46 protein-coding genes (1 of these 46 running past the window's edge) are annotated in these 57671 nt (G+C 47.1%); 12 read left to right on the top strand and 34 right to left on the bottom strand.

Features of this window, described 5'->3' with window-relative positions; genetic code table 11:
- The 5 genes from JXQ28_03585 to nadE all read right to left on the bottom strand — a co-directional run.
- On the bottom strand, positions 1-283 hold the beginning of the coding sequence (locus JXQ28_03585) for a hypothetical protein (GenBank protein MBN2276812.1). Its footprint begins 1244 nt before the window's first position; 283 of the gene's 1527 nt are visible here — the first part of the coding sequence; its start codon is at positions 281-283; its stop codon lies off the left edge, out of view.
- A 162-nt stretch (positions 284-445) separates the two neighbouring features.
- Positions 446-2434: an asparagine synthase (glutamine-hydrolyzing) gene (gene asnB, locus JXQ28_03580; GenBank protein ID MBN2276811.1), complete on the bottom strand. Its 1989-nt coding sequence runs from the start codon at positions 2432-2434 to the stop codon at positions 446-448.
- 36 nt (positions 2435-2470) lie between these two features.
- Positions 2471-4063, bottom strand: a complete 1593-nt coding sequence (locus JXQ28_03575; protein MBN2276810.1) for an acyl--CoA ligase — start codon at positions 4061-4063, stop codon at positions 2471-2473.
- A 64-nt stretch (positions 4064-4127) separates the two neighbouring features.
- Positions 4128-4385 carry an acyl carrier protein gene (locus JXQ28_03570; GenBank protein MBN2276809.1) on the bottom strand — a complete coding sequence of 86 codons (258 nt, stop codon included), beginning with the start codon at positions 4383-4385 and terminating at the stop codon, positions 4128-4130.
- Between the two features lie 38 nt (positions 4386-4423).
- Positions 4424-5398, bottom strand: coding sequence for an NAD(+) synthase (nadE, locus tag JXQ28_03565; protein ID MBN2276808.1), 975 nt, complete (start codon positions 5396-5398; stop codon positions 4424-4426).
- A gap of 306 nt (positions 5399-5704) precedes the next feature.
- Between nadE and JXQ28_03560 the strand changes: the two genes are divergently transcribed.
- Positions 5705-6460, top strand: a complete 756-nt coding sequence (locus JXQ28_03560; GenBank protein ID MBN2276807.1) for a hypothetical protein — start codon at positions 5705-5707, stop codon at positions 6458-6460.
- Positions 6461-6491: 31 nt separating this feature from the next.
- On the top strand, positions 6492-7637 hold the full coding sequence (locus JXQ28_03555; protein ID MBN2276806.1) for a glycosyltransferase family 4 protein: 1146 nt from the start codon (positions 6492-6494) through the stop codon (positions 7635-7637).
- A gap of 154 nt (positions 7638-7791) precedes the next feature.
- On the opposite strand, the gene JXQ28_03550 is transcribed toward JXQ28_03555, so the two are convergent.
- The 15 genes from JXQ28_03550 to JXQ28_03480 form a co-directional block, all read right to left on the bottom strand.
- Positions 7792-10851 carry a hypothetical protein gene (locus JXQ28_03550; GenBank protein ID MBN2276805.1) on the bottom strand — a complete coding sequence of 1020 codons (3060 nt, stop codon included), beginning with the start codon at positions 10849-10851 and terminating at the stop codon, positions 7792-7794.
- A gap of 459 nt (positions 10852-11310) precedes the next feature.
- Positions 11311-12429 (bottom strand): glycosyltransferase, encoded by a 1119-nt coding sequence (locus JXQ28_03545; protein ID MBN2276804.1) that lies wholly within the window; start codon positions 12427-12429, stop codon positions 11311-11313.
- Positions 12430-12442: 13 nt separating this feature from the next.
- Entirely contained in the window at positions 12443-13543 is a 1101-nt protein-coding gene (locus JXQ28_03540) for a glycosyltransferase family 4 protein (GenBank protein MBN2276803.1), read from the bottom strand.
- A complete protein-coding gene (locus JXQ28_03535) occupies positions 13540-14745 on the bottom strand; it encodes a glycosyltransferase (GenBank protein MBN2276802.1) in 1206 nt (401 codons plus the stop codon). Before JXQ28_03535 ends, JXQ28_03540 begins: the two co-directional genes overlap by 4 nt.
- A 3-nt stretch (positions 14746-14748) precedes the next feature.
- A complete protein-coding gene (locus JXQ28_03530; GenBank protein ID MBN2276801.1) occupies positions 14749-16095 on the bottom strand; it encodes a phenylacetate--CoA ligase family protein in 1347 nt (448 codons plus the stop codon).
- 28 nt (positions 16096-16123) lie between these two features.
- Positions 16124-17467, bottom strand: a complete 1344-nt coding sequence (locus tag JXQ28_03525) for an O-antigen ligase family protein (protein ID MBN2276800.1) — start codon at positions 17465-17467, stop codon at positions 16124-16126.
- A gap of 117 nt (positions 17468-17584) precedes the next feature.
- Positions 17585-19111 carry an oligosaccharide flippase family protein gene (locus JXQ28_03520; protein ID MBN2276799.1) on the bottom strand — a complete coding sequence of 509 codons (1527 nt, stop codon included), beginning with the start codon at positions 19109-19111 and terminating at the stop codon, positions 17585-17587.
- A 3-nt stretch (positions 19112-19114) separates the two neighbouring features.
- Positions 19115-20110: a polysaccharide deacetylase family protein gene (locus JXQ28_03515; protein ID MBN2276798.1), complete on the bottom strand. Its 996-nt coding sequence runs from the start codon at positions 20108-20110 to the stop codon at positions 19115-19117.
- Between the two features lie 219 nt (positions 20111-20329).
- Complete coding sequence (locus JXQ28_03510) at positions 20330-21016, bottom strand: GNAT family N-acetyltransferase (protein MBN2276797.1); 687 nt, start codon at positions 21014-21016, stop codon at positions 20330-20332.
- On the bottom strand, positions 21013-22113 hold the full coding sequence (locus JXQ28_03505; GenBank protein ID MBN2276796.1) for a GNAT family N-acetyltransferase: 1101 nt from the start codon (positions 22111-22113) through the stop codon (positions 21013-21015). Before JXQ28_03505 ends, JXQ28_03510 begins: the two co-directional genes overlap by 4 nt.
- A 140-nt stretch (positions 22114-22253) precedes the next feature.
- Positions 22254-22916, bottom strand: a complete 663-nt coding sequence (locus tag JXQ28_03500) for a hypothetical protein (protein MBN2276795.1) — start codon at positions 22914-22916, stop codon at positions 22254-22256.
- 220 nt (positions 22917-23136) lie between these two features.
- Complete coding sequence (locus tag JXQ28_03495; protein MBN2276794.1) at positions 23137-23799, bottom strand: hypothetical protein; 663 nt, start codon at positions 23797-23799, stop codon at positions 23137-23139.
- A gap of 60 nt (positions 23800-23859) precedes the next feature.
- Positions 23860-25155 (bottom strand): DUF362 domain-containing protein, encoded by a 1296-nt coding sequence (locus JXQ28_03490; protein MBN2276793.1) that lies wholly within the window; start codon positions 25153-25155, stop codon positions 23860-23862.
- A complete protein-coding gene (locus JXQ28_03485; GenBank protein MBN2276792.1) occupies positions 25156-26472 on the bottom strand; it encodes a hypothetical protein in 1317 nt (438 codons plus the stop codon).
- A gap of 323 nt (positions 26473-26795) precedes the next feature.
- Positions 26796-27497 carry a hypothetical protein gene (locus JXQ28_03480; protein MBN2276791.1) on the bottom strand — a complete coding sequence of 234 codons (702 nt, stop codon included), beginning with the start codon at positions 27495-27497 and terminating at the stop codon, positions 26796-26798.
- Between the two features lie 416 nt (positions 27498-27913).
- On the opposite strand from JXQ28_03480, the gene JXQ28_03475 reads away from it, so the two are divergent.
- Both JXQ28_03475 and JXQ28_03470 read left to right on the top strand, forming a co-directional pair.
- Positions 27914-28681: an exosortase/archaeosortase family protein gene (locus tag JXQ28_03475; GenBank protein ID MBN2276790.1), complete on the top strand. Its 768-nt coding sequence runs from the start codon at positions 27914-27916 to the stop codon at positions 28679-28681.
- On the top strand, positions 28657-29286 hold the full coding sequence (locus JXQ28_03470) for an EpsI family protein (GenBank protein MBN2276789.1): 630 nt from the start codon (positions 28657-28659) through the stop codon (positions 29284-29286). Before JXQ28_03475 ends, JXQ28_03470 begins: the two co-directional genes overlap by 25 nt.
- Before the next feature lie 45 nt (positions 29287-29331).
- Here the strand turns inward: JXQ28_03470 and JXQ28_03465 are convergent, their stop codons facing one another.
- The 6 genes from JXQ28_03465 to JXQ28_03440 all read right to left on the bottom strand — a co-directional run bounded on the left by JXQ28_03465 (position 29332) and on the right by JXQ28_03440 (position 34738).
- Positions 29332-29808, bottom strand: coding sequence for a dTDP-4-dehydrorhamnose 3,5-epimerase family protein (locus JXQ28_03465; protein ID MBN2276788.1), 477 nt, complete (start codon positions 29806-29808; stop codon positions 29332-29334).
- The gene (gene rfbD / locus JXQ28_03460; GenBank protein ID MBN2276787.1) at positions 29798-30688 is read right to left on the bottom strand and encodes a dTDP-4-dehydrorhamnose reductase; all 891 of its coding nucleotides are present in this window, start codon (positions 30686-30688) and stop codon (positions 29798-29800) included. The genes JXQ28_03465 and rfbD overlap by 11 nt, the downstream gene beginning before the upstream one ends.
- Positions 30678-31568, bottom strand: coding sequence for a glucose-1-phosphate thymidylyltransferase RfbA (rfbA, locus tag JXQ28_03455; GenBank protein MBN2276786.1), 891 nt, complete (start codon positions 31566-31568; stop codon positions 30678-30680). Before rfbA ends, rfbD begins: the two co-directional genes overlap by 11 nt.
- A gap of 12 nt (positions 31569-31580) precedes the next feature.
- The gene (rfbB, locus tag JXQ28_03450) at positions 31581-32636 is read right to left on the bottom strand and encodes a dTDP-glucose 4,6-dehydratase (protein MBN2276785.1); all 1056 of its coding nucleotides are present in this window, start codon (positions 32634-32636) and stop codon (positions 31581-31583) included.
- 130 nt (positions 32637-32766) lie between these two features.
- On the bottom strand, positions 32767-33609 hold the full coding sequence (locus tag JXQ28_03445) for a T9SS type A sorting domain-containing protein (protein MBN2276784.1): 843 nt from the start codon (positions 33607-33609) through the stop codon (positions 32767-32769).
- Between the two features lie 109 nt (positions 33610-33718).
- Complete coding sequence (locus JXQ28_03440) at positions 33719-34738, bottom strand: glycosyltransferase family 2 protein (GenBank protein ID MBN2276783.1); 1020 nt, start codon at positions 34736-34738, stop codon at positions 33719-33721.
- A 238-nt stretch (positions 34739-34976) separates the two neighbouring features.
- Between JXQ28_03440 and JXQ28_03435 the strand changes: the two genes are divergently transcribed.
- Positions 34977-35351, top strand: a complete 375-nt coding sequence (locus JXQ28_03435) for a carboxymuconolactone decarboxylase family protein (GenBank protein ID MBN2276782.1) — start codon at positions 34977-34979, stop codon at positions 35349-35351.
- Complete coding sequence (locus tag JXQ28_03430; protein ID MBN2276781.1) at positions 35341-35811, top strand: GAF domain-containing protein; 471 nt, start codon at positions 35341-35343, stop codon at positions 35809-35811. The genes JXQ28_03435 and JXQ28_03430 overlap by 11 nt, the downstream gene beginning before the upstream one ends.
- 28 nt (positions 35812-35839) lie before the next feature.
- Here JXQ28_03430 and JXQ28_03425 read toward each other — a convergent pair whose 3' ends face one another.
- From JXQ28_03425 to JXQ28_03395, 7 genes are all read right to left on the bottom strand, one after another.
- Positions 35840-36730, bottom strand: a complete 891-nt coding sequence (locus JXQ28_03425) for a tetratricopeptide repeat protein (GenBank protein ID MBN2276780.1) — start codon at positions 36728-36730, stop codon at positions 35840-35842.
- 141 nt (positions 36731-36871) lie between these two features.
- Positions 36872-37675 carry a sugar phosphate isomerase/epimerase gene (locus JXQ28_03420; GenBank protein ID MBN2276779.1) on the bottom strand — a complete coding sequence of 268 codons (804 nt, stop codon included), beginning with the start codon at positions 37673-37675 and terminating at the stop codon, positions 36872-36874.
- 160 nt (positions 37676-37835) lie between these two features.
- The gene (cysK, locus tag JXQ28_03415; protein MBN2276778.1) at positions 37836-38765 is read right to left on the bottom strand and encodes a cysteine synthase A; all 930 of its coding nucleotides are present in this window, start codon (positions 38763-38765) and stop codon (positions 37836-37838) included.
- A gap of 24 nt (positions 38766-38789) precedes the next feature.
- Positions 38790-39197: an Rrf2 family transcriptional regulator gene (locus tag JXQ28_03410; GenBank protein MBN2276777.1), complete on the bottom strand. Its 408-nt coding sequence runs from the start codon at positions 39195-39197 to the stop codon at positions 38790-38792.
- Positions 39198-39392: 195 nt separating this feature from the next.
- Positions 39393-40910, bottom strand: a complete 1518-nt coding sequence (locus JXQ28_03405; protein ID MBN2276776.1) for an SLC13/DASS family transporter — start codon at positions 40908-40910, stop codon at positions 39393-39395.
- A 148-nt stretch (positions 40911-41058) separates the two neighbouring features.
- On the bottom strand, positions 41059-42093 hold the full coding sequence (locus tag JXQ28_03400) for a hypothetical protein (protein ID MBN2276775.1): 1035 nt from the start codon (positions 42091-42093) through the stop codon (positions 41059-41061).
- The gene (locus JXQ28_03395; GenBank protein MBN2276774.1) at positions 42047-42622 is read right to left on the bottom strand and encodes an RNA polymerase sigma factor; all 576 of its coding nucleotides are present in this window, start codon (positions 42620-42622) and stop codon (positions 42047-42049) included. The genes JXQ28_03400 and JXQ28_03395 overlap by 47 nt, the downstream gene beginning before the upstream one ends.
- A gap of 185 nt (positions 42623-42807) precedes the next feature.
- Between JXQ28_03395 and JXQ28_03390 the strand changes: the two genes are divergently transcribed.
- A complete protein-coding gene (locus JXQ28_03390; protein MBN2276773.1) occupies positions 42808-44793 on the top strand; it encodes a von Willebrand factor type A domain-containing protein in 1986 nt (661 codons plus the stop codon).
- Between the two features lie 109 nt (positions 44794-44902).
- Here the strand turns inward: JXQ28_03390 and JXQ28_03385 are convergent, their stop codons facing one another.
- Positions 44903-48187, bottom strand: a complete 3285-nt coding sequence (locus JXQ28_03385; protein ID MBN2276772.1) for a choice-of-anchor J domain-containing protein — start codon at positions 48185-48187, stop codon at positions 44903-44905.
- Positions 48188-48737: 550 nt separating this feature from the next.
- Between JXQ28_03385 and JXQ28_03380 the strand changes: the two genes are divergently transcribed.
- The 5 genes from JXQ28_03380 to JXQ28_03360 form a co-directional block, all read left to right on the top strand.
- Positions 48738-52133, top strand: coding sequence for a hypothetical protein (locus JXQ28_03380; protein MBN2276771.1), 3396 nt, complete (start codon positions 48738-48740; stop codon positions 52131-52133).
- Positions 52134-52248: 115 nt separating this feature from the next.
- A complete protein-coding gene (locus JXQ28_03375) occupies positions 52249-52713 on the top strand; it encodes a hypothetical protein (GenBank protein ID MBN2276770.1) in 465 nt (154 codons plus the stop codon).
- A 244-nt stretch (positions 52714-52957) separates the two neighbouring features.
- Complete coding sequence (locus tag JXQ28_03370; protein MBN2276769.1) at positions 52958-53941, top strand: dockerin type I repeat-containing protein; 984 nt, start codon at positions 52958-52960, stop codon at positions 53939-53941.
- Positions 53942-54152: 211 nt separating this feature from the next.
- A complete protein-coding gene (locus JXQ28_03365) occupies positions 54153-55124 on the top strand; it encodes a dockerin type I repeat-containing protein (protein ID MBN2276768.1) in 972 nt (323 codons plus the stop codon).
- A gap of 336 nt (positions 55125-55460) precedes the next feature.
- Positions 55461-57671: hypothetical protein (locus tag JXQ28_03360; protein ID MBN2276767.1), on the top strand; the 2211-nt coding region annotated here is incomplete at its 3' end.

Genomic DNA, 57671 nt, shown 5'->3' with positions numbered 1-57671 from the left:
GCAATTCCAGCTGTCGGTCGGAAGAACTGCGATATCCCTCACGAATATTACCACCCAGTAACCTTTGAAGATCAACCGATAGCTTGACCGGATTACCGATATAGATAATGACGGATGATTCATATTCCGGGGTTATAAGAAAAGTTCCGGCCGCCGTTACGGCCGTCACCAGAATCAGCGGCAAAATTATCAGCCATTTTCTTTTGGATAAAATAGTCAGTATCTCGGTAATATCAAAACCGCTTTTCTTATCCATGCCTGTCTTTTCGTTAAACTCGTTCATGGCCACCCGCATCTATACTTGGCGCTTGATTTATTCTATCTTACTGCTTTCATCCGGAAATCACAACCCCGTCGGGCAGGATTCACCAAGAATTAATGGCTCTCCAGGTTGAATGTAAATAAAAAACTTGACCTCATTTCATTTCTTAAACAACCAAACCGGCTACCGGTTCATGGAATTATCGTGCCACACCTTGAAGTCCTTTTGTGTCAGGCCTATCGGCGCTCTGAAATCATCAATAAACAATTGCCATAAAAGCTGGGTGGATAGAATCCCGATAAAGGACATATTATCCTTGAAAGACAGATGGGCATGTGACAGCTTGCCGCACTTTTCGCGTAATTTGTTAACCGCTAATGCATTAAAGATGCCGACACGTTTGATTGAGGATTCCGAGAGAATCTCGGCAATATACTCAGGCGAATCATTCTGGACAAAGCTGTTGGAATCGGGCGCCATATAAGGCTGTTTTACCCGCTCGATAATATTCCGCGGTAATTCCTTCTGCATTGCCTTTTTCAAAACATACTTCTCTTTTAATCCCATTATCTTAAACAATGGCGGGATTTTCGCCGCGAATTCGACCACCCGGTGGTCAAGAAACGGAAACCTGCCTTCAACCGCATTGGCCGCGCAAACCCGGTCTCCCTGCGATGTTAAAAGGTATCCCGACAATAACGATTTGGCCTCCAGATACTGCGCCCGGGACAGATGGTGCCATCTTTTAAAACCATCCGGCAAATCACGCCCGAAAACGGAAACAGAATCATAATCACGAACCAGATCTTTCACCTGGTCGGTATAATAGCCTTTGATACGGGAAGTGGTATTAATCCGCGGAATATGTGAAAAATAATAATCATCGACCTGTGACAAACCGGTCTTATAAAAAGTCTCCAGATAAAATCTGGCTTTTCCCGGGGACAATGGCAGGGTCGGGTACAGTCTGCGAAGAAGCAACGGTCGGTAAACCGAATCGGGGTATCTAGCCCAGAAGCGACGAATTAAGACCTCCTTGAAAATATCATATCCCCCGAGAATCTCATCGGAACCTTCCCCGGTTAAGACCACTTTGAAGTTATTCTGCCGGACCAATCCCGAAAGCATCAAAAGCGGTGTCGGCGCGGTTCGGACTATCGGTCTTTCCGCGTGCCATATTACCCGTGGGAAATTGTCGGCGATATCGCGGTAGCCGCAATGAATTTGATTATGATTGGTCCCGAGAAAATCGGCCATCTGGTTCTGATATTCCGATTCATCATAGGCTTTATCCTTGAAGGCAATGGAAAAGGTCTCAATCCGGTTGGGCGTGAAATTTTTGATAAGGGCGGTGGTAGCCGAGGAATCCAGCCCTCCTGATAAATACCCGCCCACCGGGACATCGGCCCTTAACCGTAAACGGACCGAGTCGACCAGAAGCGCATGCAGTTCTTCGGCCCAGGAATCGATCGAACGGTTTTTATCGAATACTTCCGGAAAGGTCATACTCCAGTAACGACCGCCGTTGACCTTGCCATCGGCGATTTCGAGATAGCATCCGGCCGCCAATTCATTAATATCCTCAAATGCGGTCCGGGGCGGGCAGGTGGTCCACCAGGTAAAAATTTCGTCAAGGCCTTTGAAATCTATCTTTCGGGGAATTTTGCGGTCGGCGAAAATAGCCTTGATTTCCGAGGCAAAATAAAACCGCCCCTTGTGGATGGTATAAAAAACCGGTCGAATACCCAGACGGTCGCGGGCAATGAACAGTGATTCGCGGTTTCGATCATACACGGCAAAAGCGAACTGCCCGTTGAACCGATTGACACACTCCCGACCCCATTCTTCATAGGCATGAACAATCACTTCGGTATCAGACCGGGTGCGGAATCGATGGCCGCGTTTTTCCAGTTCCGGGCGAAGTTCGACATAATTGAAAATTTCACCGTTGAATGTGATCCAGATCGACTCATCTTCGTTGGCCAGAGGTTGGGAACCGGTACTCAAATCTATAATCGATAGACGGGCCTGACCGAGGGCGGCTTTATCATCAAAAAAAGCTCCGAATTCATCGGGACCACGGTGACGAATCATGGTAACCATATTGACCAGCAATTCCCGATCGGGTTCCTTCCGCCCGTCAATCTGAAAATATCCGGCTATGCCACACATATATTTTTTCTTTTAATTCAAAGCGTTGCCATCCGGTCAGGTGTTGCTCATTTCTTTTAGAAGTGGCTTATTGATTTTGCCTGACTGGTATTTCGGCATGACTTCCATAAATTCGATATACTTCGGAATCTTATGCTCCGACAGACGGGTCCGGCAATGATACTGGATTTCTTTTTTATCGGCCGTCATTCCTTCACGAAGGACAATCACCGCTTTAATTGCTTCGCCCAGCAGATCATCGCGAATCCCGATAACGGCCGCCTCATGAACCTTGTCCAATTCCAGGATGCATTCCTCGACCTCTTTGGCGCTGACCCGGTTTCCACCTGTTTTTATGATTTCTTTCTTACGGCCGGTGATAAAGAAGAAACCGTCTTCATCCCGGCGGGCCAGATCGCCGGTGTACAACCAGCCATCTCGAATTGTCTCGGCCGTTTCGGCTGGCTGGTTCCAGTACCCCAGCATGACATTATTGCCGTAAATCAGCAATTCACCCGACTCACCATCAGGCAGTTCGCGGCCATTATCATCGACCACTTTCAAGGTCACCCCCGGGACCGGGATACCGATCGACCCCAGTTTTTCGGCGAGTTTTTCAGGGGGGAGGTACGATGCCCGCGGAGCCGCCTCGGTCTGGCCGTACATAATATAAATCTGTTTGTCAGGAAAAGAACTCATCAGCTTCTTAATAATCTCGGGGGCCATTGAACCGCCGGCCTGCGTGAAATAACGAAGATTCGGGAATTTCCTTTCGGCCAGGGTCGATTTGTTCAAAAGGATGATAAAATTGGATGGAACTCCGGAAAAGCCCGTCACCGCTTCCTTTTCCATGGTATCCAGAACCACCTCAGGGTAAAGAAAACGATTATCGACCACGAGTGTCCCGCCAACCAGAACATGCGTCAAAAGAAGCGAATTACCGTAAATATAATAAAATGGCAGAATCACCAGGACCGCGTCGCGGCCGGTCAACTCGAGATATTTAACCGTAGCTACAGTGTTGGAAACCAGATTGCGATGAGACAGCATGACACCTTTCGATGCCCCGGTGCTTCCCGAGGTATAGAAAATGGCCGCCAGTTCCGGGGACATCTGATCCCCCAGACCCATTAACCGGTCAATATCCAGGGCCATTTCCGAATCATCCGATTCAGGCTGAACAATCTCGATTTCCTCCGGGACTCCCCCCAGTAGATCGGATAGTACCGTAGTCCTGATTCGCTCATGACTGAAATTCAGGTTCTTGTTGGAAAGAATAAATTCAAGAGGCGAATTCTTGCCGATGACAATATCCAGATGGCGGCGGAATTTGGTCTGAATCATAAGCATCCGGGCCTGACAATCATTGATAATAAAATTCAGTTTTTCTGCCCTTAGGGAAGTATCCAGCGGCACGGCCACAAAACCGGCCCGGAAGATGGCAAAAAACAGAATCGCATATTCGATGGAATTTTCGTACAGCAGGGCAATCCGGGTGTCTTTATCAAATGGCAATCGCCCGAGATATTCAGCCACTTTCTCAACGGACGCAAGTAGCTGCCGGTATTTGATCGCCCGGTCACCATGAACAACCGCCCGGTTTTCGAGAAAATTCCGGGCACCTATTTTTAAAAGATCATGGACTTTCATGGATTGCTTCCGGGGTGATAAAAAACAACCGCCCCCATTGGAAAATGTCTTCAAAAGGTATTGTTTATTTTATTTTGCCGGCAATAAATGTCACCAGATTATTGATCGAGTCGAGATTATCCGGGATCATTTCCTCATCCTCGATATTGATATTGAATTCTGTTTCGATGAATGATGTCAATTCCAGAACTCCGGTGGAATCGATAATCTCCAGTTTCATAAAAGAATCATTATCTTCTATTTTTTCGATATCGCTACCGATCAAAAATGAGTCGGTAATGAAATCTCTGAGCTTTTGACGAATGACATTACTATCTGACATGTTGTTTACTATCCTGCATTATCCGAATGATATTATCTTCAATCTTTTATATCCAGCGGCGGCATACGCAAATATTCCGTCGCCTTTATTTTTCGAGCTATATTATCATAACCTCGCCGGGCCTGTTCGGCCGTAATTCCGATAACCTTGGCCGCCTTCTCCGGTGGAATATCATTCTCCATGGCATACCAGAGCATATCCATCCGATAAAAATCAAGCCCGTAGAAAAATTCTTCCTGGGTGACCTCGGCGCTGTAGGTATCGGTCGTCGGTGTCCTCTTGATGATTTCTTCCGGGACTCCCAGTTCCTCGGCGACCTGATAAACCTGCGTTTTGAAAAGATGCGCAATCGGTTTCAGATCGGCCCCGCCATCGCCATACTTGACAAAAAAGCCCTGCATATGTTCATCTTTGTTGCCGGTTCCCACCACCGCCCAGTTCTTCTTTTCGGCATAATAATAAAGCGTGGTCATCCGTAATCGTTGTTTGAGATTCGATGAAGCTACCACCTGAAGATACACATCCGGCGGCATTCGTTTCGATTTTTCCCGGCCGGATTTATCTTCGATAGTTAAATTGAAAAAGTTGAAGGTTTCTTTTTCGAGGATATTCTGCGGAATAACGATTTTGCACTTATCCTTTTTCTCATCGAATTCAGGGAAAACCCTTTTGATGGCCTCATTCCGGCGCCGATAACACCCCATCCCCTCCAGGCCGCCGGAGATTTCATCCACAATAGCTTCAAATCCAAATTGAGCCGCCAGTTTCTCGGCCAGATCGCGGCTTTCCCCGGCCGATTCATGCTCAGGCATCATTATTCCCAGGACTCTTTTGGGTCCCAGGGCCCGCGCACATAGAGCCGCACACACCGAGGAATCAATCCCGCCCGATATGCCAATCACGGCTCCGCCTTTTTTCATGGTTCCCCGAATCTGTTTAAGAACGGTCTGGCAGAGTTCTTCGGTAACGGCCGCGGCATCGATTTTCAGACTGTCTTTATTAAACTCCAAAATCAATTCCTTTGTATCATTTATGGAATATTTCGACCTTTAATCTAAGATATATTATATCCGAATAAAATAAAAAAAGATTTTTGGCCCATATTTCTTTAAGTCGTTTCAAGATAATAACTAAAATACGCAGTCTATATATCGGCTTAATGGGATTTTTTTTTAGATTGTCGATATATGTATAAAAAATGACCCTGAATCGGTCAACCGGTAATTCGGATAATATTGCTTTCCGACAGGGTATTTTTATTGCCCCAATCGGCGATATCGCCTATTTTTATGGCTTATTAGTAAACCCCGGGAGTAATCATGAGTCGGAAATGGAAGGTAATTCTGGTTTTGTCCCTGGCTTTGAACCTGACGATCCCTTATATCATTATTCGGGCCGCCGGATACAGATCCAATGTTAACTACTTTCTGGACAAATACCTGAAAGTGACCAGCGAATATTCCCGAAGAGATCGATACGTCAAAGAAAATCAATCGCTGTATTCCGATTCATCAAATCCCCGCCGGGTCGTATTTCTGGGGAGTCAGGTAATCGAAAACTGGGATATGAGGCATTATTTCCCTGACATTCAGGCTCTAAACAGAGGTGTTTCCGGCCAGCGCTTTTCGGGCTTTCCTCTAAGGTTTAGACCGGATGTTACCAAACTTAAACCTACGGCGGTAGTTATTGAGATAAGTTCCTACAATTTCAGGCCGGAAACTTCGGTTGAGGAAATGGAAGATTACATGATGAGTATGCTGGATATGGCTCGTTTTAATTCCATAAAACCACTTCCGGCCACAATAATTCCCCTTCGCGAAGACGGTCTTGAATCCGATGAATACAACTTTGGCGATTATGCGATAATGGACAGCCTCGCCCTGTTCAATAATTGGCTTAAATCCTATTGCCGCAGTAACGGAATCGAATATATTGATTTTAACCTAATTCTTTCCGATTCAACAGGTTACTTAAGGAACGACCTCTCCCGGGGCCCTATTGAACCGAACGACGCCGGATATGAGGTCATGGCCCGGGCGGTCAATGAAGCCCTGATAAAAATCATGAATCGATGAGATAGGCTATCAGTCGTCACCTTTGTTTGATATGAGAAAAAAGAAAATCCTGATCGTATGCATGTGGCCCCTGGGTGGCATCAGAACTTATCTTAAATATAACTATCATTATTTTCCCAAGGATGAATTCGATATAACCATCCTGGCCAATCCCAGTATTGAAAAAGATCATCTGATAAAAGACATGACGTCTGAAGGTATTAAAATCGAATGGGCTCGACCGATATGGGGCAAAAATGTCCTGTTTTACCATGTTGCCCGGATGCTTACCAAAAACAAATATGATTTAATTCATAGCCAGGGATTCTTCTCGGCTTTTCATACCGGTCTGGTAAACTGGATATTCAGAGTTCCCCACGTACTGACCATTCACGGCATACTCGAAGACAAATATCTAAGCGGAAGGCTGGCGGTTTTCAAGAAATTAATCCTGAAGCAGTCTCTTAAAAATGTTACCGTCTTTCATGGCGTCGGCAGCGATATCCTGGAACATTTCAAAGAAGCCTTTCCCGATTTCGGGAGAAAAAAAGAGGGCTGGGTGGTTATCAATAATGGAATCCAGGCGGAGCGCTTTCTTGAGCCGGTTCCCGATGCTGACCATAAGCTGAGAAAGCAATTGGGATTTCCCGAAAATAAATTCATCTTCGGTTTCTTCGGGCGCTTTATGCCTCAGAAAGGTTTTAACTATATTATCGATGCGGTCGATTCAATTGTCCATTCCGGCCGAGAATACCATGATTTTATCATTCTGGCCGTCGGTTCCGGTGATTTCGAAAGACAGTATAAGAATGATGTTACTCAGAAAGGCCTGGATCGTTTTTTTCATTTTCTTCCTTTCGGTTCGGATATCTCTCCCATCATGAAAGGTTGCGGCGCGGTTTTGATGCCGTCGATCTGGGAGGCCTGGGGTCTTCTGGCCTGTGAGACATTGACCGCCGGCATTCCGCTGATTGCCTCCGATTGTATCGGATTACGGGAAGTGATTAAAAACACCCCGGCTATCAGAATTCCGTCCCATGATCCGAAGGCCCTTTCCGAGGCTATGTTACAGGTTATAGAACAACCGGAATTACGTCGTATATTCGAATCTGCAAAAGAAACTGCGGCCGGGCGTTTCGATGTTAAAGATTCGGCCTCAAAATTGGTTGGATTATTCCGGAAAACCAGCAGACAATGACGAGCAGTTTCACTCAGCCGAAATAACTTGTCTTTATATCATAAGCCAATCAAAATCAGCCAGAGCTTGACAGATAATGTTTAGGCCATTTAATCGAATTCCCATGCAATCCGTCCGGTCAGACCGGGGATTGCCGGAAACGGAAATGAATTTCTTAACGAATAACTATAATCTTCCCGTGAATGTCGGAATTTTCAACGAACCAGAGATAGGTGGCCGACGCCACCATATTGCCGTCCTCATTAGTCCCATCCCAGGCAACCTCTCCCCCGGATATATCGGACCATTTTTTAACGGTCGAACCGGACACCGTCATTAAAAGCAGGCTGGCATTTTCCGGGAGTTCCGTAAAATAGCAAAATCCATCGGTTGCCGGATTGAAAGGATTGGGGTAGGCATGCGATTCCGGTCTGATCATAAAGAAATTACTCGCTGTCGAATCCAGCATACTGGAGACGGCATGCCAGCAATAGGTTTCGAACGGATCAAGTTCGACCGGAACCTGCCAGATGGTCACCTCTTCATCACCCTGTGACATACTACCGCTGGCGATAATGTCCGAAAACGTGGAATCCAGGGCGACCTCGAATTCATAAGTCAGTTCCGATTCACTGTCTATATTATTGATTACCAGGGTCGGCTGGCGGCTGTGCACGACCCCGTAATTCCTCGGTGACAGAGCGGCTATTTCCTGACCTTCATCAAGAGACATATCGGATCTGGCGATAGCCGAAACAACATTGGAAATATCCGATAAATTCCCGGCCTCATCCCTGGCTTTTACGGCAATATAATACTCTTCACCCGCGGTGATGCCGCCGCCTGACATATCCAGACTTATTTGATTATACAGGTTGTCGGGGACGAAATCATCATCATAAACATCGACTTCATCCCAGCCTGATTCGTCGAAACTCTGCACCGAATATCTTACCGCATACGATGAGGCCACTCCAAGCGCGTCGTTATCTTCGGATGGTAACCAACTCAGATATATTTCCCCGACGCCAAATCCGGGGATTGCCGAAATGATGACCGCCGCCGGAGGTGTGGTATCACTACTGGCAATATTGGAAAGCGTCGACCACCGGTCGGTACCGTACCTAGCCTTCATCCCGAAATAATAGATACTACCGGTAAGACCGGTCACGTTACAGGTTTGGGTGGTACCGTAAACCGCAGGATTTGGCTCGCCGCTGACTTGGGTGGCCTGATTCCAATTATTGAGGTCAATTTTCTGGGTCGAATAGCGAATATCGTACAGACTGGCCATACTGTCGGCCCCGGCTGTACCCGGCGCAGTCCAGGTCAGGGTTATCGTACTACCAGCGACAGATTCGATATCAAGATCATTGACCGCCGGAGGGAGACCTTCGGTGCTGTCCAAGACCATATTTATGGGACTGACGGCGGCCGTTACCTGAAGAGAACTGATGACAGTACTGTCAGTTCCCTTTTTTGCGATAATTTTAAAATTATTGTACCCTGTCGAGTCGGAAATGCTCTTGAACGCATGGAGATATCTGGCCACGCCGGTAGCCACCCCGGAGGCATTGGTGGTTGTGCTGAACGCCGTCTGGCCATAGTTGTTTATAGCCCTGACGGAGGCGTTATCCACCCCGGCACCATTACTCCCCGTAACCGTAATAACCAGGGTTTTCTCGAGACTGATATCGCTTCCCGCCGCGGTTGATGACGGATCCCAGTAAATATCGGTGGCTGATGCCTCGCCCAGATAGACAACGTCCCGGGCGATATTATCTTTACTGGCACCGCCCCAGTCCCCGACTTCAAAGGTATTATAACCGAAGGTAATGGGAGCCGTAGCAACCGTATCGCCCTGGAATAAAACCGTCGATGCCGGCCCCCCGTCACCTTTTCCAAGATCGATTCCGGTGGTACTGCTTTCGAAATAATTATTGCGGAATGCATTCCCGGCACTGGTAAAATCATAATCATCATATTCATTGCGGACGGTCAGTCGTATCCCGGTCGCCGCGGAAACACTGGAATTAAGAGCTACGGCCTCAATATGATTTCTCTCAAAAACCGTGAAACTATCCTGACTTGGCCCCTCGGAACCATAAGCCGCACTGGTAAAAATAAGGTCAATACCTTCGCAAGCCCTGCCCCATGCAAGAGCATGAGAACCAGAATCGGGGTGAGCTGAAACATAAAACTCATTATCATACCACTTGATATACTTATTCCCCCAGCGCTGTTTTAAGCCCTTGGTGGTAACACCGTTATAATAATCGTCCTGACCGCGATGCAAAATCGCCTTATTGTTATAGAATTCGATCGGATTGGCGGCCGTTCCTGATCCATAGCTGACCGCGAACCCGAGCTCGCAACCTTCATTCTGGGTTCCGGCTATGACTACGTTATGGTGTATTTTTGTTCCGGCGTACGGTTTCCATAGTGAAATACCCCCGGAACTACTCGAGGTATGGCAGAAATTATCGCTGGGATAGCTGTACAGGTCGTTTTTGGCATCAACGAACAAAGTACAATTATAAACCAATAACAACCCGCCTCCGAAAATACCGCTATGCCAGCAGTCAATGTAGAGGTCGTGTATTTTCCAGTTATAATTCGGCGGAGTCGGAACATTGGACGGATTCCCGAACAGAATCGAGGTAGCATGCATCTCACAGCGGCTGACGAACCCGGCCACGTGGTCAATAAAACGTCCGCCGTCTATCTCAGCATTGACAATATTGCCGCCGGGATTATAAATATTATGGCCATTCCAACCGTACACCTCCATCCTCGTGTTCCGGATTAAAAGCGTATTCACGGAGGATACTCTCAGGCAGACATTATTCCAGGAGCTATCCGATGTGCCGGTTCCGCCCCCATGCCTGATATTGCCACCATATATTTTAATGTTACTGGCATTACTTCCGATTTCTATGCCGACTTTGCTGTCGCCGTAACCGTCACCGAATTGAAGGGTGTCGGTCCCCAGATTCACAAAAACATTGCTGACACCGCTGATGGTAATCCCGTTGCCGGCAGTGGTAATTTTCGTCCCGGCGATGGTTATACTGTCGTTGGAGTGGGCGGTATAAGGAAGACTGGACGATGACAATTCCACATGATTATACGCCGCCTGGGCATTTATTGCAAATAACAGGATTATTGCAAAAAACAGGTTTATGGATAATCTGACGGAAACGGCTTTCCCTTTGATGTCCCTGATATTTTTCATTGTTGCTCCTGTTGCCATAAATTTAATAAACGATCCGATGCCGGATTTTCCAACATTAGCATGTAAAAACGGTCCAAAACGATTCTTACCCCCTTGGGCTGTAATTAAGCCCGTATCCTAGTCACATGATCGGTATAAAAATGGTAAATTTGAATTTTAATATTCGCCAGGGACATATAACCTCTTCTATTAAGCAAGCTTGGTTTCGTTCATAACTTTCTGATCACCGGTTATCCAAATTCGATTCTCCTTCGAACGTGAACTGCTATGCAAAATTTATGCCCGCCATCCGGGTTTGACCGGAGCGTCACATGCCATTGTGACGTAACTTGTTACATTTCCCGGACGGAATCGGCTTATTTCTTTTCGCGATCCCTCATGTTAAATTCTTGAACATATGCTATTGCCTTATACAATACGCAGTTCAATTTTTTAACTCGCAAATGAATAAAAACGCTTTTAATTGCTTCCCGCAATGGATTTGTAAAAATCGCAGGTATCTTTTATCATTTTATCCCCCGCAAACCTTGTTTTAGCGGAGGCGGCGGCGGCACGACCCATCTCATCGCGCAATGGCCGGTCATTCAATAGTAGACTGATTCTCTCCGCCATCACCAGCGGGTCCTTTTCGGCAATAAGAAATCCGGTCTGACCATCAACAATGATTTCGCCATTCCCTCCGACCTCAAAGGCAACGGCCGGTATGCCGCATAACTGGTATTCAATCAACGTATTGGAAAGGCCCTCGGAATCGGATGTCAGGACCCCGATATCGAATAGCGAAATGTAATCATATATGTTCTCGGCAGAATGAGTTATTATCAGCCGCGAATCCAATTTCATCTCGCGAGCAAGATTTAGTAAATTGTCGCGTTCATCGCCCTTCCCGATTATCATGAAATATACGTTTTGGTTTGGAAGTGATGCGGCCATCCGAATAAAAACATCAAGTCTCTTTACCGGTCTCAGATTGGCGACAATTCCCACCACCGAAGCCTCGGCCGGAATATTGAAAGCCCTCCTATTTATATTCGGATTAACCTCACCGGGCAGTTTGAAGACACCGTTATAGATCACCTTGATCTTTTCCGGTTTAACCCTTTCGGTTTTCGATACCACTTTCTTGACCGCTTCGGCATTGACCAGAAAATAATCGGCCAGACGATTCAAACGGCGCAGATAAAAAAGAAGCCGCGGCGTGTACCAGTAACCCAGATCCCGGCGGCTGACCACACATCGGCAATGACCGGCCAGAAATGCGGTCATAACCCCGATAATATTGGCATCAATGAAAAAAGTCTGGACAATATCAATCCTGTTGTTTCTGATATATTTCCGAAGCCGCATCATGGCTTTAAGGCCATTCAAACTCAATAGCTTATTTACGTCAAGGCAGAGATAATCACATCCGGATTCTCCAAGCAATGACCGGATTTCGATGTTCAAAGGCTGAAGGGTTACCATTGTACAGAAAAACTCGCTTTTATCAAGATGGGTGATTAATCCAAGTAGCTGGTTCTCGGTCCCGGCCCCCTTTATCAGGTTATCGATAATATACAGGACTTTTATCTTTCGCATAAAACCAGCCATATCAACTCTGTTCCAGAAGCCTTTTATACAGCGCGGATATTTTTCCGGTGTGGGCTTTAAAGGTAAATTCCCTTTTAAGACGTTCCAGACCATTTGAGCCATACAGATCCATCAGGTTTGAATCCTCCAGCCCTTTCGTTATTGCCCCGGAAAGACTTGTAGTATCTCCCACATCCACAAGGATTCCTTCTTTCCCGTTCTCCACAACCTCTGGAATCCCGCCGGCCCTGGATGCAATTATACCCAGGCCATGTTTCCAGGCTTCGAGAATAGTAACCGGGTGACCTTCCGAAAGCGACGGGAGAACCAGGAAGTCGAGCGTTTTATAGACTTCATCAATGTCTTTGCGGAAACCCATGAAAACCACCTGATCTGAAAGGCCGAACTCCTCCACCATTGCTTTCAATGTCGATTTTTCCGGGCCGCTTCCATAGATTTCAAGTACAAACGGGATCGGCAAATTTTTCAAATCACGCAGCGCTGTCAAAAGAACATGAAGCCCCTTTTCATAACTTAACCGGCCAATATAACCGATCTTTACCCTGTTGCCTCTGGTTCTGATGGGTGGAATATAAGAATCATCGAACTCGACCGCATTATAAACAACCTCAATTTTATCCGACCCGACACCCGCCTTCCTCAAAAGCCCGGCGGTGGCATGAGAAACCGTAATAACGGCATCCACCCGGGGGAGAATTCGGCGGTCAAGCCAGTTGTATAATTTAACCCGCGGCCCTTCCTGTGTCCAGCCGTGAAAATGGGCAACTTGTGGAACCGGCAGTTTTCGCAGGGCCAGATAACCATAGAAATTTGATTTATATTCATGAGTGACGACCAGATCGACCCCATAATCGCCTATTATGTCCCTGATCTGCCGGGGGATATTTAAATCAAGAGGGCGTTCCCCCGTGATTTCGGCACATGTGATATTTCTTTTGCGTAATTCTTCGAGATATTCGCTGGATTGGCCTGGTTTCAGGTAGGTGGCACAGACGAATTCAAAATCATCCAGACTCACCACCTGCCCGACAATCAAACGTTCCGGACTGCCGTAAAACTCCGATCCCCGGAGATGCAGAATTACATTTTTGCCGTTTTTCAAACTGTTTTTCCCGTCAGTACCATGTTGAAAAAATCTTGCAGTCTATCGCCGATCGTATTCCAGCTGTATCTCTGATGAACCAGATTGAAACCATTTTCGGCCAGAGCCGCCGAGGCCTCCCGATCCCGCAGGGCCCCGGCGCAGGCTTCGGCAAAGTAGTGGGGATTATCAGCCAGAATAATATTTTCCCCGTCCCCGACATACAAACCCTCAGCACCAATAGTCGTCGAAACCACCGGCTTTTTCATGGCCATGGCTTCAAGTATCTTAAGTCGCGATCCCCCGCCGATCCGAAGCGGAACGATATAAAGAGCCGCGCGGGCGATATAGGGCCGAACATCATCCACCGTCCCGGTCACCTCGATACCGTCAATACGGGACAGAGTCTTTATTTTCTCGGGGGGCGTCCGCCCGACTATCAGGGTTTTCACCCGGGGATTGATATTTTTCAGAAGCGGAAATATTTCCTGAACAAAATATAAAACGGCATCCTGGTTGGGACGCCAGTCCATGGAACCGGTAAAGGTCAGCAGGTTGGGATCAACTTCGGTCTGTTTTGGACTGAAATATTCGATGTCAACGCCGTTTTCAATAATTTCAACCGGGCAATTCTTATTTAATTCTTTTAAGGTCGTCGCTTCGGACTCCGATACTGCTGTTGCCCCATTGACCCATGTCAGGCACTGCCGTTCGAAATTATCGATTTTCTTTCTTTGAAGATTAATATACCATCGCCTGAGCGGATTCGATTCATTCTCATAGTACCTTTGCCAGATAGCTGATTCTATATTCTGGGTCAGAAGGATTTTTTTAACATTCTTAATATTTTTCATAAAAAGAGCGTAAGGGGTCCATTGGGCGGCCAGAATATCGAATCCGGTTTCTTTCAGAAGATCAACCAATTTACTTTCAAACCTGGCGGAATAGTGACTGGTCACTATATATGGCCTCGGCGAAAAAATATTCATCAGCAATTTCAAATAAAAGGCCGGCCCGGTTTGTTTCCGGTCGATTTCATCCACCGCAATGGGGGTCATCCCGGCCGAGGCCATAAACCTGAAACCATCGGACTCATCCCTGCCATAAGCCAGATAATAGACCCTGTTGCTCTTTGCCAAGTGTCTGGCCAGATTGAAATTCCGGATATTTTTCCCGGAATTGAGAGGGTATGGAAATTCTTCGTCTATTATCAGAATATTCATTTTCTATCGGCCGGGCTCATCAATATTGCATACCGTGAAGCGAAATTTTCCCCTGGCGGTGGCCGGGATTTCATCGACATAATTTATATTACATTTCATCGGCGCGCCGAAAACCTTTTGAATCGTTTCCTTCAGAATCTCAACCGATTTCCCGGTAAAATTATCGGATTTGACAATGTTGAAATCAAGCTCATCGATTTTGTTCTGGACAATCTGTACCTGGTCAAAACCCTCGATATGTATAACGTAGGTATCCAGAATGGAAATCCCGGAAATCATCCGCCCATCGGGAGTATACAGGAAATCCGAGGTTCGGCCGGTTATTTTTCCGAGTCTCGGGAGCCCCCGGCCACAGGCGCAGGGATCGTTCCTGACAGTGGCCAGATCACCTATTTCATAGCGAATCAGGGGGACCGCGTGGTTTTTCAAGTCCGTAATAATCAACCGGCCCGGCTCTGTTTCGGTGGCCCCGACCGCTTCGACAATCAACCCGTCGGCATTGATATGCAGGCCGTCATGCCGCTCGCATTCCGAGGCAATCAATCCGACTTCCTCACAGCCGTACCGATTGTATACGACATTTCCAAACACTGCTTCGATCTTCTTCCGCTCATTATCGTACAGCATCTCGGCCGTGGTGATTATCCCCTCCAGGTCGAGGATATCGATTTTGTTCTTTTCAACAAAACAGGCCAGCATATAAATCGAATGAGAATGCCCCATCATATATTTCGGTTTGAATTTACGCACTCTCTTCACAAATCCCAGCATATACTCCCGGTTCATTTTCAGCGTGTCGAGATATATGGTGCGTTGCAGAAGAGCGTTCCGCAGTTTCTCCTTGAAAGTGTATTTCTTGTCGGTATCGCCCCAGATGGCCGCCAGTTTTTTGCCGGGGCTGTACCCCGCCCAGAAATCGTGTCGGAGAGCCACACACTGGCGAAATTCCATTCCGTGACTGTCGGAAAACAGCTTCAACGGATAACCGGTTGAACCGCCGGTCCGGATCGGATACAGCCTGTCCCTTTCGAATTCATCCGAAATCATCAGGTCAAGACTATTTCTGATATCTTCCTTCCCGAGAATCGGTATTTTTTCAAGATCCGAAAGGGAGTTGATAGCGGACGATGAAATACCCCAACTCTCGAAAAGGTCATGGTAGTACCGGCAATGCTCCGAAGCATATTTCACCAGTGCTTTCAAATTCTCCAGCTGGATTTCCTTCAATTTCTCATCCGGGAAATATTGAGAGTCGGCCAGATATTTTTGTATCGGGCCCCAGTTTTGTCCTTCCTTAAAGAAATAGAGCGGTCGAAATATTTTTTCGATCAGATACCTCTTGAAATCCATTATTTAATCCATCACTAATATTAACAGCTCAGACCGCTTCGGTGGGCCCCGGTCCGGGTTCCGGTTCTCCTATGGGCCCGTCGGATCTGATCATATTCAGTAATACCGTCACCGCACCGGATAGAATAAACCAGTTATAACGATACAGGTTATGTCCCGCCAGGCCAATAAAAAACAATAGCAATAATTCTATATTGAGGGCAATGACGACGTTATACAAAAACTTATCCCGATCCCTAAATTTCGAGAAATACTGCTTTAATCTTTTAATGCCTTTGAAAAGCGCGTACATCCAGATAATAAAGACAATCAGGCCAAGAAGACCAAGTTCTCCGAAAATCTGCCCCGGCAGGCTGTGCGACTCGTAGTAATAATGGGTATAGATAAGAGCATTGGCGATACCATAACATCCTATACCATATCCCAAAATTGGACGATCAAGCATCATTTTCATCCCCAGGATTAATCCGTCAATACGACCATGCGCCGATTGAGCCGCCCCGTTGTTGGAACCGAGGTCGGTTATACTTTCGAAACGTTCTATATACTGACCGGGAATAAAAGGTATCAAGACAAACATCGCAATCAGGATGATGATCAGGTTTCTGAATTTTGATTTATTGAAATACAAAACCATCAGGCCAAAGAATGCCAGGCCGGCAAAACCGGTTCTGGAACCGGTTAAAACAACGCACCACAGCATAACCAGACTGATCATAATCAGAAAAGCTTTTATCATCTTAGATGAAGTCGAAACAAAATAGCAGTATACTAATGGAAGCGTATAAATGATAGTCGGAGCCAGGGAGTTCGGGTCGCCGTAGGAAAGATCGATGCCGGTGGCTCTTTCAATGCCCATTTCCAGTTCCCTGATACCCATATAGTACCTTATAACCGCCGCCGAGGCATGGAAAGCGGCCGCCAGGATAACAAAAATAACATAACCTTTAAACTGCTTCCGATTTCTGATCAACTGACTTATGAATAAATAGACGATCCCCAGGCGAAGTAACTTGTTCCATGTTTCCCAGGCTCCGGTGATCCAGATAGCTGAAACAACAGACAACAAACAAACCAGTATGAATATGACAATACCGTAATCGATACTGGTAATGTTGATTTTCATCCGGTATTCTCTTTTCAGGAAAATCAACATACTGACAATGAGCATAATGGCCACTATCCGTTCCAGCGGGATGGGCACCGCCATCAGGAAAGGAACGAATTCCTGCGGACGGATTAACAGGAAGACAAGGTAAATCATGAGCCCTGTAAAGGGTTTGGCAAGGATTACATAGGCGGCGACAACACCTATGATCAACATGAACGGTACCAGGGCAAATTCGGGATAATAATCCATCAGGAAAATCATCACCGCCGGGAGAAGTAGGCAGAGAAATATTAAAATTCCATAAAAAAGTGATTTTGAGCTGATATAAGTTTTTGAATAATCAGATCCCATGACCGATACCAGTCGCGCCTGTATCCCCTATTCCTTATTGCTGACCATTGTTTTTACGGATTTTCCGCGGAAAATCCGTCCTCGATCCTCGGGACTAAGGACAAGCATTACAAAACCGGCAAATATAAATACGCCGGTGATCGAAATATTGATGAAAAACCCGAGCCACCCCTCAATCCGAATGAACCTTGAAACCGACAGTCCGACCGGAAGGGTGAAAATCACACTGCTTAAGATCATCTTCAGGCTGTTAAGATAGAACTTCTTCAGATTGCCTTGAATGGCTTTATAAAATACTCTGGGGTATATGAAAATGTATATGATCAGCTGGGGAATCGCGGTTCCCCAGGCCACTCCGTATATTCCCATTATTTGAACCAGTATAACACTCAGGATAATATTACTGAGGGCTTCACTGACAAGGATATAAAGCAGGGGCCGAAGCCGCCCGATACCCAGCAGAACCGAATTGGCCATCATCTGTGGAAGATATATGGTTGCCGGTACAACCAGAATATATAATATTGTCACGGTTTGATCAAAATCAGGCCCCATCCAGAGGTATATAAACTGCCGGCCGAAAATCAGGATTCCCAGGCAGATACTGATCGTAAGATAATACAGGTATTTGGTCAGCTTTTCATAAAGCGCCGAGATTTCATCGAGATTACTGGAGGCATCCAGGTGGCTGATGGCCGGAACCAGCGGAACCCCGATCGAATTCACCAGCATCCGCAAATGAGTAATCAGCGTTCCCGCAATGCTGAAATATGTCACCGCCGTGGCCGAGAGAAAAAAACCGACCACGATATTATCGGTACTGAATATTACAATCGTGGAAACGACTATCAAAAAACTGATAATGCCGTAATCGAGCAACTGGCGGATGACACCCTTCTCAATATATCCGATTTTGAATCGGATCTCGGGGACAATGCTATGCTGCATGCGTTCCCTGACAATACCCGAGAGAAAGCTGAAAATAATTGTAATGACGGCAATGGTGACGATACCATAGCCTTTCGAAATGAAATAGACCGTGACCAGGGCCGACAAAATTGATTTGGCGATATTGGTTCCGTTGAGAAGATCGTAGCGATGAAACGGTCCGAGGGCGGTCCACGGCATAATCAGAAAATTAAAGGCCTGGTTGACGCCCATGATGATGAGCGTGATTTTCATAACATTCACCATCATTTCCGGGACTTTAAAAAACTCCACGAAAAATACCACTATGACGATAGTTCCGATAACCGTCAGGGTCGCGATGGCCGTATATATCATTCCGCTGGAATTGACAAGTTTATTCAGGCTCAGATAATCTTTAAGGGCGTAATATTTCGGCAAATATCTCGCCAGGCTCTGTCTCATGCCGACATCGAAAAACTCGGTGTACGTGATTATCGACATCACCAGGGCCAGAATTCCATACTCCGCTTTGCCCAGATTATGGACAAGAAAGGGGCTTAAGAAAAAGCCGATAACAACCGACACCGCCATCGAGGCCCAGTTGGAGACTATATTTTTCAGCAGTAATCGCTTCGGATTTTCCATTGGTCAGCGAAATAACTCCTTTAAAACCATCATTCCCAGAATCTTATGCATGGCATATTCGCGGTAATCGCATATGTCGATTCTCGGAATCATAAACCGATTCTCTTCATACAAAGGATATCGGCAGATTCCCGGTCTGGTTGTAAAACCGATTTTATACCCCGCCCGATCGGCCTGTTCGGCCACCATGTCGCTATGGGAACCGGCCGGGTAACATATCCCGGTCACCACGTTTCCGATTTCACGCTCGATTTTCTCTTTCGATTCCACCAATTCCCGGTAGACTTCATCCTTATTCAGTCCGGCGAGTTTTCGATGGGTTAACGAATGCGATTCCAGGCTGTGACCCTCGGCATATATTTTTTTAAGTTGTGCCCAATTCATAGTCCCGATAGGCAGTTTATTCTTGATTTCTATAATCTCCCCCAGTATGTCAATTACGGTCTTGATTTCAGTATCTGGCAACTTATTCAAACCGAGAATCAACTTATAACAGAGAGCTTTCCTGCCGGGTAAATCAGGAGGGATACCCCCTGAGAAAATTTCTCTTACCGAGTCAGGAAGACCGGTATTGTTGGTGATTTTTATCCTCGTGTCATCATCATTCAAATTATGAATCAGGTTCGAAATCCTGACATGCCAGAATAAATTCCCGGTTTCCACAAAGCCGGTGGGAACGAAAACAGTGCAACAGACATCATGTTTATTTAATACCGGCAGTGCATATTCGTCAAAATCCCCATCGGCGTCATCAAAAGTAATAAGAGCGGAATCGGCTTCGAGTTTTTTATCTCCGATAACACATTCCACAAAATCATCGTATTTTATTATTTTCAGATATTTCCTGATGGTTGTGATTGCTTTATCGAGAACCTCGGGCGGGAAACCTCTATCATACGGTGAATAAAAAAGTCCGGCCTTTCCCCCCGGGACAATCCTGTGGAAAGTGAAAATAATCAGCAGATATCTTCTACGGACAATTCTATGAAACCAGAACATCAACCGCCAAAAGCCGAAATACCGGCAGCCCCGCAAAATCAGATTTCTCAAATGACTGATAATTCCCAATTAACCTCCGCGAAATCTCGATTTCCCGCCGCCAGGTATACATGCCGACCAACAATCCGACCCGGATGCCGGATTTTATTCAATATTGAACGGTGAGGGGATCAAAAACAAGACTAATTTTCATCTCCAAGCCGAATGTTAAAAAATCAATTATACGATTGTTATGTTATTTTGGGGAATTCTAACGAAAAATCGAAATGATTTCTTCTTATCTTTGAGACCTTTCACATAATTTATCTTCAGGAAGGCCAGTTTTATAAAGGTTACCGTGAATATTTCTTTAAAACCCATTTTATTCCGAAGAGCCAGATTACGGTCATTAGTCACTTCGACAAGGACATTATAGTACTTAATCCCATTTTCCCGCAAATAATCGGAAACAGCATGAGTCAATCCGAGATAAAGCCCTTTCCGCCGATATTCGGTCAGGACCATGGTCCCCACTCCATAGACTTCTTCGGGAGCCATATCGAATTCGAACCCCATGCCTCTTATATAGCAGTGGCCGTAAGCCAATCCGGTTATGGCCGCCGGGGGATTACCATCAATCGAGGCCAGGAAGAATTTTATTCCGGAATCGATCAAGCGCCCGGCATCTTCGCGACTCCAGGAGCTGATTCTGATGATATCATTTATATCATCATGGGTTGCGATTTTTACTTTGATAGATTCCTGCCGTTTATCGGGCAAGATTAATTTCTCGGTTTGAAGAACCAGGGCTTTATTATAAATTACCAGCCAGGGTGGTAATTTACGAGTGGCCAGGCAAAAAAAGATATCAAACCGGCCCGCCACCAGAGGATTTATCGCCCGGCGTATAAAATCAATAATTCTCATAAATCTTCGACCACAGGAATATTTTCGCTAATAGCCCGACGGCCGACCAGTCTTTTTTTGAAAAACATTAGCAGATCACCCTTCAGTCCCGGCCGCCCGACGGTAATATCCACATGCCCCCGAATATCTTTGGCCAGACCGGTTTTGGCTTCGGTAACCATCCCGGCCAGATCCAGTTCCCAGCTATGGCCGTCCTTTAAAATATCCCGGATTACGTGGGCGTGAAGCACCACCCCGGGCATTTGATATCGATATTCATCATCATATTCCCAGCGAAGCCCGACCAGCCGATGGTTATGACTGAGATAATAATCGAAGGCTATCGGGATATCGTTAAGGACCAGAATATAGGCTGTGACAAACCCGGCCCTGGCCCCGATCTGACCCAGATCGCGATAGAATGATGCCATTTTGAAATCAGTCTTCAGATCAGTCCCGCCTTCGGTCTTCCAACTCCGGGAGGAAATCGACAACAGGTCTTCATGGTGCTTTTCGAATTCCTGCGGATTCTGCAATTTAATAATAGTATATTCCCCGGATTTTTTCATCCGGTTCACCGAATTCCGGAAATTCTTGCGATTACCCTTGGAGCGGCTTTTTTCAAAGGCTTCCCAGTTCATATTCAATATTTCATAGGGGGATTGGATGCCCTTCTCGACCACATAATTTCGCTCGGAATCAAGATATTCAATAAACCGCCGGGTGGTTTTTTGCCCGGGATCAACACTCATCAACTCCATAAAATCCCAATTCCCGATCGTCAGGACAGAATCAAAAAAGGGATTTGGGTCAATCGAATCATGGAGGATAAAATTACAGCGAGGAGAAATACTGGCTCTCAGGAATGATTTAATCTTGAATGGCACACCCTTGCGCTTGCGGCGAATAATATACAACGGCGCCACCCCCATTAAAATACCATCCATCCAGGCGGTCTGCAGAGACATCCGGCCGTTATTCAAAAAATTCTTTATCCAGCACTCAAACCATTCATGCCGCATAAAGGCATGATTGACATCCGAGTTATCCAGTAGTTCATTCCATGGCTGCCGCAGAGTCATGAATTCATCGAAATCTGTTATCAGTTTAAAGACCATTTCCCCTGTTACCGGGATACCCTTATAATTTTGATCGAATCATTATTGAATAAGACCGGGTTTCCATAAATTTTTCAGCGTCTAAATTAAAAAAACGGCCTATTCTTTGCAAGTTAAAAACTTACAGCGTTGATTCAGCTCTAATTCCAGAAAAGACCTTCAGGAGGGACTTTAATAAATACAGTGAATTTTTTAACACGGTGAGGCCAGTATTTATAATATGTGAATTTCAATCCCAACAGAGAAAAATGGGTGGCTTCTCCAACCGGTTTGAAATTCATCCTGATATGTGTCTTATATGATAGGCGGTTCAACGAATGAATACTGGCATATACTCTGGTTCTCTTCTCCGATACAAAGGAATTGTAAATTGCATTAAAGGCTGTCGGGAACAGACCAAGCATCCTGACTTCCTCGGCGGTATAACCTCCATAGAAAATGACCCCGTCGTCTCCCGGATCCAGTATTGCCCCTCCCACTTTCAGATATCTTTTCCCCGGCGAGGCCCAGATTATGGTATGAACCGAATTATCCTTGCCCATAATCAAACACCGGTCGCCATTGTCCAGTCTTTCCCTTATAAGCCTCCGGGAAATACCGAGCGGAACTATCAGCGGGATATCATCGACATCTGCAAAACGCATGAAATGACTGTCATAATTACGGCATAGGAGTTTCGGCCTTTCGGCACACAGAAGATATGTCCGGACATATTTAAACAGCCAGTCCGGCAGACGCCAGGAAACAGCATCCAGGACATAATTAAAGTTGAAACTTGCCAGTTCTTTAAAAAAGCCTGTCATTGATCTGAAATTCCAGTCCGGTTCTCCGGCTTTTATCTATCAGTAATAACAACCCATGATCGACAATAAATCAATGGCACAATTTTCGGATTAGTTTTCCCACTTAATTATCTTCGGCATTCCTCCGGGAAATTATACAACGCATATCCGCCTTTTCACCGTCCAAATCAATAAACGACCTGGTCTTTTCGGGTCAGAAACTTGCGGTATCAATTTAGATTTAATTCCAGTACAAGCCTTCAGGTGGGACTTTAATAAATACATTAAATTTCCTCACTGCATGAGGCCAGTATTTATAATATGTAAATTTCAGGCCGAATAAAGAAAAATGTGTAACTTCTCCGACTGGCTTGAAATTCATCCTGATATGTATATCATACGATATTTTATTCAACGAATGAACTCCCACATAAACCTTGGTTCTTTTCTCCGAAGCAAAATGGTTATAAATTTCATTAAAGGCGGCCCGATACAAGCCATGCCTCCGGAATTCCTCCACCGTCTGACCGCCATAAAAAATGACTCCATTCTCTCCGGGATCCAGGATTGCGCCAACCAATTTCATATACCGCTTGCCCGGTGAGGCCCATTTAATCGTATGAATTACACCATCTTTGCCAGCAATCAGGCACCGGTCGCCATGAGCAAACCGTTCCCTTATTAGTTGCTCGGAAATATCAAGAGCCTCTATCAGGGGGATATCGGACGTGTCTGCAAAACGCAAGAAATAACCGCGGCAATCCTGATATATAAGTTTTGGCTTTTCGGCGCACAGGATATATGTCCGGGCATAATAAAACAACCAATCCGGCAAGCGCCACGAAATGGCATCCAGAACATAATTAAAATTGAATTTACCTAATTCCCCAAAAAAGCGTGCCATCGACAGGAAGTCCTTTTCCGGTTCTCCGAATTTATGTTGGCGGATAGGATCAAGCAGGAATTAACATTCAGTTAATTCCATCAGGTCGGGATTCGTCGTTCCGCCCAATTCTCTACGGCATTCCTCCAGGAAATTAAATAACGGCCCGGACTTAATCGAGGGATCAATAAGCCGGGTAAAATACTCTGGCGCCTCTGCATCCAGAGCCGCTTTCAGCAAGATATTATAGGCAGCCCAGTAGTCAAGAGCCACCGGGTCTTTTGAAGCCAGAAGGGTGTTGGCTCTCGCAGCCATGGAAACATCCGTTCGGGATCCCCACCCGACGGTAACAGCCGTTATAAAATGCATGTCGGCCGGCCGGATTTTCTTCATAAAGGCCCCAAGGACTCCGCCGGTATAACGAAACCGGAAAACCGAGGGATGCAAAAGAATATCCCAGTAGAAGGGTGTATTATGCAGGCTTTTCTGGTGCCTGGCCAGAAGACGGAAAAGATCTGAGGCACCGATATGATGGGTATTGAAAGTCCCTTCGGGATAGGGGGCCGGATAACCGCAGGACATATCGACCACCCCCATATAATTTTTTATAGAGGCCGTCACACCCGCATAGCGGCTATGATGATTCAGGGCAGAAAAATTGAAAAACTTCACCGGTTGCCCGGTATATTCACCTTCCCTGAATGCACCGTTTTTCAAATCAACCGTGGTCCCGCTGTAAGCTGAAGTAAACACCGGGTAAGCCAGCATGCTCCGATGGCCATAGGGACATTCATAGTACAGATCTTTCGGCCAGATATATCCATCGCCTTCGGAAGGGTGCGAACGGACGGCATCGCCGAAACCGTCAAGTTGCAGAGGGGTGGGATTGGCGCTGGCCGGGTTCCAGTGATATTTGGTCACGTTGGAAAAACCCCGGCCATTGAAATATTCGACCAGTTCATTATAATTGAATCGGCCGTTCCGCTCGGCGGTCGTCCAGCCGCGGCTGTTGATGTTTTTGGCCTGGTGATTATCGGCGATTATGATTTCACCCGTAAAATTCCCGCTCGCCAGAATGTTATCTATGAAAGCCTTCAGGACATCCGTGTTGGTCATACCCTGGTTCCACCACTGGCTGTTGACCTTGAGAACGATAATATCATCCTTATCGACCAGGGTTTCGATTCCTCCCAATGAGTCTATCATCCGCCTGGTGATTTCTTCCGGATTATTCCCGGCGGCCTTCCATATTTTAGCCCTTTCTTCAACCGGGAATTTCTTTTCGGCTTTTTTGGAAGCACAACCCATCAAGGACTGAAGATAAATCATTGCGGATGCGGAACCAAGGATTTTGAGAATATCCCTTCTCGAAATCATTTATTTCCCCATGAAATAGCTTTCAATCAAATCGAGAATTTCCTGTTCCGTCGCCTGACCGGCTTTAAAAGCCTTCAGTTTCCGGTCAATGTCGAATTTGAAAATAGTGGGATTATCAAAATCATATGTAAAGGCGGCAATACTCGCCCCATCGGTAGTTCCGATCCCCTGGCTCTGGCAGCCATTCAGAGTCAGGCGAGTATTATTCGAGGCGATATTGTAATCGGGATCAAAATATGGTTGATTCGGGTAGATGGGATACATGACATTCTTGCACATGTAATAATCGAGAGAAACCGGATCATCGCCCAGGGCCACCGTCCGCGCCTGAGTAGCATCGGGACCGAATCTTGATCCCCAGCCAACCCATTCGGCCGATGTCAAAAAGATATCGGGTTTCCTGACATTATTGATCCAGGCTCCGATGGCCTGCCCGACCGCTTCCGCGCCAAGATCGCCATAGGCATGCAGGCTCCAGTGAAAATCCCACGTGGAACTCCAGCCGCCGACCTCGGCAATGCCCAAAAATGACTTGGTGGCGCTCGTCACTCCGGCATAATCCTGTTGCGCCTCGTAGCCATGATTATTCAGGGTTGGGACCTTAATAAATTTCAGTGCCGGTTGACCGCTATATCCATCATGATAAACCCCGTTTTTCAAATCAATCAGCCGGTTGGAATAGGGTGAACGGATGATCGGATAGGGAATTCCGAATTTCTGGTTGGTTGGCGAAACCCACTCCAGCCTGACCCAGCCCTGCCCCTGCTGGGGGCCGGTGATAATCGGCCAATTGGTTGAATCCTCTTTATTCCTCCAGATTCTGACGCCGCTGACATTATTATGCCCCGCATTATGATAATAGGTGATCATATCATTGAAATTATAGGGGCCGTTGCGGGTAAGTTCATAACTGGTGGCTGTCCAGTAACCGGCCGTAACCGATTGCGTGCATTCAGTGAAAATAATTTCTCCGGAAAAGCCGCCCGGCCGATTAAGAATTAAGTCAATTAAGCCCATACAGCATTCGCAGTTGGATCCCCCCTGATTGGTCCACTGGCCATTCGGATTAATAACCACAACATCATCGGAACCGATAAAATTCTCGATCCCGCCGAATCTCATATCGAATGCTTTGGCCACATTTTCAGCCGGAGTGCCGTTCTTAGCCACATAGACGTTGGCCAGAATATCGGCCTTGACCGCTTTTGGCAAGAGAGATATGAAGGAGAAAAGGCCGTTCCCGACCACGGCGGCCGATGAAAATCGACCCATCTTTAGAATAAATTCCCGTCTGTCGATTGAATTACCCTTACTCATAATATATGGCCCGCGTTAAAATGAATGTCCGGCTTTTCCCAATTATATTTCTTGCCCGGTCACCTTATGGGACATATTTTCCTCCAGGCAAGCCTCGTTATAAAATACGCATCGAACCTAATCAATAATTGGACAACAGGATATCGTCGGGCAGAGTTGTCCGATTTTCAATTCAAGATAACCATCCATCCCGTATTTTCATCGGTAATTCTCATATCCGGCCCCAGTTTTTATTCCGTCCTCGCATGAATTTAATGCAGTCCGATTGACTCCGGAAACGCAGAAAATCCGACAATAAACCGACAGGCTCTCTTTCGATTACACTAAATAATTGGAATCCCTGAAGATACGCCCGGCACAAAACGAAGGCTTCTTTTTCGGGTTTTTATTTCCTTCTGAAACAGGATTTTCATTCCAAATATCTTAATAAAATCCACTGCCATCACCGGCTCAAAATTACTGCGAATATGATAATTTCTCGAGATGGTATTCCAGAATTCCACCAGGGCGTAATATTTCCTGATATTACGGGCCCTCAAAATCCCAATTACATTTTGAAAGGCGCTGTTAAAGACCCCTTTATATCTTATATCTTCCGCCGAAAGAGCACCATAAAAATAGGCCGATTCCTTCTCAATCGGCAGCATCAGGCCATAGCCACGGATAAAGCAGGGACCGCAATGAATCCACTGGATTGTGACGATTCTGTGATTATCCTCTTTTTCTTTGGTAATAAAGGCCATGTCGCCGTTTTTTATTCTCTGCTCCTGGACTTTTACCGAAATCCCGGAAAATTTCTCTATCTCTTTAAAATCCTCGGGGGCGGCTAATTGATATTCATACTTATTGTTGTTTCGAGCCGGTAATCGCGGGCTGACGGTGGAGAATATATACCCTGAATTGAAGCGGAAAAACCAGTCGGGAGTATGTAATCCCACTTCGTAGAGGAAATGTTTAAATTCGCCTTTGGGAATATGCACCAGAATCGACACAATTGACGAAATTTTACTGGAAAACGGGTTCATAAATCACCAAGTCGAAACAGCAAGCTGAAAACGTGACAACTCTCTCCCATCCTCTCAAGGATTACCTTAATACTATCGGCCGATTCCGGTTCGAATAAAGCTCGATTGCCTTATCAGCCAGTGAAATTCATCAATGTATTAAACGCATCCCTGGCCGGATAAATTAATTCAATGCCGAATAGCGGAAAAATATTCGTGTATTCTGTACCGGCCTTTTATTCAATTCTTCCATTCAAAAATTTAATTGCAGTTTAATTCTGTTATCCATATAATTCTTCTGAGGATGATTGATGGTAATAATTATATAGTAACCGAATTGTCAACAAAAAATGAAAATTACCTTAACCGGCCTACCTTCGCATATAAAATCATTTAAATATTTCTATATTCTGCTTTTTCTGACACTTATCGCGAACATGCGAAATATCCTGGACCTGATTTCAGATTGGATTCGAGATAACAATTATTCGCACGGTTTCTTAATTATTCCCCTTTCAATATACCTCATTTTCAGAAAAAAGGAAGGAATATCTTGCCGGCCCCAAAAGGGGAACGTCGGCTTTTTCCCTCTAATCCTTGGCTGTCTGGGTTTAATTGCCGGTACCGCCGCCAGTGAGTTTTTCACAATCCGTCTATCGTTAATCCTGATAATAACCGGATTAACGATTTGTCGAATTGGCCTGCCGGGATTTAAAAAAATCTGGTTCGCTTTTTTCATGTTGCTTTTTATGATTCCCATTCCCGCCGTGATTTATTATTCCGCCACCTTCCCCATGCAGCTTTTTGCCACCCGAACCACTCTGTCTGTGCTCAACCTGATAGGTGTCCCGGCTGTCGGAGCCGGAAACATAATCCACCTGCCCGATTACAGCCTGGAGGTTGCCGAAGCCTGCAGCGGTCTGAGAAGCCTGGTGACTCTGATGGCTTTGGCGGCGCTTTATGGCTATTTGACCATGAGAAGCCGCCTTGGCTGGCTTATTCTTTTCCTGATGGCCATCCCGATCTCAATTATTGCCAATATTTTCCGGCTGGTCATTACCGCCGTCGGGGCTTATGCCATAAGCACCAAATTCGCCGATAATTTTCTACATGAATTATCGGGGGTTATCGTATTTATCGTGGCCTTAATAATGATTATTGCACTGGGAGCTATATTGCAGTGGCGAAAAAAACCTTCACAATAATCCTGATTGCTTTGCTTTTAACCTTTGCCTTTGCTTTTGCAATAAAGCATTATCGGCCGTCATCAACCTTGATTCCAGCCCTGGAAACCATCCCACTGGAGAAAAACGGATGGATCGGACAAACAGAAAATCTTGATCAATCAATTATAGATATCTTGAGTCCCGACCAATTCTTTTCCGCATCCTATCAAAACAGCGCTGGTGCCAGGGTGCAACTGTTCGTGAATTACTTCGCCTCGGATAATCGAATCGGCGGTCCCCACTCGCCGCGAAATTGCCTGCCCGGCTCCGGCTGGTCGATCAAAAATATCGAACCAAGGATTATTGCGACACCGGCCGGAAAAATTAAGGGCGCCCGTTTCAGGATCGATTACAAACAGGAACAGGAGGTTATGGATTTCTGGTATGTTACCAATTACGGTGAGACAGCTAATGATTATGAATTCAAATTGTACCTGATGCTGTCCTCGCTGTCTTTCCGTCCCACCGACCGGGCCTTCATCCGCTTTATCTCAAAAGCCGATTCAGTCAGCCTTTTGTACCTCGATGAATTCGAAAGAACATTCACAGGGGATATCTATAAGGCCCTGCCAATCGGGAAATAGCCTTTCGATTATTCTTCCTGAAATAATCAACGGCCGACGCATGGATCAATCATCGATTATGAAATTGGTGTCATCACAATCTTCATACCTGATCTCATCCGGCTTTTCGGCTTTATTTCGGCCGGCGTAAAGGCGGTCGGGAGTGTTGAAAATTAATCCTTCGGTCGAACCGATATTCTTATAGGCGTGTACCACCCCCGGCGGAATTATCAGCGTAATCAGCTCATCGACTCCGATATCAATCCGGCAATGCCTTCCAAACCCGGGGGAATCAGGCCGATTGTCCCACATATAAACTAGAAAAAAGGCGCCTCCGAGAAAGGTAAAATGATCGGTTTGATAACGATGTTCATGGGGGCCGCGGACCTGTCCCGGCCGGGTCATCGAAATATAGCCCATGGCGGGCCGGAAACCTTCGGGCAACTCATCTTCCCGAAACAACTCCGCTAACCAGCCGCGTTTGTCTTCATAGCGTTTGGATCGTTTAATAATGACTCCGGCGATATCACATTTAATCTCCACGATCACCGCCTCTCCGATTCAGGAATTCTTTCAGAGCTTCTCTATAATTTTTCATAATATTCAAACCCAGCTTTTCGAGATTCCTGTTTTCCAGGCTGGTAAATTCGGGCCGCGGGGCTCGCCAGGGAAAATCCGACCGGGTGCAACCGGACAAAGCTACGTCCCCGCCGAGATGTTCGAATAAAATCCGGGCCATTTCGTATCGTGAACACTCTCCCCCGGCCGCACAATGAAAAATGCCTTTAAGATTGTTTTTTATAACAACCTCGGTCTGTCGGGCGATTTCCATGGTCCAGGTCGGCGATCCGATTTGATCGGCGGCCACTTTTATCGGGTCCGGATTTTTTCGGGCTTTTTTTTCATCCATATATTTCCGGCCCGTCATGATCAATTTATTTATAAAAGCCCGCTTGCCGGTGCTGTACAGCCAGGCGATTCTCAGAACAACTGCGCCATCCAGAAGCGAAAGCACTCTCGTTTCTCCTTCGAGTTTGCTTCGCCCGTAAATATTAATAGGATTGGTCGGATCGTTTTCGGTATATGGCCGACTGCTATTCCCATCGAACACATAATCGGTCGAATAATAAATCATCCTGACCCGATAATCATGGCATAAGCGAGCCACATTCTCCGTCCCGGCGGCGTTGACTCCATAAGCCAATTCCTCATCCGCTTCGCATTTATCGACATCGGCCAGCGCCGCCGCATGCAGGACGATATCCGGCTCGAATTTCGTAAAAATCCTGTCGGCCGCGGCAAAATCTCGAATATCGAAATCTTCCCGGCCCGCCGGATATACATCGTATTTTTCCGAAAAATACGCGGTCAGATCCGATCCCAGAAGACCCGCCGCCCCGGTTACAAGAATTTTAGAGGGCATGCCCTTGCCCCGTTAAAATTTCGATCAGGTAATTCTTATACTCGTTTTCGGGCATATCTTCCACAAGTGCACAAAATTGATCCATTTCAACCAAGCCGCATTGTAGAGCAACCTCTTCGATACATCCCAGCTTAATCCCTTGTCGATTTTCAATAGCCGCCACAAAATTTCCGGCATGGCGGAGACTTTCATAGGTTCCGGTATCGAGCCAGGCGGCGTCCCGCCCAAGTTTTACTACTTTAAGACGACCCTGCTTCAGGTAGGCGTTATTGACGTCGGTAATCTCGAGTTCGCCCCGTTTTGATGGTTTGAGTCCGGCGGCGATATCGATCACTCCGGCATCATAGATATAAAAGCCGGTTACGGCGAAATTCGACTTCGGTTTTTTCGGTTTCTCTTCTATTCCGATCACCTTGCCTTCAAGATCGTACTCTATCACCCCGTATCTTTCCGGGTGTTGCATGAAATAGCCGAAAATCAGCGCCCCGGCGCGGAAACGATCAATTTCCGGGGCAATCCCGGAAATACCATAGAAAATATTATCTCCCAGAATAAGAGCCACCGGGCCGGTTCCGATAAAATCGCGGCCGATCAAAAATGCCTGGGCGATCCCTTCCGGCCTGTCCTGAACGGCATACGAAATATCCAGCCCCAGATTCCGCCCTTCACCGAATAGGCGACGGAAATGCTCGATGTCCTGGGGTGTCGAAATAATCAGAATGTCCCGGATACCGAACTGCATCAGGGTGGCCAGCGGATAATAAATCATGGGTTTATCGTAAATCGACAATAACTGTTTGCAGATCACTCTTGTGACCGGATAAAGCCGGGAGCCGTTCCCTCCCGCCAGGATTATACCCTTACTTATATTGCCGCCCACCTGATACCTTTCTCAGCGATTAAGATAATTTCGTTCATAGTACTTCATATATTCTCCGGAGAGACAACTCCTCAACCAATTATTATTTTCCAGATACCAGTCAATAGTATCCTCCAGACCTTTCTCAAAAGTAATCTCCGGGGCCCAGTTCAATTCATTCCTTATCCTCGATGAATCAAGCGCATAACGCCGGTCATGTCCCGGTCGATCGGGCACTTTTTTAATCAGTTTCGCATGCGGCCCGCCGCCGAGCTTTTTATCCAGAAGATGGCATATCATTATTACCAGATCAATATTTTCAATCCCATTTCCGACTCCCGCGTTGTATTTTTCACCCGACCGCCCGTCACTGAATACTCGTTCGATGGCCCGGCAGTGGTCGTTTACATGAATCCAGTCGCGCGTATTTCTGCCGTCGCCATATATCGGTATCTCCAGACCGTCAATAGCATTTCTGATCACCAGCGGAATTATTTTTTCCGGAAACTGATAGGGACCGTAATTATTGGAACAGATCGTTATCACCGTATCCAGGTTGTATGTTTTATGGTAAGCCTCGACCAGATGATCGGCGGCCGCCTTCGAGGCCGCGTAGGGCGAGGTCGGGTGGTAAGGCGACCATTCTCCGGCTAATCCAGGGACTTCAATCGAGCCGTAAACTTCATCCGTCGAAATATGATGAAACCGAAAATCACCGGGATATTGCCTCGCCAGTTCGAGAAGATTCGCCGTCCCGATAATATTGGTTCCTACAAAATCAATTGGATTTAAAATCGAACGGTCAACATGCGATTCGGCGGCGAGGTGGATTATTGCATTAATGTCATAACGGACAAAACATTCTTCCAACCGGCTATAATCACGAATATTTAATTTTTCGAACCGATAGTTGGGATAATTTTTCAATTCATCGAGATTGGCCAGATTCCCGGCATAGGTCAGACAATCGATATTGATAAAAAGGTAATCAGGATAAGCGGGTACCATCCGCCTCAGAAAATTAGAGCCGACAAATCCGGCCCCCCCGGTAACCGCCAGTCTTTTAACGTATTTCAAATTCGATCCCATAACTTATCATTCTCGGGAATAGTTATTAAAACAATAAAAGCCCCTGAATGTCAAGCCAAATGGCATCTTCGGAAAAAGGCAAATATGAATTTGGTAATTGAAAGAAATGGTTGATTTCTGCAAGAAACGACTATTTTAAAAGGAGTAGTTTACCCCGCGTTTTTTCTTCACCGATGGTCATGACATAGAAATATAACCCGGAACCGATCGATTCCTCGGGAACCCAGTTCAGCAAACCTTCATTATTCATCGTAGTGAAATTCTGCCTGAAAATATTTCGACCCAGAATATCAAAAACCTCGAAGATCGCCTGTTTATGTGAAATCGAGAAACCGGCATATTTTATCACAACCGTACTGTTAAAGGGATTGGGATATGAATTCGACAGCAAATACCCCGCATTAATCAAGTCGTTTTCGCCCCCGTCATCATCGACATCAAGAGACAGGACAAAATCAATCGCAATATCATTCGAGGTCGAGAAAAAGCCGGTGCTATTTCCGTAAAAAACAGTACTATGAAGCGGTAGAATATAATCACCCAATTCCTGACTCGTGATCCGAATCTCCAGTTCCAGGCTGTCCCCCGGATTGACCGGATTGGAATAGCCGCTTCCATTTCCAAGAGAATCAATTATCCAGGAGAAGGTATTTTGATCGGGAATTTCATGATTATACTGGGCCTGTGAAAATATATAGTCTATCTCTTGTCCGTTTTTCCGGACAGATTGGTCGACGATTTTAAATTCCACCGGAAGATTTTCAGAAAAATATAATCCGGTCAGAGAAAAGGCCTCATGATTGACGATGGTTCTTTTTATTATAAGTGTATCATCCAGCTCCAGGGTTATGGCATTAATGGCATAACGACTGCTGATATCAAATGAATCGGGATATAGAGTTTCCTGCGCTTCGGCCGAAATTATACCTGACATACAGGCGAATATTAAAAAATAAAAGGCTATGGTTCTCATAATTGTCTCAATCCAAAAATTAAACGCCGGAATTGCAATAAATAATCATTATTAAACAATTACCCCAATATTAGGGAAATCGACACCAAATCCGGCAAACTTGACAAAATCATCTATCTGATGGCGCTCCTTTCCCGAATATTGTCCGAAAAAATTCCAGTATGAATCCAAAACCGAGCCCGGTGTGAATCGCAGGATAAATCAGGAGTATGGGGAAAAAGTATCTGATACCATGCCGGATTGCCGCCCCCAGTGACCATCCCAGAATACCGAGAATATAAAGACCGACAATCGCCATAAACAAATAAATCAAAGGTTGAATGAAAATCGCGCAGATGCCCAACGATGGGATTCCGACCGTAAGAAGAAGCGGAGCCAGCGTTCCCGCCGATAACGAACCGGGGAATTTTCGGAATAATCTGTATCGCCCGATTCCATATCGCTTCATCTGGCGGAATAAACCGCTCAACGATTCTCTTGGATAATAATATACCGCCAGTTTTAACGAAGTGAAGGATTTAAAACCGGCCCGAGAGGCGCGGTAATTGAATTCAACGTCCTCGCAGGCATCGAAGATCTCATCATAATACCCGATTTTATCAAATATCTCTCTCCGGTACGAGGCACCGGAACTTCCCGGATCGACAAATTTATCATCCGCCGTATAAATAGTCGAATCCAGCCCATGACCGATCAACGACTTCCGGGCAATCGCCACCGCTCCCTGGAAATGGTTATTATCCGGCGTCTCCAGAAACTGGGGCCGGCTGAGAATCTCCAGATTATGGGTCCGCATCAGCTCGACCATGTTTTTCAGGAGTTGATTATTGTCGATATAAGTGTGGCCATCGATAAATGTCACAATCTCGCCAGTCGCCATCCGGACTCCGACATTGCGCCCTGCCGAGGATAATCTCCCCGGATTATTCAACAATCTTACTCGGTGATCCTGTCCCGCTATTTCGTCGACAATCTCCCGGGAACGGTCTTCCGATTCGCCATCGACCACCAGAATTTCCAGCTTATCAGCAGGATAATCCTGACTCAGAATAAACCCCAGCGTGGCGGTAATATATTTTTCCTCATTTCGGATCGGTATAATTACCGATATTTTAGGTAGTTCTTCCATCTATCCCCGAAAAATATTTATGAGGTCATGACAATTACGATTCAACAATCTTAATTCCTTAATGCCTCATTAAACATTTTCATTCCCCACTTTGTCAACCGTAAACTGCTCGTTAATCGGCATATCGACAAGATTATCCGGTTGATCGGCCGGACGATGATAAATTGTTTGCCTTTTAAAACTGTATTCGGAATAATATTGAAAAACGTAATTATCTATAAATAATCGGAGGGTTCATATGGCCCATGACAAAATCGAGATTTTCCGGAAAGAACGGGAAAGGCTGAATGATCTGGTTCTCGCAAATTCCGGAACGACCGTTAAAAGATATTTCAATCTCGACTGGCAGGCTTATAGCGATGGCGCCCTGCCGGCCAAAACCAAGGAACTGCTTGGTCTGGTCGCTTCACTGGTTTTAAGATGCGACGATTGCATTCTCTACCATGTCATTCGATGCCGGGAGGAGGGTATTACCGACCAGGAACTTGAGGAGTGCCTGGCAGTCGGCCTGGTGGTGGGGGGTTCGATCACTATTCCCCATATTCGTCAGGTCTGGAATAACTGGGAAAACCTCAGACAGGGAAAAAATAAGTCGGAAAGCAATCATGAATAAAATAGAAATTTTCCCGGGCCTCTTTCGGGAAATAGAAAAAATTGTTTCCGTACCGGGCCGGAATCGTACGAAATTGGAAAAAATTTGCCGGTTAATTAAGGACCAATTACCCGGCTATGACTGGGTTGGGTTTTACCTGGTTTCATCCGATAAAGAGCGCCAGTTGATTCTCGGTCCTTTTGCCGGCGAACCCACCGAACATACCCTAATTGCCTTCGGCCAGGGAATCTGCGGTCAGGCAGCTGAAACCGAGAAAACTTTTATTGTCGATGATGTCAGCCGGGAAAGCAACTACTTGTCCTGCAGTCTTAATGTCCGCTCCGAGATTGTTGTCCCGCTGTTTAAAAACGGTCATCTGGTGGGAGAACTGGATATTGATTCACACACCCCGGCCGCCTTCACCCGTGATGATGAACGTTTTCTGGAAAGGGTGGGGGAAATTGCGGCCGGTCTGATCTGAGCCGGTCGGATCGGATATCGAATCCTGATTATTTTTTCATTTGTTCCAGTTTATCCTTCAAAGCCCGCACCCGGGACGAATCGGACGGGGGAGCAAACCGGATATACTCCAGGTAGGCCGCCTTGGCCTCGGTTTTGCGGTCAATCCATTCCAGAGTGGCGGCCAGGTTGTAATAACCATTGGCATCGGTCGAGTCTATTTTGACCGTTTTTTTAAAATCATCGACCGCCTCATAGAATCTATTTTCATCATAATAAACGCGACCGCGATTGAAATAAGCATCTTTGAATTCGGGTTGCAGTTCGATCGCCCGGGTATAACTTCGCAGGGCCATATTATTATTCTCCAGGGCGCTGTAGCAAACGCCCAGATTGAAATAAGCCTTGGCATAATCCGGTCGAATTCTGATAGCCTGTTGATAATCCTCCATGGCTACCGAATACATACCTTTTTTATTGTAAACCGTCCCCCGGTTGTAATAGGCCTCGGCGTACCCGGGATCAACCTCAATGGCTTTGCCGTAATCAGCGACAGCCTTATCCTTCTCGCCAAGCCGTTCGTAGGCCAGAGCCCGGCTGAAATAGGCTTCGGGAACGGCAGGATCCAGCTCTATGGAGTGCGAAAAATCCTCGACAGATTTACTGAGTTCGCCGCTCATTCCATAGGCAATCCCGCGCTGGAGAATCAACCCGGCGTTATTCGGTTCCAGAGCTATCGCCCGGGTATATTCCGCAATGGCCTCATTTAGTTTACCCCCGGAAAAATATTGATTACCGCGGTTGATATAATCGGCCGCCGAGTTTTGCTGCTGGGCATAAAGAGATACCGACAGAAATACCGATAATCCCGCAACCAGGCTTAAAATCATATTTATTCTTGGCTTACAAATCCCGAGTAGACTCTTTTGCATTATTTTCATCGTTCTCTCCCATCTCATAGTTAGTAATCGGTCCGGAATCTGTCTTCAACACATGAGTTGCCGGGTCAATTCATATAAATGATATGATACCGCCTTCAATTTGTTCCTGTAATTCTCTCATGTCTGTAATAACCCCGCTCGTCAGTTAAAAATCTTTCTGGCCATTTGGGCCGCACGCATGATAAATTTTTCCACCGGCTCAACCAGTTTTTCCCCGGTTCCAACTTCGAACAGAATACTCTTTAAATTCGGGACCTTCTCGAAATACTGACTCAACCGCTCCCAGTCGATTATTCCATCGCCGGGAATAAGATGTTCATCGGATCGGCCATGATTGTCGGACAGATGACAGGTTATCATTCGGTCATAATATTTCTCCAGAAGATGAAAAGGCGGCCCGCTGAAGTTTTCATGGGAGCTGTCATAGCAGAAACCAAGCCGGGATCGGTCGAACCGGTCCAGCAGTCGGGCACAGATCCAGGAGCCATCCTCGCGCGGTAAATTCTCAATGGCTACAGCAAGATTATCCGGCAATGATGCCAGGATTTTCTCCAGTGAAAGTGATGCCCTCTCCAGACTATTTCCCCTGGTACCTGTCAAATAATAATGAGGATGCAAAATTACCAGGGGAATTCCGTATCCGGCGGCGGTCCGGGCAAAATCGAGAAAACGCTCGCAGGAACGTTTCCGGGTAGTTTCATCGGATGCCGCTATATCATCTTCGAGCCCGAACGGTGCATGGGCTGACTCTATGGACAATCCCAGCCGGTCGGCCGTCTTCCTGACTTCCTGAAAGCCATATCGGTCATGGAATCGACCATGTCCAAGATTGCCGCCAAGAGAAATAAAATCCAGATTGGCCCCGGCAATAATCTCCAGTTGTGTAAAGATATCGACAGTATAATCCACCGTCGTAGATAAACCAAACCGATACCCTTTATTCATCCGCCCAATATATTATCATAATCCTCGGGAACAATAAAAAACCGCCCGGAAAAATCCTGCGATTTTCCCCGGCGGTTTTGTTCGTCAGGCAAATACTCCGGAAATGAGTTTCTTGCCTTTTTTCTTACTCTCCGTGTCCCTTTCAAGTATGCAAGTGTTTTTAAATCTCCGTATATGTCGGTGTCGAAAGATACCGCTCCCCGGTATCACAGACAAAGGTCACAATTATCTTGTCTTTGTTTTTCCTATCCGAGGCCAGTTTCAAAGCAATAGCCACATTGGCGCCGGCCGATATACCCATCAGGATGCCCTCCTGTCGGGCCATCCGGCGGGTGGTTCCAACGGCTTCTTCATTGGTTACGGTTATTATCTCATCGACCACACTTAGATCGAGGACATCGGGTTTAAATCCGGCCCCTATTCCCTGGATGGGATGAGGCCCCTTCTGCCCCCCGGACAAAACCGGTGACGCCGCCGGCTCAACGGCTATTACCCGAATTGCAGGATTCTTTTCCTTCAGATACCGCCCGGTTCCGGTAATCGTCCCCCCGGTCCCGACGGCCGAAACCAGAATATCGATTTTGCCTTCGGTATCATTCCAGATTTCCGGTCCGGTCGTGGTATAATGAATCATTGGATTGGCGGGGTTTTTGAATTGCTGAAGCATATAAGAATCGGGCGTTTTTGCCAGAAGCTCCTCGGCCTTTTTAATGGCCCCCGGCATTCCCTCGGCTCCGGGTGTCAAAATCAGGGTGGCTCCCAGAGCCTTGAGCAGGTTTCGCCGTTCCACCGACATGGTGTCGGGCATCGTCAGGGTCAATTTGTAGCCCCGGGCGGCCGCAATATAGGCCAGCGCAATTCCGGTATTCCCGGAAGTCGGTTCAACCAGATGAGTATCGGCATTCAACAGGCCCCGTTTTTCGGCATCCCTGATCATTGCCATGGCAATCCTGTCTTTGACCGAAGAAAGCGGATTGAACGATTCCATCTTGACGATCACGATTCCCGGCCGGCCGGCCGTAATACGACTCAGCCGGATCAGAGGTGTTCGTCCGATCAGTTCGGTGATATCCAGGGCTATTCGAGCCATTGATGATCCTCATCAGGACGGCTTTTAGATATGATACATTTCCTTGCCGCCCGTCAATTTCGGCACCAGGTCGGAAATTTTGATCGAACGGAAATATTTCACGGTCATTTTCTCGGCATCCTTCCAAACGAAGGACAAAGAATCGACCCCGCCCCGTCCCTGTTCGGTAAACAGGATACTGCCCTCAAAGGCGGCCACTATGTCATATACGGTTATGGTGTTGGGCTTCTTTGACAGATAATACCCGCCTTTCTTGCCGCGGGTGGCCTCGACCAGCCGGGCTCGCCGTAATTGAGAAAGAAGAAGTTCCAGATATCGGACCGGAACGTTTTGCCCAGCGGCTATTTCCTTTGCCTGAAGCGGGCCCTTGCCGTGATAGGCCGCCAGAGCCACGATTGCCTTTAGTCCGTACTGCGCTTTGAGAGAGATCATAAAACCCCCTTGGTTAAAGATATATTACTTATTGTCCGATTTTAAGGCCGAAAATTAACATAGAGACTTGTTTGATTATTCATGATATTGGATTTATTTGCCAAAGTTGCCTTAATTCCTAGTTGCTATAATCAAATTTGGCTTTAAAACACTCTTTTATAATAAAACTCAAATTATAATTGCGCAACAACAAATTTAACCTTCCGCCCAGATTGGCAGAGCGTCCGGGACAAAGCCAAAAACGAACCGGCCGAGCAAAAATACGAACCCGGTAACCAATATTACCCCGATAATATTTAGAATTATCCCCGATTGAGCCATCTGTCTGACCGTCACCCGCCCCGATCCGAAGACAATGGCATTGGGTGGGGTGGCCACCGGAAGCATAAAGGCGCAGGAAGCTGATAATGTCGCCGGAATCATCAACAGCAGCGGATTGACTCGTATGGCTACTGCCAGCGAGGCCAGAATTGGCAAAACCATCTGGGTGGTGGCCGTGTTTGAAGTCAATTCCGTCAGAAAAGTCATCATCAGGCAAACCGCCGCCACAATCATCCAGGCCGGGAAATGACTGAAACCGCTCAGATGTCCCCCGAGCCAGACTGAAAGCCCCGATTCCTTGAATCCGGCCGCCAATGCAAAACCGCCGCCGAATAGCAGAACAATTCCCCACGGAATCTTTACGGCCGTGGCCCAGTCCAATAAACGCCCTTTATTCTCCGATCGGGAAGGAATAAGAAAAAGCGACAGGGCCACCGCCATCGCCACCGTCCCGTCACTGATAAATGACTTTTCCGGCATAATCCTGGTCCATCCGGGAATAACAAAACCGCCGATTGGAATATCACTCCGAAAAATCCAGGCCAGGGCCAGAATCAGAAAAGCTATCAGGACCGCCCGCTCTTCGAAATTCATCGAACCCAGTCTGCGGTATTCGTCTCTAAAAATATCTTTGTTAATCTGGGGTGCTGTTCCCTTCGGAACAAAAAGCCATATTAAAAGCCGCCAGGCTATCAAAAGAAAAACCGAGGCAAAGGGGAACCCGAACATAATCCACTGGGTGAAACCGATATCCGGTGCCCCGGGAAAGGTTATTTTCAAAATTCGCACAAAAGCCAGGTTGGGCGGGGTTCCGATCAGGGTGCCGATTCCACCGATCGAAGCGGCATAGGCGATTCCAATCATCAATCCGACCGCAAATCGCCTGATTTTGGCTTCTCCCTGATTTTCCTCCAGTTTATCGACTACCGCAATGGCAATCGGTATCATCATCATGGCCGTAGCCGTATTCGATATCCACATCGACAGAAAAGCCGTGGCCACCATGAAACCGAGAATAATCCTTCCATGGCTGACCCCAATCAACAGGATGATTTTAAGCGCGATCCGGCGATGCAGATTCCATTTCTGCATGGTCAGAGCAACCATGAATCCCCCGATGAAAAGAAAAATGGTGTCGTTGATATAAGTCGGGGCAATTGCCGATCCCGACATTATACCAAGAATCGGAAACAGCACCAGAGGAATCAGGGCGGTTACCGCCAGCGGAACGGCCTCGGTTATCCACCAGACCGCCATCAAAATAGCCACCGCCGCGGTTCGCTCAACGGCCGGGTTCTGCGGATCGAGATCAAAAAAAATCAGAATAATCAGAGCCAGAATCGGCCCAAGGTATAAACCTAACACTGTTTTTCTATCACTCTTCCTTACCATATCACCATTATTCTTCATAGGTACCCTGTAGTGATGATAGAATCCAATCCCCCCCTTTATTTCAATATAAAAGATGGGAAATTGAAAGCAAAATAAAACCGGCGGGCTGGATAACCCGCCGGCATTTAAATCCTGTGAATGATACAGGTCATTTTAGATCTTCCATGGTCACCTTGATTTCATATCGTCCATCGGGAAGAGTGATTACCTCGACCTGGGCATTATCCTTGCCTTCGGCCGCCAGTCTGGCTTCAATCTCGGCTTTAATTTCATCGGCGGTTTTACCTTCGGTATCGACTTCAACCGCTGGGGGCCCTTCGGGTGTATCAAAAGTAACTTTATCCGATCCATTCAGATCAAATTGCAGTTCCATTTTCTCTTCCGTTTGCCGGTCACCGATAGTCTGATTCGATGATACAGAAATTAGCATCTGGTCGCCGGTGGTCGTTACCGATACGTTCGGATCAATCATCCCCCCCGCCGCCAGCTTCTGTCTGATTTCGGCGGCGATTTCCTGATCGGTCTTACCCTGAGTATCAACTTCGACCCTGAAGTTATTCATCACCTGGGCATAGATCGAACCGGAGACTCTGGCGATCATAGGTTCGATAACCGGCTCTGTGCTCATCCCGGTTAAAGCGGTGAAAGCAATGGCCGCTTCGCGCGCCGCCTTTTTATCCGGCAGATTGGAAATCAGGCACTCTCCTTCATTCAGATTGACATTGGCTTCGCCATAACCCAGCGCCGCCAGGGCCTCACCGATCCGTCCCGGCTCAACAGCCGTCGATGGCACATCGGCGAGCGTAATCTGATAACCGACCGTGGTGGTATAGGAAAAAGGTACCAGAGTAATAAATAAAAACACTCCCAGGGCCAGGCCCAACCCGGCCAGTAATTTTGGACGAGTCATCAATTGATTCTTCATAGCTGACATGATAGTCTCCTTTTTAGGCGACGATGACATCTCCTCGATTTTACTTCGCATTTGCGAGAAGTCCGTCATCGGTCCGGTGTCTTTGGTTTTGGCCGATTCGAGCAGTCTTTGTAATTGCCTGGCCGATTCCGCCGCGCGGGCGCATGACGGGCATTGTTTGATATGCTCGACGGTTACCCGATCAAGCTCTCCGGCATTTTCATTAATCCGCCGAATCGCTTCCCGGCATCGCATATTTTTCTTTGCCATGTATTGCCTCGCCTGCAGAGTTTACGGTTTCCGTCCGCGCCAGGTAATTTTCAACCACCTCGCGCATCTTTCGTCTGGCCCGAAACAATCGAGCCTTGATGGTCCCTTCCGGCTTGCCGAACATGGATGCCAGTTCCGCAACTTTCCAGCCTTCGATCTCATACAACAGAATCAGAGCCCGGTCTTCGGCCGACAACACCCGCATGGTTCGTTCCAGCCAGCGCCTGGAATCATACTCTCCTCTCGGATCGAAAATCCCGCTCGTGGCGCTCCCGTTTGCCGATCGGTCAATCTTCCGACTCCACCAGGATCTCCGGTACCGGTTTTTGAAACGGTTGACGAGGATTCGATAAAGCCAGGGCCTGAAGGAGTTCGGGTCCTTCAAAGACTCGATCTTCACTATCGCCGCCAGCAATCCTTCCTGGTAAAGATCATCGCCATCGTCACGGTTTCCCGTCAACTTTCGGCAGAAGGCCTCCGCCGCAGGATGGATCGGCTCGAGAAGCTTCCAGAACTGCTGTCTATCCATGTTCAATCCTAAGACACCTTTGATGGACTATCGGTTGCCTAATATACCCTATTGTTTTCCAAGGAGTTGCAATTATTTAAAACAACTATTCCATATTTCACCCGGCCGGCCGGGAAGAAAACAGGTCAGTATCTGTATTTTCTTCAGAAGCAGAAATCAACCCGCTCAATTTCAGGAGGTATTCTATGAAGACCGGAATTATTGTATCGGGAATGGCTTTGATGGCGGTCATTGCTTTGCTGCCCATCATTATCAGTGCCGGCCCGACCGCCAAAATCACGGGTATTATCACCGACCATGAAACCGGGAACCCGATTCAGGGAGTCACCATGACCATCATGGAAACCGGTGATCGTACTATTACCGATTCCCGGGGAATGTATCTTATTAATTTTGTTGCACCCGGATATTATACTATTAGATTCACATCATCATCGTACCATACAATCCAGGTCGATAGTGTCCGGGTATCAGCCGGTTTGGTTACCACTCTCAGTCTCAAGATGGAAAAAGCCGCCGATGAATCCGCCGGAGTTATCAGAATGACGGCCAATGGTGATATAGTCGAGCGGCCCGCTTTACCCGATTCTCAAATGAGTTTCGAAGAAATCATAACCACAAGTAATGATTGGCTCTTACGTCAATCGGAAGCCAAGAAAAACGCGGTCGGCAATATAGCCAATTACAGCGGATTGGTTCCAATTGCTCCCTGTCCGGCAGATAAAGGCAGAACCTGTAATCCCTGGGGGAGCTACGGGCCGGCCCACGGCGGAACCGCCATTGTCAACGGTGAGCCGTTTGACGCCATGTTTTTCAAAGATTACGGCACCAATCCTTTTGTCGATACCGAAGACGATCACCTGTCCACATTTGCCATCGACGTCGATGATGCCTCGTATATTATGACCCGCTCTTATCTCGAACGAGGTGAGTTGCCGCCCGATGAAGCCATTCGCACCGAAGAATTCATTAATCATTTTAAATACAATTATGAATCTCCCCGGGAAGAACAATTCAGTATCAATATCGATGGTTCGGGATCGTATTTCGGTCAGAATTGCGAATTACTGCGGATCGGGATCAAGGGACGGGAAATAAATCCCGAAAACCGTAAACCGGCCAATCTTGTTTTTGTTATCGATATTTCCGGTTCCATGGCTCGCGAGGATCGGTTGGGCCTGGTCAAAAAGGCGCTTCGCATTCTGGTCGATAATCTCGAATCGCGCGACCGGGTCGGTATTGTGGTCTATGGCTCCAGTGGCCGGGTGGTTCTCGAGCCGACTTCCATTCATGATAAAAACCAGATTCTCTCCGCAATCGAATGGCTGCAAACCGACGGGGCCACCAATGCCGAGGAAGGAATCCATCTTGGCTATGAAATGGCCGAGAAATACTTCGAGCCGGAAAAAATCAACCGTATCATCCTCTGCTCCGATGGCGTCGCTAATGTCGGAACCACCGGACCCGATGAAATACTGAAGCAGATCAAGCGTTTCGCGGACAAAGGCATCACCCTGACCACGGTCGGATTCGGAATGGGCAATTTTAATGATATTCTGATGGAGAAACTGGGCGATAAAGGCAACGGTCATTATGCATATGTCGATGATATCGCCGAAGCGCGGAGGATTTTCATGGAAAACCTGACCGGAACTCTTCAGGTAATCGCCCGCGATGTTAAAATCCAGGTTGATTTCGACCCCGCTGTGGTCCGCAGTTATCGCCTGATCGGTTATGAGAATCGTGATGTTGCCGATGACAAATTCCGCGACGACAAGGAAGACGGGGGTGAGATCGGATCCGGCCACCAGGTTACCGCTCTCTATGAAATCAAACTCAACCCGCAGAAATCGCGTCTTCCATTGGGGACGGTTTTTATCCGCTATAAGGAGCCGGATGCTGAAATTGTCCACGAAGTCAGCCGCAAGATTGACCGGGCCCTGTTCTTAAAGGAATTCGAACAACAATCGGCCAACTTCAGACTGGCCGCAGCGGCCGCTGAGTTCGCTGAGATTCTTGGCAAATCATACTGGGCCAGAGATTCCAAACTTGAAACGGTTTATCAGATGGTTCAGGGGATTTTCGAGGAAAACCAATCGGTGGAAATCGTCGATCTTATGAACCTTATTACCAAGACCCAGAAACTACAGGACCATCTTGCTGAAAAGTAAGTTGGGTGTTACAAAAGGGACAGGTGTACCAACCTGTCCCTTTATACATTCATCAAACAGGGGACGGCCATAATGCCATCCCCGTACTGCCAGGAAAAATATAAGTCGCCTACGGACAATAAGGCGCCCCGCCGCTTGTATACAAATAATTCAACAGGTAAGTCACATCGAGAATATTGATCGCCCCGCTACTGTTGACATCGGCCGATTCCGCCGGATTGGGAGCCGCCCCCTCGCTGTACAAATACTTGATTAAATAGGTAGCATCGAGAACATTGATACTCTCGTCATCATTGGCGTCACCGCAAATGAAGGGAGCAGCGATATTGATGGTATAGCCTTTTTCATCCTGACTGCCGTAAATATCCTCAACCAGAATCGTGCATTCGATTTCCCCGGAAATCGTGGGCGTTCCTTCAAGTAACCCCTCTTCCGATAAAATCAGACCGGTTTCTTCCAGATCACCGTTTTTATCGGTCCAGGTCAATGGATCGGTCCCACCGCCCGCCTCAATCTGAACCGAATATGCCTCGCCCTGTAATCCATCCGGAAGTGATTCGGTTGCGATTGTTACCGGCGCGTTTATTGTCAGGGTGAAGATTTCCTCATCCGAGGAACCGATCGAATCGACAGCGTGAACCGTGAAGGTTGCCTGACCCGATGAGAGCGGAGTCCCGCTGATCAATCCATCGGACGCAATTTCCAATCCGGTTCCCTCCAGATCACCATTCAAATCGGTCACAATCACTTCACCTGTTCCCCCGGTTATTACCAGCGGGAAATCATAATCAAATCCGGCCGTGGCCGGCAACAGGTTTTCACTCAAAATACTGACCGCCGGATTTATAATAAAAATAAAGGGCACTTCCTCAATATCACCCACTCCGTCAGCCAACTGCGCGGTGAAGATAATCTGCCTGGCTATAGACGATGTCCCCGAGAGACGTCCCGCGGCGGTCAGAGTCAGTCCCGTTCCGGCCAGGCTGGAATTTTTATCCGACCAGGTTAGTGGGGCTGTTCCTCCGGTCGCCTGAAGCATCTGCGTAAAAAAGACACCGGCCGTCCAGTCCGGAAGAGAAACTGTGGTTATCTCCAGCGATTCATTGACGGCAAATGACAGTAATTGTTCATCGACCGCCCCGATCTGATCGCTGACGGCCGCTGTAAACGACACTGTCCCGGCCGCCACCGGCATTCCGCTGAGGACACCGGCAGTCGAAAGAGTGAAACCGCTTCCGGTAAGATCGTTGCTTTTATCGCTCCAGCTCAGGGGGGATGTGCCACCGCTTACCTGCAGAGTTTTATTGTACGTCACTCCGGCCGTCCAGTCGGGCAGGATGTCGGTCGTAATTTGCAGAGCGGCATTGACCTGGATACTCAATATTTTTTCGTCGAAAGCGCTTGCTTCATCGGTTACCACGGCCGTAAAGACATGTAATCCCGAAACCGTCGGGGTCCCCGAAATCAAACCGGAATCCGACAGACTCAACCCCGTTCCCGCCAGATTATTGTACTTATCGCTCCAGGTGTACTGGCCGGTTCCACTGGTAGCCTCGAGTTGCTGAGAATAAGGCATTCCGGCCGTCCAGTTCGGTAAACTGTCGGTCATAATGATCGGTTGATTGCTGTCGCACACAAAGACCTTGATAACGATATCATCAACGCCGGCCTCGACCACCGAACCGCTGTTCAAATCCGAGGCCTCGAATTTTAATTTCATTGTTGTCGTCGGGGTAATCAGGTCCGAAATCCAGAAACTATATTTGTACCAGCCGCCGTAGGCCTGTTCTACCGGGCCGATTGTCTCAACCAGCGTCCAGTTCACTCCGCCATCGTTGGAGATATATACATTCATCTCATCATTATTAGGATCAGCCCCGAAATCGTTGGAGTACCAACGGGCATAATGGACCAGCGCATCACCCGCCGGGACCGCAAAGACCGGCGAGATCAGGTTGGTGGTGCCGTCATCGACATCGGAATTTCCGTACTCGTTATCCGTCAGATAACACTGCCCCGAACCGTCATAATCGGTCGGGGGATCACCGCGTTCCCCTCCTCCGGCCGGAATACCCCGGTTCCATTGCCCGTCCGCGGCATCCCCGGTAACCGTCCAGCCTTTGTCGGTTTCGAAATTATCCGTAAAAACACTGATGACTTCCGTCGCGGCCGCCGCCATATGGGGCAAACTGGGATCCGGATCATAAAACACGCCGGATGTCATTTCCTCGGCACTAACATAAAATTCTATCCTGTCATAGCATGACAAAACCGGCAAAACTGCCTCATAATTGTTGGGCGAAATCTCATCCATGGCCACCGTCTGGATCGGATCGCCGTTGATCGAATAATGCAACTGCCCGGTCCCCGAAACCGGCTGACCGGTCGATATGCCGGAAACAACAACACTGAATGTTTCGGCCTGGCCGGGAGTAACGGATTCGGGAATACCATCCGGATAATCGAAGGCCAGGGCGCCATATCCGGTATAGACAACATAGCTGGCTCCGTAACCGATGCTGGAACAGCCATATTCCATCCGCATGTATCCACCCTCTTCGCCCCAGCCGGTTCCCCAGGAATTGCGCATAATCCAGACGCCGCTGGTTCCCTGGCTGTCATCCCAGCCCACCAGAACCACCCCGTGATTGACCGTACCCGAGGCGCATCCATTGAATATTCCGCCCGTATAGGCCTGCATAGCGCTGTTGGCATAGACGGCTACTGAAATCGGCCCGTAATCGAGAATGGCCTGCTTCATTGCCGAAACCGACGGGATGCTGTAGGAATTTCCGATATACCCCCAGGAATCAATCGTGTAATAATGATCATAGGGACAATTACAGGTCCCGTTGGTGGCGGTATAAGGGAAATCTTCTTCCATCACGGCTCCGAAACCGCCGCAGGGATCAGTTTTCCATTGGTGGTAATCATGAGCCCACCAGCCGCCCTCACAGTCATAACCATCCTGGTTGCAGCTGACTAGCCACTGTTCCGAGAGATCAACCGTCAGACCATCTTTGATAAGAATATTGCATTCCAGGGCGCCAACCGTACCGAAGGCCCAGCAACTGCCGCATCCGCCCTGATTCTTGACCGGAGGACACCCGGTGGAATCGCGCCAGTCGAAAGCCGCAGGTAGATCGCGATCGGCTTTGATATTGCCGAAGAGGGACTCGTCCTGCGGATTATCAGGAATTTTCAAACCGCATAACTGCTCCAGAGGATATTGTGTGGCCGGATTCTCCCCGACCGAAAACGTCCAGTTTTCCTGTCTGGCCCGAATCTCCAATTGTTCGATATCCTTGCTCGACAACTGGGCCAGGGCCGTTGCCGCCGAAATCATGGCCAAAACCAGAATAATAAGACCATTCACTCCTTTAAAACTTCTCATCTGACAGCCATCCTCATATTTCAATTAAAATTATTCTCATTATAAATAAGGCGGATTTAAATGTCTCCGGTCCGGAAAAAAGAAATCCTGTACGTGCGAGAAAATTCACGATAAGCATCCGCAGTCCCAAAAAAGATTCTCAAAAGGTACAACCTCGCGGGCAAATAATTCTCATTTTTATATGGTAAATAAATATAACTCATTATTCTCCACTGTCAACCATATTAATCGGTAACTGATTATTTTATATGAACATACGCTTATTTCAAGTACTAAATACTCATCGGGGGCCAAAATATGAAAAATAGTCATAAGCTCATATAAGTTATTAAAAATTCATAAGTTATAAAGAAAATACTTGACCAAAACACTATTTGATCTTATTTTACAATTATAAGGCAGGCGACAATTCGCTGTCGGCTTTGGTAATCCAAAGTGCAATATGTTTTTATAAAATCCCCACAAGCCTCATTAACCCTTGCTATTGCTATAAATAATGGAAGTATTTGAATTTTAAACACTTAACGTGAGGGAAATTAGAGAGGGAGCTATGTTAAGGAATATTTCGATATTATTCCTGGTATTGACAATAGCCTTATCAGTGGCGTGGGCGTCGGGCCGGCATAAAAAGACATCGGTAAAATCCAGCGCCGACATTCAAGTCTCAACCGATGCCATTCGCCATGAGTCTCCCGGATATATAATCGGGCAAACCTATTATGATGAACAGAGTATGGGGCGAATGGGCCGGCAGATCGATTGGCGCAATGATCAGATAGTCCGCATGACCTGGACATCAATTCCCGAACCGATTATTAATATATATCAACCAACCTCAACGAAGTATGAAATATGGGATGCCGATTTGGCCGCCCTTTCTTTCCAGGGCAGTATGGGAGGGTGCAATATCTCCAGTCCCGTAACTCTTTCGGGTTACGGGTATCTTGATGTGACTAAAACCGGAAAGGTCGTAATCGCCACAAATTACCTTGAATCGGATGACAGCTATGACGAATATGAACTGCGGCCAACAATTCATTATGAAGCCTTTGCCTACTCATGTTATTTTTCGCCATACCGTACACCGGTTCCCGATATTATTACCGGGTCAAATGTGCCATCGGAACTTTATGCTCCTTATGATCACGCCGCTTTTCTCTGGCCTTCAATCGAGTACCAGGTCCTTGAAGGCGATATCGTCACCCATATTTTTGCACGGATGAACCGCCTGGATGGCGCTTCGGCATTCATTCATTACTTCCGGCGTCTCGGAGGGCCAACCGATTCAAACTACACCTGGGATTATCCGGCAGTCGTGATCGATACCACCCGATCCTATTCTAACACTGTGACATCGTCACGTACCTCCGGCAAAGCCGCCCTGATCTGGCTGGCACCGCCGCCTGAAATTCCGGGAAGTGCGGAATCACAAACGCGAGATATGGATGACCCCTCGCTTGGAAGCAGCCTGCATACCAATGATGTCTACTACATGATATCCAATGACATGGGCGCATCATGGGGAGCCAAACATAATATCAGCGGTTATGATTCATCGGTCGGAGGCTACCTGGCCAGTAACGATATATCCGCCCTGATCGATACCGATGATTACCTCCATATCGTCTGGAACGCCCGCAAGGCTGTTCCCAACGGATATTCGCTGGGTGACTGGGAAAACTACTATGGTGGAAGGCTTTTCCACTGGGGCGAGAATTATAATCTGGTCAGAACCATCAAGGATGCCGGCTGGGCTGAAGGCGAACAAACCTGCACCGGCGGCGAATTCAACAATATGTATATGGTTAAACCGATGATCTCCGAGTGTGCCGGGAAATTCTATACCATTTTCGTCCAGTTCAATGATTACCAGAGCGGTATTGATGATGACTGCCACCAGGATTATTTCACCTCCGGTGACTGGGATGGAACGGCCGATGGCGAAGTCTACCTGTGCGTTTCAGACAATGGAGGTTTAAACTGGGATGTTGCCCGGAATCTTTCCAATTCCTATTCTCCAAATTGCAGTGAATCGGGATCAATCGAATGTGAGTCCGATATGTGGCCGTCTATTTCCCGTTATGGTATGACCGTCACAGATGGTGATTTTACCGGCGTCCCGGTCGTTGATCCATCGGGAAGTTACAGCGGGAATCAGTTTCTTGATGTCCTGTATATTAACGACAAACATCCCGGATCGTGCCTGCGGGATGCCGGGGTCTGGACGCTCAATCCGGTCAAATGGTTCCGGGTCCCCTGCGTGGACCCATCAACCGAACCACCCCCGCCCCCCGACATTGCCGATATCGGCTTTCCGACCTGGACATCGCCCGGAGTACAACTTGATACTACATTGCATATAGAGAACTTCGGCAGTTCGGATCTGGTCATGTCATCAATAGATACAGAAATCCTGAGCGGTCCGGCCGGGTGGCTTGAAGTCGGCAATCACGGGCCCATAATTATTTCGGGAACGACTCCAAATTACTATGATCTGGACGTTTACTTGAACTATGACGGTGTCATTTCATCAGGAACCTGGAATGTCGAGGGCTATATTTTAATCAACTATGATATGGGCGAAGGCGTTACAGACACAGTTAAGGTCGATCTGATTGTAGTCGATGATCTGCCATTCCCGGAATTCACCGAAATCCGAACCGAATGTAAGGCCCTAATTCTCGATAATTCCGGGAATTTCGGCAACGACGGTTACAGCCCATTTAGTGGATATGGCGGCAAACATCTGAATTTCTTCGATGACTGCGATACTACCGACAACAATGAAGGAAGCGACGATAATGCCCTTATTTATGTTTACACCGGCAGTCCTTTCGTTCTGAGAATAAACGAATCCGGCGATACCATAATAAACTATGACATGCGTGACGGTTATTGGGGGTCTCCCAAGGGTTTCTATCCTCAAACAGCCATTACAGTCGATTCAACCAGCTTCCCGGAATTCCGTTATGTTCAAACCGGAAGATTTATTACCTATGATTCGGCCGTGGCTATGAGGATTGAATATTACGCCCCGAAATCGCCCGATAGCTGTGATTTCCTGGTTTTGCGCCACGAGGTTTATAATAATACCGATCACACCCTGAACGGTGTTTATATCGGGGATATTATCGATTTCGATATCCCTTCCGACTCCATAATCGACAATGGTTCGGGATATGATGCAGTTGGCGGTGATGAAAGCCGCGATCTTATGTACCAGTATGGTGCCGAATACGGTCCCGATGCTACCGCCAATAATGATTGTGTTCCGGCCGACGCGCGGATGGGCGGACTGGCTTTCTACAATGGCTATAAAATCCCCTTCCGTGTCACTTCCGACAGCCTTCAGAATCCGGCCGGCCCCTGGTGGACCCATCGCCAGCTGGAGTGGTTTGCCCCGACCGGCGGTATTGTCCCCGGCGCCTTTTACCGCAAGATCGCCAGTATGGGGACTTCATGGGAAACCTGGGAGGCTGTCAACCCGGGCATGCCGGATTCGATGTATCAGGATTTGTTCACGGTCGCCGTTTATGGGAAATTCAATCTCAAGGTCGGGGATACGCTGGTTTTTGTCAAAATCCTGGCCACCGAATATGATGGCGGCCTGGCCGGCTTACAGCAGAGTATCGATGAAGCCAGAAACTGGATCGCCAATGCCCCGGCACCCATTTTCGAATGGCCGGAAGGAGAAACCTCATGCTGCGTAATGATGGGGGATATCAATAACAACGGAATCTATAACATTCTCGATATAACATATCTACTCAACTATCTGTATAAGGAGGGTCCAGCACCGCCGTGCCCGGCTCATGCCGATGTCAATTGCAGTTGCTCCATCAATATCCTGGACATAACGTGTATGATCGGAAGACTTTATACAGGGACATGTGAATTTTGCACCTGTGAGCAATGGGTTGACAAATGCGGCGATGATCCCTGGTGATGGATTTTGAAAGGAAATAAAGTTTCAGTAGTAATAGTCAACGGTCTATGGAAAGAATAGACTGATTTTGGAAGAGAGAATCCTCGATTTAGAGGATGAAATGAAGGGAGGATTTATGAAAAGGCTGTTTGCTTTCACCTCACCCGCCTTGATTCTTGCCGCCATCTGTGTTATGGCCTGCCCGGCTCAGGGGCAAGTCGGACGATGCTGTTATGGAACGCAGGAAGATCTGTCATGTGACATGCTTACTATTGAGGAATGTCAGGCTTTGCCGGATATGAACTCATGGGAAGCGGACCTGAACTGCCAGGATAATCCCTGTATCTGGCGCTGTTGCCAGTTCAAGGGTGATGTCAACGGAAATGGCTCTTTCAATATTCTGGACATTACCTATCTGGTGGCCTATCTGTATAAGAGCGGCACGCGGCCGCCATGTTTTGCCGAGGCCGATTTCAACTGCGATTGTCTGTTAAATATCAGGGATATTACGGCCATTATATACACCGTTTATCGGGATATCTGGCCATCCGACTGCACCTGCGAAGACTGGTATGACAATTGCGGAGAAGATCCCAGGTAATAGGCTTATTAGAAGGTAAAATAGCTTCAGCATCAATAACTTATGGCCGGGTGAATCCGGGGCTCCGCCCCGGAAATCCCGGCTATAAATATCTTGACAAAACGTATAATTTTCTTATCTTAATATTTGAACTTTGTAGAAACCAGCTATGGTGATTTTTTACTTCAAGAGGTTACGTTAATATATTGTCTTATCGCTAAGGGATTTACCGGAGTCAATTAGTAAGAATATTCTGGAGGAGTTTATGCGCCTCTGTTTGGGATCCCTTGGGATATGTTTTTTCTTTTTAATAATTTGCTGTATTTTCATCCTGATTCCCGATCCGGCCCGGGCCCAGTTTCCCGATCTGGTCGTTCGGGTCAATGACACCTCGGTCAGCATTGGTCAGGATCAGGTTATCATACCGGTCAGCATGAGTAATTACGCCGATACTATTGCCGGTTTTCTTTTGACTCTTGACAACGATCGACCCGATCTGCTTGACCTGGCCAATGGTGTCCTGGATACCACCGGCACCCTTGTTTCCGGATGGCAGGTTATTTACAAAAGCTCCTATGGAACCACCGGAATACAGATTACCGCCATTGCCAATGCCACCCACCCTCCTTATGTTTCTGGAATAGCCTATCCCCAGGTAGGGGAAATTCCTCTGGTAAAAATCGTCACCGATATAAGTACTGATTCGCTGTTATCTGTTCCCCAGATTGCTACAATTGAAATTATCAAGGAGTATCAATATTTCAATTTTTCCGATCCCAACGGCAAGTCGATCGGCCTGGCTTACGATACCATTCTGGACACATCCTACTACAACTGCCTTGAATGGGAGGTCACTCCCGGCGGCGATACCGTTTGCAATGATTGGGAAGAAGTCCCTGAACCGCCTGCCGACACAACCGTGATCGGCCCCAAATATATCAACCACCATCTCGATACATCAATGGTCTATATGTTAGACGGCGAGATCATTTTCCCCCCGAGGACCTCCTGCCAGTTTATGGGCGACGCCAATGATGACGGGGTCATCAATATTCTCGATGTCACATACATGATAAATTACCTTTATCGAGGCGCATCGTCGCCGCCATTGCCCGATCAGGCCGATGTTAATTGCAGTTGCCAGTTGAATATTCTTGACGCAACCTGTATTCTTTCATATATTTACAGTATTCCGCCTTATTGCTCTTTTTGTTCCTGTCAGGATCATCAGAATATATGTGGTGACTGACGATAGACAGGATTCGAACATCGATGGAATGGGCCTTTTAATCTTGACAATTGTGATTAAAATGGTATAATTATTATATGTTCCCTGATTGCAGGAGCTTACTTACTTTTTTGAATTTGGATTATCGCAATTTTCTCATTAAGGAAGTAATTTGAAGAATTTGCTAAGGGATTGCCTTTAAACAACCCCAAATTCTGAAATGGAGGAAACTATGCGCCCCACCCTCAAATCCCTTAGTTCACAATCCGGACGACTGTTCCTGATTGCATTATTTTTGCTTTTTGCAATCCCGGCTTTGGCCCAGGAGCCCGAGATTGTCATCCGGGTCGACAGTGTTGCTACCTGGTCGGAACAAACCGGTATAGAAATCCCGGTCTATCTGGCGAATTATGCCGATACCATCGCCGGATTGGAATTCTGGATGGTTGTCGACCGGTCCGATATCTTTGAATTTCAGCATTACTGGCAACAGGTTTCCGAAACCGACTCGGTCGTTCATGTCAACTTCGACACGGCGGGGACATTGCTGTCCGGATGGGATATTGTAGCGGCCGTATCCCGGGGCGAATCCGGTCATGATGTGAAGGTTACGGCCTTGCTCAACGATCTGAAACCGCCTGTTAATACCGCGTTCATGGCGCCTCAAAATGGCGATATCCCTCTTATTAAGTTTTTTGCGGATACTTATGATATTCCTGAATTTATTACTGACAGTACGGCAGATATAATCATTAATCCCCTGCAGTCGATAAGCTTTTCAGACCTTTATGGCCATTCCCTCGGTACGAGTATCGATACCATTGTCGATACCAATTGTTATGAATGTGTCGCGTGGATGGAACCTCCTGATGACACAATCTGTTTGGAATGGCAACCGGCGCCCGGGACAACCGGCGACTCATGTGTCTATGACACGTCTTATTACCCTCATCTCGATACTAATCTGGTGGAATTGATTCCGGGGGCAGTGACCATTATTGGCTTTTTATGCGGTGATGTCAACAATAACGGCCTGATCAACATTCTTGATGCCACCTACCTGATTAGCTACCTTTATCTGGGTGGGCCGGCTCCGATTCCTGAGGCGGCGGGAGATGTTGACAATTCCGGTTTTATCAATATTCTCGATGTCACCTATCTGATAAAATATCTTTACAATGGCGGTCCCGCCCCGGAGTGTTGAGTCGCACCCAAAAATTAATATTTATTTCATTATAAAAAGGATAGACTTCATATCTATCCTTTTTTGTTGCCGCAACCTCAACAATGCCTTGGGCTTGAATTCCCCTGAACAGGCCGTTTTTTGATCTTGACAGTTGTATTTAATATGTTATAATTCAGTAAATTAAGGTTACTACTGCCTCGACGACCACATTAATGAGAGTTCATACCTTAATGTTTGATTGCTTACATCATTATTTTCGCGAGGTTTCCGATTCAGGGAACAGGGCTAAGATTATAAATACCGTTTTCGCTGAGATAAATAAAAAATTTAAATAAACTGCTACCGGAGGTTACCTTGAAAAAATTGACAATTGGAACATGGCTGATCCTTTTATTCTGCACTGGCGTTTTCGGAACTGCCTCTGCCTATCAATCGATTCAGCTGAGTGAAGCCCCGGCCGGAATGAAAGTTCTGAATCAGGATCAGAACGGCATTACGGTAAAATTGGATGTGGGGCAAATAGAATTTATTCCCGTTCACACCAAGGCCGGCGATTTTACTATGATTACGGCCGATGGATTGGCCCGAACCTATGATGTCGGCCGTCCGAATCTTCCACAATCAAAGAAACTGATCGCCATACCTTTCGGTAGTGATCTAACCGCTACCGTGATTGATTTCGAAGTCGAGGATATTTCCCTGGCTGACATGAATATAACCCAGCCGGTTATGCCCGCTCAACCCTCCCTTTCGAAGTCGGATGATCCCGAGGCGATGCCATTCGAGTGGGATCAGACGGTTTATCGTACCAACGACTTCTATCGTCAGGAACTGGTTCGGACCGAAATTTCAGGTGTTCTGCGAGATCTGAATCTGGGAACGGTCGCCATCTCCCCGATGGAATACAATCCGGTTGAAAATCGCCTCCGGGTTTATAAAAATATCACGGTTCAGGTTACTTTTAATAATTCGGACTGGGATAAAACCCGTGAAATGCGGGACAAATATTACAGCCCCTTCTTTGAACCGATTTACAACCTGATCTCAAATTACTCCGGGTTCGATGAAGGCATCCGCGGCGATTCGCTGAATCTGGTCAAATACCCGGTTAAATACCTCATTATTTCACACCGGATGTTCGAGGACCAGTTGCAACCGTTTATTGAATGGAAAACCAAGAAGGGCTTTATTGTCCAGGTGGCTTATACCGATGTGATCGGAACCACCAATACCGCTATTAAAAGCTATATTCAGAGCGTCTATAATGCCGCCAGTCCGCCGGAGGACCCGGCCCCATCATTCGTTTTGCTGGTCGGTGACGCTCAACAGATTCCTCCCTTTTCAGGCTCGGCCGGCTCTCATATTACCGACCTGCGGCTCTGTGAATTCACCAATGACAATCTTCCGGAAATATACTATGGTCGATTTTCCGCACAGAATACCACGCAACTGCAACCTCAAATCGATAAAACCATTGAATATGAACGCTATGAAATGCCCGATCCCAGCTATCTGGAATTCGTTACCCTGGTTTCGGGAGTTGATGCCTCCTACGCCAGCACCTATGGCAATGGTCAGATTAATTACGGAACCACTTATTACTTCAATACCGCCCACGGAATCGATCCCAATGTCTGGCTCTACCCGGCGTCAAACGGGGGTACCGCCGCGGCCGATATTCGTCAGACCGTCAGCGATGGTATAGGATTATATAATTATACCGCTCACTGCAGTCATGACGGGCATGCTACTCCATCATTTGAAACCAGTCACCTTGCCGCTCTCACCAACTATCATAAATATCTGCTGGGAATCGGCAATTGCTGTCAGTCCAATACCTTTGGAACCGATTATTCCGATCCCTGTTTCGGCGAGGCGTTCCTGCAGATCGAAGGTAAGGGTGGTATCGGATATATTGGCGGTTCGAATTCAACTTACTGGGATGAAGACTATTTCTGGGGTGTCGGTTATGGACCTATTGTCGGCTCCGGTCCGACTTATGAACAGACAACCCAGGGTGCTTATGATGGTGTCTTCCACGACCATTCCGAACCGGTCGAACGCCATTATGTGACCAACGATGCCGTCGTCTTTGCCGGTAACCTGGCTGTCTGCGAGGGCGGTTCGCGCGTTACCTATTACTGGGAAATTTATCACCTGATGGGTGACCCCTCGGTTTCGACATACCTGGGTATCCCATCGGAAAACAACATCTCTCATGAAGCCACCGTTTTGCTTTCCGCCGAGACTTTTCATGTCGAGGCTGATCCCGGTTCATACGTCGGGATTACTTTCAATGGCGTTCTGCACGGTGCCGCTTATATTGATGATGCCGGTTCGGCCGATATTCCAATCACCCCGTTTGGAACGGTTGGTGAAATGGACCTTGTTATCACCGCCCAGAATCGGGTACCCTATATTACCACCGTTCAGATTATATCTCCCGATGGACCATTTGTGATTCATGATGCTCATAGCATCGATGACGGTTTGGGTAATGGAGATGGTTTGGTGAACTGCGGGGAGTCGATTTTGCTGGATGTTCAGCTGGAGAACGTTGGTCCG

Source organism: Candidatus Zixiibacteriota bacterium, from assembly GCA_016933955.1.
Taxonomy (GTDB): domain Bacteria; phylum Zixibacteria; class MSB-5A5; order GN15; family PGXB01; genus JAFGTT01.
Note: the sequence above shows the minus strand (reverse complement) of the source record. Positions and strands in the feature narration are given on the sequence as shown.

What these genes read in the sequence shown, in the direction of transcription:
- asnB (MBN2276811.1), bottom strand. Translation starts at nt 2,434, where the DNA reads ATGTGTGGCATAGCCGGATATTTTCAGATTGACGGGCGGAAGGAACCC.
- JXQ28_03575 (MBN2276810.1), bottom strand. Translation starts at nt 4,063, where the DNA reads ATGAAAGTCCATGATCTTTTAAAAATAGGTGCCCGGAATTTTCTCGAA.
- JXQ28_03570 (MBN2276809.1), bottom strand. Translation starts at nt 4,385, where the DNA reads ATGTCAGATAGTAATGTCATTCGTCAAAAGCTCAGAGATTTCATTACC.
- JXQ28_03560 (MBN2276807.1), top strand. Translation starts at nt 5,705, where the DNA reads ATGAGTCGGAAATGGAAGGTAATTCTGGTTTTGTCCCTGGCTTTGAAC.
- JXQ28_03555 (MBN2276806.1), top strand. Translation starts at nt 6,492, where the DNA reads ATGAGAAAAAAGAAAATCCTGATCGTATGCATGTGGCCCCTGGGTGGC.
- JXQ28_03550 (MBN2276805.1), bottom strand. Translation starts at nt 10,851, where the DNA reads ATGAAAAATATCAGGGACATCAAAGGGAAAGCCGTTTCCGTCAGATTA.
- JXQ28_03545 (MBN2276804.1), bottom strand. Translation starts at nt 12,429, where the DNA reads ATGCGAAAGATAAAAGTCCTGTATATTATCGATAACCTGATAAAGGGG.
- JXQ28_03535 (MBN2276802.1), bottom strand. Translation starts at nt 14,745, where the DNA reads ATGAATATTCTGATAATAGACGAAGAATTTCCATACCCTCTCAATTCC.
- JXQ28_03530 (MBN2276801.1), bottom strand. Translation starts at nt 16,095, where the DNA reads ATGGATTTCAAGAGGTATCTGATCGAAAAAATATTTCGACCGCTCTAT.
- JXQ28_03525 (MBN2276800.1), bottom strand. Translation starts at nt 17,467, where the DNA reads ATGATTTTCCTGATGGATTATTATCCCGAATTTGCCCTGGTACCGTTC.
- JXQ28_03520 (MBN2276799.1), bottom strand. Translation starts at nt 19,111, where the DNA reads ATGGAAAATCCGAAGCGATTACTGCTGAAAAATATAGTCTCCAACTGG.
- JXQ28_03515 (MBN2276798.1), bottom strand. Translation starts at nt 20,110, where the DNA reads ATGTTCTGGTTTCATAGAATTGTCCGTAGAAGATATCTGCTGATTATT.
- JXQ28_03510 (MBN2276797.1), bottom strand. Translation starts at nt 21,016, where the DNA reads ATGAGAATTATTGATTTTATACGCCGGGCGATAAATCCTCTGGTGGCG.
- JXQ28_03505 (MBN2276796.1), bottom strand. Translation starts at nt 22,113, where the DNA reads ATGGTCTTTAAACTGATAACAGATTTCGATGAATTCATGACTCTGCGG.
- JXQ28_03500 (MBN2276795.1), bottom strand. Translation starts at nt 22,916, where the DNA reads ATGACAGGCTTTTTTAAAGAACTGGCAAGTTTCAACTTTAATTATGTC.
- JXQ28_03495 (MBN2276794.1), bottom strand. Translation starts at nt 23,799, where the DNA reads ATGGCACGCTTTTTTGGGGAATTAGGTAAATTCAATTTTAATTATGTT.
- JXQ28_03490 (MBN2276793.1), bottom strand. Translation starts at nt 25,155, where the DNA reads ATGATTTCGAGAAGGGATATTCTCAAAATCCTTGGTTCCGCATCCGCA.
- JXQ28_03485 (MBN2276792.1), bottom strand. Translation starts at nt 26,472, where the DNA reads ATGAGTAAGGGTAATTCAATCGACAGACGGGAATTTATTCTAAAGATG.
- JXQ28_03480 (MBN2276791.1), bottom strand. Translation starts at nt 27,497, where the DNA reads ATGAACCCGTTTTCCAGTAAAATTTCGTCAATTGTGTCGATTCTGGTG.
- JXQ28_03475 (MBN2276790.1), top strand. Translation starts at nt 27,914, where the DNA reads ATGCGAAATATCCTGGACCTGATTTCAGATTGGATTCGAGATAACAAT.
- rfbD (MBN2276787.1), bottom strand. Translation starts at nt 30,688, where the DNA reads ATGCCCTCTAAAATTCTTGTAACCGGGGCGGCGGGTCTTCTGGGATCG.
- rfbB (MBN2276785.1), bottom strand. Translation starts at nt 32,636, where the DNA reads ATGGGATCGAATTTGAAATACGTTAAAAGACTGGCGGTTACCGGGGGG.
- JXQ28_03445 (MBN2276784.1), bottom strand. Translation starts at nt 33,609, where the DNA reads ATGAGAACCATAGCCTTTTATTTTTTAATATTCGCCTGTATGTCAGGT.
- JXQ28_03440 (MBN2276783.1), bottom strand. Translation starts at nt 34,738, where the DNA reads ATGGAAGAACTACCTAAAATATCGGTAATTATACCGATCCGAAATGAG.
- JXQ28_03435 (MBN2276782.1), top strand. Translation starts at nt 34,977, where the DNA reads ATGGCCCATGACAAAATCGAGATTTTCCGGAAAGAACGGGAAAGGCTG.
- JXQ28_03425 (MBN2276780.1), bottom strand. Translation starts at nt 36,730, where the DNA reads ATGAAAATAATGCAAAAGAGTCTACTCGGGATTTGTAAGCCAAGAATA.
- JXQ28_03420 (MBN2276779.1), bottom strand. Translation starts at nt 37,675, where the DNA reads ATGAATAAAGGGTATCGGTTTGGTTTATCTACGACGGTGGATTATACT.
- cysK (MBN2276778.1), bottom strand. Translation starts at nt 38,765, where the DNA reads ATGGCTCGAATAGCCCTGGATATCACCGAACTGATCGGACGAACACCT.
- JXQ28_03410 (MBN2276777.1), bottom strand. Translation starts at nt 39,197, where the DNA reads ATGATCTCTCTCAAAGCGCAGTACGGACTAAAGGCAATCGTGGCTCTG.
- JXQ28_03405 (MBN2276776.1), bottom strand. Translation starts at nt 40,910, where the DNA reads ATGGTAAGGAAGAGTGATAGAAAAACAGTGTTAGGTTTATACCTTGGG.
- JXQ28_03400 (MBN2276775.1), bottom strand. Translation starts at nt 42,093, where the DNA reads ATGGCAAAGAAAAATATGCGATGCCGGGAAGCGATTCGGCGGATTAAT.
- JXQ28_03395 (MBN2276774.1), bottom strand. Translation starts at nt 42,622, where the DNA reads ATGGATAGACAGCAGTTCTGGAAGCTTCTCGAGCCGATCCATCCTGCG.
- JXQ28_03390 (MBN2276773.1), top strand. Translation starts at nt 42,808, where the DNA reads ATGAAGACCGGAATTATTGTATCGGGAATGGCTTTGATGGCGGTCATT.
- JXQ28_03385 (MBN2276772.1), bottom strand. Translation starts at nt 48,187, where the DNA reads ATGAGAAGTTTTAAAGGAGTGAATGGTCTTATTATTCTGGTTTTGGCC.
- JXQ28_03380 (MBN2276771.1), top strand. Translation starts at nt 48,738, where the DNA reads ATGTTAAGGAATATTTCGATATTATTCCTGGTATTGACAATAGCCTTA.
- JXQ28_03375 (MBN2276770.1), top strand. Translation starts at nt 52,249, where the DNA reads ATGAAAAGGCTGTTTGCTTTCACCTCACCCGCCTTGATTCTTGCCGCC.
- JXQ28_03370 (MBN2276769.1), top strand. Translation starts at nt 52,958, where the DNA reads ATGCGCCTCTGTTTGGGATCCCTTGGGATATGTTTTTTCTTTTTAATA.
- JXQ28_03365 (MBN2276768.1), top strand. Translation starts at nt 54,153, where the DNA reads ATGCGCCCCACCCTCAAATCCCTTAGTTCACAATCCGGACGACTGTTC.